The organism is Saccharothrix luteola, from assembly GCF_020859565.1.
Taxonomy (GTDB): domain Bacteria; phylum Actinomycetota; class Actinomycetes; order Mycobacteriales; family Pseudonocardiaceae; genus Actinosynnema; species Actinosynnema luteola.
Genome location: NZ_JAJHUO010000015.1, coordinates 56633 through 113736 on the forward strand (window position 1 = coordinate 56633; position 57104 = coordinate 113736).

Sequence of the window (57104 nt, forward strand, 5' to 3'; positions counted from 1 at the left end):
CTCGCGTCTGGCGTGGCGCATGATCGTCATTGACATGCCTCTGAGGGTAGTGACGCCGGCCACGCGAACGTGAGAGCGCTCTCTCAGGTTCGGCGAGGTCAGGCGTTGGCGGTGTGGAGTTGGCTATTTCTACTTCACGATCCGCTCCCGCGCCATGGCCCGACGACCACGAATTCGTCCCGGTACGACCGGGAAACGCACGCGCGGTTCCCCTGCGCGTTGTGCTAGTCACTGAAGGTGGATCGACAGACACTCAGCGCCCTGGCGCACGCCGAGCACCCGATCGCGGCGCCCCTCGGCGACCCGACCGTGAGCGACCTCCTGAACCGGGCGATCCGTCGGCCGGACGCCCACCTGCTCGACCTCGGCTGCGGCGAGGGGGCGTGGCTGCTGCGCGCGGCGCAGGAGCACGACGGCGTCACCGCGGTCGGCGTGGACATCTCCGGCGCGGGTTTCGAGGAGACCCTCGCCGACGCCGCCCGGCTCGGCGTGGCCGACCGGCTGGAGCTCCTCCGGCAGGACGTGACCACGTACCGGTCGGCCCGCAAGGCGGACGTGGTGCTCAGCATCGGCGCGGCCTACGCCTTCGGCGAGCTGCTGCCCGCGCTCGCCGCCGCCCGGGGCCACCTCGCCGAGGACGGCGTGGTCGTGCTCGGCGACTGCTTCTGGGAACGCGAGCCGAGCCCGGAGCTGCGGGCGGAGCTGGAGGACGGCCCGCAGAAGTACGCCGACCTGGCGACCACGGTCGCCCGCGTGGTCGCCGACGGCTGGACGCCGGTGCACGGCCACGTGAGCACGCTCGCGGAGTGGGACGAGTACGAGTGGAGCTGGACCGGCTCGCTGGCCGCGTGGGCGCTGGACCACCCCGACCACCCGGACCGCGAGCAGGTGCTGGCCACCTCCGCCGCGCACCGGGACAGCTGGCTCAACGGTTACCGCGGCGTGCTCGGCTTCGTCACCCTGGTGCTCCGGCCGACGCCCTAGGCGGTGCAGGGCACGAGCCGCCGTGTGGCGGGTCGGACCTACGCGACCCGCTCACGCGGCAGCTTGTCGGGCGTGGCCACGATGTCCACCCGCCGGACCTTCCCGTCGTGGACGGTGACCGAGCAGACGAACCTGGTGGCCGTGCCGGTCACCGCGGCGAACCCCGCGCCCCCGTTCACCGCGACCGGCGCGATGCGTTGGCCGACGGGCATCTTGCGGCGCACGGTCACCAGGAACCACGCCACCCGGTCCGCGCCGCGCACCGGTCGACGGGCCACGCCGCGCAGGCCGCCGCCGTCGCTGGTCAGCACGACGTCGGGATCGAGCACGGCCAGCAGGCCGCGCAGGTCCCCCTGGCCGACGGCGCGCAGGAACGCGTCGACGGCGCGGCGGTGCTCGACCGCGCCGACGTCGACCCTCGGCGCGCCGGCCGCGACGTGCGCCCTGGCCCGCACGGCCAGTTGCCGCACGGCGGCCGGGCTGCGGCCGACGACGGTGGCGATCTCGGGGAACGGCATGCCGAACACCTCGTGCAGCACCCACGTGGTGCGTTCGGCGGGGGTGAGGGTTTCGAGCACGACCATGAGCGCGAAGCTGACCGTGTCGTCCAGCGTCACCCGGTCCGCCGGATCGTCGGCGACGGGCTCCACCAGCGGTTCGGGCAGCCAGGGTCCGACGTACTCCTCGCGCCGCACCCGCGCGGAGCGCAGCACGTCCACCGCGCGTCGCGCCACCGCCACCACCGCCCACGCCTCGACGTCGCGGACGGTCTCGTGCCGGTCCGCGGCGGCCAGCCGCAGCCAGCAGTCCGACACCACGTCCTGCGCCTCGGCGACCGTGCCGACCAGGGAGTACGCGACGCCGACCAGCCGTGGCCGCAGACGGGTGTACTCGGCGGCGAGCCGGGCGACCCGGTCGGCTTCGGGGCCGGTGCTGCGGCCCGTCACGGGCGCACCGCGTCCAGGTACTCGGCGAACGTTCCCCGGCCCTCGGTGTACTCGCCCGGCGGGCACAGCGCGCCGGTGGACAGCCCGGCCGGACCCTCCGCCGCCTCCTCGACGCGCACCGCGTCACCCCGCCGCGCCACCACCTGCCGGACCATGTCGACCACCCGGATCCGCTCCGGCCCCGCGATCGGCGCGGTCAGCCCCTGCGGTTCACCCACCGCGAGCTCCACCAGCCGCGCGGCCACGTCGGACGTCGACACCGGCTGCGACAGCATCGGCGGCACGTGCGCCACCGGTCGCGTCGCGCCCGCCAGCACCTGCCCGGCGAACTCGAAGAACTGCGTGGCCCGCAGCACCGTCCACGGCACCGGCCCGGCCGTCACCAGCGCCTCCTGCCGCCGCTTGCCCAGGTAGTAGTCGAGGTCGACCACGTCCGAGCCCACGATCGACAGCACCACCAGGTGCCGCACGCCCGCCCGCGCCGCCGACTCCAGCAGGTGGCCGGTGCCCTCGGTGAAGAACCGCTCGACCTCCTCCAGGCGCCGCCAATTCGCCGGGTTCGACACGTCGATCACCGCCTCGGCTCCCGCCAGCGCCGCGTCGAGCCCGGCCCCGGTGAGCAGGTCGACCCCGCCGGCACGGCTCAGCACCACCGGCTCGTGCCCGGCCCGCCCCACCTCTTCGACCACCGGACGCCCCACCGCGCCCGTACCGCCGACCACCGCGATCCTCATCGTCAGCCCGTCCTCGTGACCCGCCGGACAACCCTGTCGCACACAGGACGACCGGGCCGGCGCGGACTGTGACATCACCCGGTGTCAGTCACTCCCCCGGGCGAGCCGCGACGGCCACCAGATGCGCCTGCCCACGTCCACGCCCAGGGCCGGCACCAGCAACGACCGCACCACGAACGTGTCCAGCAGCACGCCGAACGCCACGATGAACGCGATCTGCGCGAGGAACAGGATGGGCAGCACCGCCAACGCCGAGAACGTCGCCGCGAGCACGACCCCCGCCGACGTGATCACCCCGCCGGTGATGGTCAGCCCGCGCAGCACGCCCGCCCGCGTGCCCAGCTCGACCGACTCCTCGCGCACCCGCGTCATCAGGAAGATGTTGTAGTCGATCCCCAACGCCACCAGGAACACGAACCCGAACAGCGGCACCACCGGGTCGGCGCCCGGGAAGTCGAAGATCCCGTTGAACACCAGCGCCGCCACGCCCATGGTCGCCGCGAACGACAGCACCACCGTGGCGATCAGCAGCAACGGCGCGAGCAGCGACCGCAGCAGCAGCGCCAGCACCAGGAAGATCACCAGCAGCACGATCGGGATGATCACCAGCCGGTCGCGCTCGGACGTGAGCTGCGTGTCCAGCTGCGTGGCGGTGGGCCCGCCGACCTTGGCGTCGGCGTCCGGCACCGCGCGCACGGCGTCACGCAGCCGCTGCACGGTCGCCAGCGCCGCCTCGGAGTCCGCCGGGTCCTCCAGCACGACGTCGAGCCGCACCAGCCCCGCCGCCTCGCCCGCGGGCCGCACCGAGGACACGCCGTCCACGTCCGCCGCACCCGCCACCGCCTGCGCCTGCCCCGCACGGGCCAGCACGACGGTCGGCGCGCCGCTGCCGCCCGGGAAGTGCCGCGAGAGCACCTCCTGCCCGGCCACCGAGTCGACCTCGGTGAGGAACACGTCCGACTGCGCCGTGCCCGACGCCTTGAGCTGCGGCACGAACGCCACGCCCACCAGCAGCACCACCGCCGTCACGACCCACGTCGCACGCGGCCGGGCGGAGATCACGCGGGCCACCCGCGCCCACAGCCCGCTCGCCTCCGGGTGCGGCGAGCCGAGCTTCGGGCGCAGCGGCCAGAACGCGGACCGCCCCAGGAGCACCAGCACGGCGGGCAGGAACGTCACGGAGGCGAGCAGCGCCGCGCCGATCCCGATCGCCGCCACCGGACCGAGGCCCTTGTTCGAGTTGAGGTCGCTGAACAGCAGGCACAGCACACCGAGCACGACCGTGCCCGCCGACGCGGCGATCGGCTCGATGGTGGCCCGCCACGCCACCCGCATCGCCGCGTAGCGGTCCTCGGTGTCGCGCAGCTCCTCGCGGAACCGGGACACCAGCAGCAACGCGTAGTCCGTCGCCGCGCCGAACACCAGGATGAACAGGATGCCCTGGCTCTGGCCGTTGAGGTCGATCACGTCGCGGTCCGCGAGCAGGTACACGGCGAGGCTGGCCACCCCGAGGGCGAACACCCCGGACAGCAACACCACCAGCGGCAGCAACGGGCTGCGGTAGACCAGCACGAGGATCAGCGCCACCACCGCGCCCGCGACCAGGAGCAGCAGGCCGTCGATGCCGCTGAACGCCTCCTTCAGGTCGGCGACCTGCGCGGCGGGCCCGGTCACCAGCACGGTGAGCCCGTCGGGCGGGTCCGTCAGCTCAGCCCGGATGGCCTCCACCGCGCCGGCCGGGTCGCCCGGGTCGACGGCGACGACCACCTGCGCGGCCTGGTCGTCGCGCGGCGACCCGATCACCGGCGACGCCTCGCCGGGGAACGCCCGGCCGCCCAGGTAGTCGCGGTCGGCCGGGGTGAGGCCGGAGGGGCGTTCGGCCACCACGACGGCGGGCAGGCCGCGCGCGTCGCCGAACGCCTTGAGCCGCTCGGCGACCTCCGTCGCCTCGGCCGACGCGGGCAGGAACGCGGTGCTGTCGTTGACGGCGACCTCGCTCAGCTTGCCCGCGAACGGGCCGGCGAACCCGCCGAGCGCCAACCACGCGACCGCCACGAGGGCGGGCAGCAACCAGCGCGTGCGGGACCGGGTCGGGTGCACGGGACAATGACCTCCGAGACGATGTACTTCGATGGCCGGATAGTTCGACCGTCGAAACAATAACGGGAGGGCGTATGGCCGACCACTCGACCCTCGTCAGGTTGCTCCGGCAGCTCACGGTCGAAACCGACCGGTTCGCGGAGATCTTCGGCGAGAAGCAGCGGATGCACCGCACCGACCTCAACGCGCTCGCGGTGATCATGGACGCGCGGTGGGGCGGCGAGCCGATGTCGCCCACCAGGCTGGCCGACGCTCTGCACCTGAGCGCGTCCGCGACCACGTCCGTGCTCGACCGGTTGGAGGCGTCCGGGCACGTCGAACGCGCGCGCAACCCGCACGACCGGCGCAAGGTCGAGTTGCGCGTCCCGGCCAAGGCGCTGGACCTGGGCCGCGAGTTCTTCGAGCCGCTCGACCGCGCGTTCACCCGTGCGTGGCAGCAGTTCGACGACGCCGACAAGGAGGTCATCGCCCGGTTCCTGACCGCGAGCATCGACGCGACCGCGGCGGTGCGGGCGGGGCTGACGCCGTCACCCGACCCGAAGTCATCCTCGCCGGGTCCGCAGTGACCAGCGGGTAACCGGACCGCGCCGGCCGCGAGGCGACACACTCCCACGAGTGGAGATCCTCTTCTCTAGCCTCGGCTCACACGGGCACGTCTTCCCGCTGGTGCCACTCGCCATCGCCGCCCGCGAGCAGGGCCACGACGTCGTGTTCGCGACCCCTGACACGTTCGCGAAAGCCCTCACTTCGCGCGGCATCCAGCACGTCACGGGCGGGATGGACATGCTCGACGGGTTCGAGCTCGGCAACGCGAGCCCGGCGGCGCGCAAGGCGAAGGACTTCGACCCCCGGCGCGTCTCGAAGGTGTTCGGCTCGATCCTGGCGCGCAGGCACGCCGCGGACCTGGTGCCGATCATCGTCGACCACAAGCCCGACCTGGTCGTGCACGAGGTGGCCAACGTCGGCGTGGCGCTCGCGGCGAGGGTCACCGGCGTGCCGGCGGTGTGCCACTCGTTCGGCAGGTACTGGCTGCCCAGCGGTCCGATGGAGGACATCCGCCTGCACCTGGCCGAGGTCGCCGCGGAGTACGGCGCGGACCTCCCCGACGGCGACATCATGCGGTTCGGCAACCCCTACCTCGACATCTGCCCCCCTTCGTTGCAGGACCGCGATTTCCTCGCCACCGCGACGGACCGCCTCCCGCTGCGGCCGGTGCCGTTCGCCGAGCCCGGTGAGCTGCCGCCGTGGGTGCTCGAACACCGCGAACCGCTGGTGTACCTCACGTTGGGCACGGCGTTCACCACGGTGCACGTGCTGCGCACCGCGATCGAGGGCCTCGCCTCGCTGAACGCGAGGGTGCTCGTGTCCACCGGCACGATCGTGGAGGTGGGCGAGCTGGGCGACCTGCCGGACAACGTCGTCGTGCGGGAGTGGCTGCCGCAGGCCGACCTGCTGCCGCACGTGGACCTCGTGGTGCACCACGGCGGCGCCGGCACCACGATGGGCACGCTGGGCGCCGGCGTGCCGCAACTGGTCCTGCCGCAGGGGGCCGACCAGTTCGGCAACGCCGTGATGGTGACCGAGGCCGGGCTGGGCGACCAGGTGCTCGGCGCGGAGGTGGTGGCCGAGGTGATCGCCGACAAGGCGCGCCGCCTGCTCACCGACGACGCCGTGCTCGACGCGGCGCGGGCGATGGCCGACGAGGTGGCCGCCATGCCGTCGCCGGCCGACGTGGTGGGCGTGCTGCCCGACTACGCCTGACGCCGTCCGTGACAGCGGCGTGAGGTGATCTTCGCCTCACGGCGCGAAGAGCCCCAATCGGACGAAATTCACCCACCGTGGAAAACTTCTCGCTACGCTCGAACCAGTGCGAATCCTCTTCTCCAGCCTAGGTTTACACGGACACACCTACCCGCTGCTGCCGCTGGCGATCGCCGCCCGCGAGGTGGGCCACGACGTCTCCTACTTCACCGGCGCCGCGTTCGCGAACGCCCTGACCTCGAACGGCATCGAGCACGTCGTGGGCGGCATGGACCTGCGCGAGGCCTTCGAGATCGCGAACGGGGGCGGCCTCGTGGGCAGGCCGCAGGACGCCGACCCCGACCGGATCGCGGCCGCGTTCACCTCGGTGCTGCCGCGCAACTTCGCCGCCGAGCTCGCGCCGGTCATCGCCGACCTCAAGCCCGACCTGGTGGTGCACGAGCTCGGCAACCCCGGCGCGGGATTCGCGGCGAAGGTGGCCGGCGTGCCCGGGCTGTGCCACTCGTTCGGCCGGATGTGGCAGGCGGACGAGTTCGCGAGCACCGCGCGCGGGCACCTCCTCGAGGTCGCCGCGGACCTGGGTGTCGAGATCCCCGAGGACGACATCATGGGGCTCGGCAACCCGTACATCGACATCTGCCCGCCGTCGGTGCAGGACCCGACCTTCCTGGCCACCGCGCGCAACCGGATCCCGCTGCGGCCGGTGCCGTTCGCCGAGCCCGGCGAGCTGCCGGCGTGGGTGGTCGAACACCGCGAACCGCTGGTGTACCTGACGCTGGGCACGGCGTTCGGCGAGACGGGTGTGCTGCGCACCGCCATCGACGGCCTGGCCGCCGTGGACGTCAAGGTCCTCGTCGCCGCCGGACCCACGGTCGACGCGGGCGCGCTCGGCGAGCTGCCCGACAACGTCGTCGTGCTCCCGTGGGTGCCGCAGGCGGACCTGCTGCCGCACGTGGACCTCGTGGTGCACCACGGCGGCAGCGGCACGACGATGGGCACGTTCGGCGCGGGCGTGCCGCAGCTGATCCTGCCGCAGGGCGCCGACCAGTTCGGCAACGCCGCCGTGGTCACCGAGGCCGGGCTGGGCCGCCAACTGGTCGGCGCGGACGTGGCCGCCGCGGCGGGCCCCACCCAGGGGCGGCGCCCGCTCGCCCCCGCGGCGGTCCAGGGCGCGGCGCGGGCGATCGCCGCCGAGGTGGCCGCGATGCCGTCGCCGCACGACGTGGCCCGCACGCTGCCCGACTACGCCTGACACCGCGCACCCGCCTGGCCGCGCGACCCGGGGGCCGCGGTCAGGCGGGCACGGTGAAGAACTGGTGCGGTTGGAACACGCAGATGGTGGCGTCGCTCTGCACGTTGCCGTCGGTGATCTCGACGAAGTAGCCGTAGGACCTGCCCGGATCGAGTGGCACCGGCAGCGTGACCCGGCCGCGGTTGAGGCCGGTGGTCCGCTCGCCAGACCGGACCGCGTCGAGGTAGATGTTGTCCCACCACACCAGGCGTTGCGTGTCGAACTCGCGCAGCGAGCCGCCCTCGGCGAGCCGGAACACGTAGAACGCGTCCGGGCCGCCCAGCTCGTCCAGGGTGAGCCAGTCGACCCGCTCGACCGCGCCGGTGGGCTCGGCGGTGCGCGACGGCGTGAACGCGTCGAGGACCTTCGCCCGGTTCTCCCGGTAGACCGGCACGATCCGGTCCGTCGGCTCCTGGCGCTGCACCCGCGACCGGCTCGTCACCGAACCGTCCTTCGCGGTGACCTCGATCGTGTACTCACCCTCCGGCATGTACCCGGTCGGCAGGTTCACCATGTACCAGTGGAAGCCGAGGGCGGAATCGTGGATGTGCCCGTTGAGGTTGCGCTGGGTGAACGGCTCGTTGGCGAACTCGACCCGGTAGCCGCCCGGCCCGCGGGCCACGATCGACTCGATCAACTCCGGCGTCGGCGTGGCGGTCGGGTAGAACGACACGAGGAACTTGTGCTGCTCGCGCGGCAGGCCGGAACCGTCGAAGTCCCAGTAGACGTTGCAGGCCATGATGTCGTAGATCCGCACCGAGTCCATGCCGCCAGTCTCGGCGCGTCGGCCGGCCCGGTGCATCGGTGTGACCACCCACCCGCAACCCTGCTTAACACGTAAGCGCGGGCCACTCATCGCAACTATCGCGCCGCTCGTCGTGGTGTCCTTGACCGGTTAACAGACCCGCTGCCACGGTCGGCGACGCCATCAAAGACGACCGGCGTTGGGAGACCTTCATGGCAAGACACGTGGGGACACTGGCCGTGATAGCCGCGCTCGTGGCGACGGCCGTGGTGCCGCCGACCGCGACCGCGCACGGCAGGCCCTGGGTGGCCGGCTGGGCGGCGAGTCCCGTGGTGGGCAGCGAGATCCCGTGGAGCGACTGCCCGGCGGGCGAGGGGCTGCGGGACCAGACCGTGCGCAACGTGGTGTTCCTCAGCGCCGGCGGCGAGTCGGTGCGGGTCCGGTTGAGCAACGCGTTCGGCGCGACGCCGTTGCGGGTCGGCCGCACGACGGTCGCCGTGCAGCAGTCGGGCGACGCGGTGGTGCCCGGCACGTTGCGCGCGGTGACGTTCAAGGGCAGGCGGGACGTCACGGTGCCGGTCGGCCAGGAGATCTTCAGCGACCCGGTCCGCCTGGACGTGCGCGCGCTGTCCACGCTGCTGGTGAGCGCCTACGTGCCGGAGGCCACCGGCCCGCTGACCAACCACCCGTTCACCGCGCAGGGCAACTACCTGGCACCCGGCGACCGGACCGGCGTGGCGTCGGGCGGGTTCCAGGACACGCCGTGCTGGATGGTCGTCAACGGCGTCGACGTCGCGCCCGCGCGGCGGGTCGCGGGCACGGTGGTGGCGTTCGGCGACTCGATCACCGACACCGCCAACACCACCGGCAACGCCAACCGCCGCTGGCCCGACTTCCTGGCCAGGCGGCTGAACGCGGTGCCGGGCCGCACGCTGTCCGTGGTGAACGCGGGTCTGGGCGGCAACCGCCTCATCGCCGACCGCGACGAGCCGTTCTGGGGCGTCGCGGGCGTGACGAGGGTGCAGCGCGACGTGCTGTCGCAGACCGGCGTCAAGGCGATGATCCTGCTGGAGGCGGTCAACGACATCGGCTACAGCGCGTCGGCCGAGGACCTGATCGCCGGGCACCGGAACGTGATCGCGCAGGCGCGGGCCAAGGGCGTGAAGGTCTACGGCGGCACGATCCTGCCGTTCAAGGGGTCCTTCATCTGGACCGAGGAGCGCGAGGCGACCTGGCGGACGCTCAACGACTGGATCCGCACTTCCGGCGAGTTCGACGGCGTGGTGGACTTCGCCGCCGCGACCGGCGTGCCCGGCGACCCGGCCACGCTGAACCCGGCCTACGACAGCGGCGACCACCTGCACCCGAACGACGCGGGCACGGAAGCCATGGCGAACGCCGTCGACCTGGCCATGCTGCTGCGGCGCTGAGCCGCTGCTGTCCGGGGTGGATCCGCTGTCGGCGAACGCCCCGGACAGCACGGCCCGCGCGAGAGCACGATTGGGGCGTAATCGTGTAATCGACGGAGGCGCCGATGGATCCGCTGGACGCCTACTCGCAGGCCGTGATCGCGGTCGCGAAGTCGGTCACGCCGCACGTGGCCAGCGTGCGCATGCCGCGCGGCACCGGGTCGGCGGTGGTGTTCACCGACGACGGCTACCTGCTGACCAACGCGCACGTCGTCGGCAGCGGTCGGGACGGGACGGCGGTGTTCGCCGACGGTGCCGAGTCGCCGTTCACGGTCGTCGGCACCGACCCCCTCGCGGATCTCGCCGTGCTCAAGGCGTCGGAGGACGCGCCCGGCGCGGCGAAGTTCGGCGACGCCGACCACCTCCAGGTCGGCCAACTCGTCATCGCCGTCGGCAACCCGTTGGGCCTGGCCGGTTCGGTGACCGCCGGGGTGGTCAGCGCGCTGGGCCGCGCGGTGCCGGTGAGCAACGGCCGGGCGGGACGCGTGATCGAGGACGTGATCCAGACCGACGCGGCGCTCAACCCGGGCAACTCCGGCGGCGCGCTGGCCAACTCCGCAGGCGAGGTGGTCGGCATCAACACCGCGTTGGCGGGCATCGGCCTCGGCCTGGCCATCCCGGTGAACAGCACCACCCGGCGCATCCTCTCCACGCTGATGGTCGAGGGCCGGGTGCGGCGGGCCTACCTCGGCGTGATCGGCGCGCCCGCACCGCTGCCGGACGCCGTCGCCGAGCGCACCGGGCAACGCGCGGGCGTCCGGCTGGTGCAGGTCGTGCCGGGCGGTCCGGCCGAACGGGCGGGACTGCGCGACGGCGACCTGGTGCTCAGCGTGGCGCGCACGCCGGTCAGCGACGCGCAGGGCATCCAGCGGCAGCTGTTCGCCGAAGCCATCGGCCTACCGCTGCCGGTGACGGTCCTGCGCAACGGCGCGATGGTCGACGTCATCGCCACGCCCAGCGAGCTCACCACGTAACGCGATCGCGAACCGGCGGCAGACGCGCACCCGTGCGAACTCCCGCCGCGACCGCGCCTCCTCGCCCAAGTCCGCGTGCAGGACCGCCTTCACCGCGCGCAGGCCGGGGCGCGCCACCACGGCACGCGCCGGCTCGTCGGCCGACGTGTGGTGGTCGGCGAAGACGTGCGGGTGGTGGTCGCTCTCGCCGAAGCCCATGCCGCGGTACCAGCGCAGCGTCGGCGCGTCGTCACGGGTCCAGGCGTCCAGCGTGGTCGCGCCGAGCGCCAGCGCCCGGGCGCGGGCACGCGACAACAACGCGCCGCCGATGCCCCGGTGCTGGTGGTCCGGGTGCACGGCGACCGCCTCGATGGTGGCCAGCTCGCCGTCGACCGCCAGGTCGAGGATGCCGACGACCACGTCGCCGTCCACCGCCACGAGTTCCGCCCCGGAGACCTCCGGCTTCGCCACGAGCACCTTCTCGTGCAGCGCGGCGCCCAGGAACGACAACACCCGACACCGCAGCCAGGACGGTTCGTCATCGACGACGTAGTCGCGCACCTGATACCCCATCGCGACAGCCTGCCCGATCGGCATCGGGCGGGCGCACCGATTTCTCCACCGGCGGATGGCAACCATCCGTTCGCGCCGACTGGTAGTACGTGCGTCGGACGAGGCGAGGGGCCGTGGTGGGAGTACCCGAGGGGTTCGAGGAGTTCGTGGCAGGAGCGTCACCACGCCTGTTGCGCACGGCGTTCCTGTTGACCAGGGACAGAGGGCACGCCGAAGACCTGCTGCAGACGTCGCTGGCGCGGGCGTGGCGGGCCTGGCGGCGGGTGCAGGGCGACCCGGAGCCGTACGTGCGCCGGATCATCGTCAACACCTATGCCACCTGGTGGCGCCGCAAGTGGCGGGACGAACGCCCGACCGACGTGCTGCCCGAGCCCGTCGGCGCGTCCCCGGAAGCCGCCGTCGACGAGCGAGAGTGGCTGTGGCAGGCATTGGGACGCCTCCCCCGCCGGCAACGCGCCGTGGTCGTGCTGCGGTTCTACGAGGACCTGACCGAAGCACAGGCGGCACACGCCCTCGGCGTCTCCGTCGGCACGGTGAAGAGCCAGACCAGCAAGGCGCTGGCCCGGTTGCGGCTGGACGACACCATCACCCGGGAAGGGGTGCGGCGATGAACCTGACCGACCTCACCGAGGTGCTGCGCCGGCACGCCGAGCTGCCGCCCGACGCCGCGCACGGCCCGCGCATGTCCGGCATCCGGGCCAAGGTCAAGGCCTCCCGGCGGCGACGGGCAACGGCGGTGGCGGCGTCGATCGTGGCCGTGCTGGGCGTGGCCTTCGCGTTGACGGCGCCGGTCCAGCGCGAGTCGCAACCCGCCGAGCCGGAACCGGTGGTGTTCTCCGAGTACCACGAAGGCACGCGGATCGTCGCGCAGACGTCAGGCCGGGCCCCCGCGTCGACCATCGCGCTCCGGTTCGTGCCCACCACGCCCGAACCGGAGCTGTTCATCACCTGCGACCCCCACGACGACAGCAAGCAGATGTACTCCACCCTCATCGTCAACGGCGTGCCGGTCGGCGACGGCCTGACCTGCGGACTCCCGATGAAGCTCAACCTCGACTGGACGAAGCACCGCATCGGGGTCGGCGCGCCCATGACGGTCACCATGTCGGTGGGAGAACAGCTCTGGGACGAGGAGGAGCAGGGGGCGCACGCCGGCCCGATGCCGCCCGACGCGACGTTCGCCGCAGCCGTCGGTGTGCCGGTGGCGCCGGAGGACTACCCGTTCCCGCCTCGCCCGGAGACCTTGGCTCCCATCGACCCCGCGCTGGACGCGACCAACCCCGGCCAGGACAGGGTCTTCGAGCTGCGAGCCGTCCCCGGCCGGTCGAACGGCACGTGGCAGACCGCCGTGAGCCTCCCGAGCCGACCGGTCTACGTCGTGGTGGCCGTCAACACCCCGGGCCGCATCCGGGTGCTGATCAACGACGTCGAGGTGGTCGAACACGCCACGTGGACCTACCGGATCTCCCACCTGTCGGACTCCGATCAGGGGTACTGGGAGGTCGGGGTGGAACCGGGAGCCACCGTGAACATCACGGTCATCGCCGAGCGCACCAGCGGCGACTGGGCTGTGCTCCTCAAGGAGACCTGAGCGGTGGGCCGTGCGAGGATCGCGCCATGGTCATCGAGGTGCACGACGTTCCCGCGGAGAAGCACTTCGCGGCCGTGGTCGACGGCAAGCCGGCGGGCAAGGCGGTCTACATCCGCACGCCCGACCTGATCGTGTTCACCCACACGGAGGTCGACCCCGCGTTCGAGGGCAAGGGCGTCGGCAGCGCCCTCGCCCGTGCCGCGCTCGACCAGGCGCGGGCGTGGGAGCTGCCCGTGCTGCCGCTGTGCCCGTTCATCAAGGGCTACATCGAGCGGCACCGCGAGTACGTCGACGGCGTCTACCGCTCGCCGAGGACCACCGCCGTGGACTGAACCGTCAGCGGAACGACGCGGTGAAGCACGCGAGCCGGGCGCCCGCGCTGCCCGCCCGGCCGTGCTCGGTCGCGGTGGTCGGCTGCTCGTGCAGCACGATCGAGGACGGCGCGCGGTCGTCGAACGCGAACGGCACGGTGGTCTCGGCCATGCCGTGGCCCTGGCCGTCGGTGGCCAGCTCCAGCCAGATCTCGTTGTGCGGGTTGGCGTAGGCCGGGTCGACCGACGGCCGCTCGGGTGTCGCGGCGGGGTCGACCTCGTGCTGGTAGTGCGGACCGGCGTCGGTGCCGTTCTTGCCGCACGGGTCGGTGTGCGCGTGGACGGCGTAGCCGCGGTCGGGCTGGAGCAGGTCGGCGCTGAGCCGCACGGTCGTCGCGCCGTCGCCCGGGACCACTTCCAGCTCCAGCTGCGCGCCCGGCGGCGCGGCCTCGGGGTCGTAGGTGAACGCCACGTCCGCGGCCCCGACCGGGGCGAGCACACCGATCTCCCGGCTACCCACCTCCCCCTCCGACGACCTGGCGTCGTCCGGCCCCGGGTCGCCGCCGCACCCCACCGCCACGCTGAGCGCGGCCACGACGAAGGCGATGCGCATGCCGGTTCCCTCCACGCGTCCGCTGCGATCACGGCTCGACTACCCTCGCCGCTCCGGGTGAAACGGCGCGCGTGGCGGACCACTCGGCCGGGTGGTCCGGAGCTAAGCCGCCGGACGCGGGGAAACCTCGTGGTGCCACCGCGCCGCCCGACGGGAGGGCGGCGCGACCGCGACCCGAGGGGGTTCGATGTGCACCCGCACCCTGATCGCCGCCCTCGCGTGCACGGCGGCGTTCCAGGCGCCGATCGCGCACGCGGCCGACGACCCCGGCGCGTTGATCGCCTGCGGCACGACCGCGGAGGACCGCGTCACCACGCGCGAGGAGGCGCTGACGCGGTCGCAGTCCTGGCTCGACGCGCGGGTGCCCTACAGCCAGCAGGCCTGCCACGAGAACGAGCACGGCAGCTACCGCACCGACTGCTCCGGCTACGTCTCGCTGGCGTGGGGCCTGACGCACTCGCGCACCACGGTCACCCTCGGCGAGGTGGCCACCGGGATCCCGCACGCCGACCTGCGCCCGGGTGACGCGCTCATCACCTCCTACCACGCCGCGCTGTTCGTGCGCTGGGCCGACGACGCGAAGTCGGAGCCGGTCGTGCGCGAGCAGACCGGCCCCGACGGCGCGCCACCCGTGGAGCGGACGTGGACGGCGCAGACGGCAAGCGCCTACACCGCGGTCCGCTACTACCGGGTCGCGGAGGACTGACGCCTCAGCTCTGGCAGGGCGCCCCGTTCAAGGTGAACGCGGTCGGCTTGCCGTTGGAGCCCGTCCAGCTGCCGAGGAACCCGAACGACACCGAGCCGCCCGGCGCGATCATGCTGTTCCACCCCGCGTGGCGCACGCTCACCGCCGCGCCGGTCTGGGTGTGGGCGCCGCCCCACAGCTGCGTGATCCGCTGACCGTCGGGGAACGACCACGCCAGCGTCCACGCGCTGATCGCGGTGGTGCCGCGGTTGGTGATCCGGACCTCGCCCTGGAAACCGCCCTGCCACTGGCCGCCGATCGTGTAGGCGACCGCGCACGTCGCCGGCGGCACCGTCGTCGTCGTGGTGGTCGTGGTGGTCGTCGTTGTCGTCGTGGTGGTCGTCGTGGTCGTGCTGGTGGGTCCGCCGATCTTGCTCGGGTCCACGACGCCCCAGTACGCGTCCTTGGCCTGCAACCGCGTGTCGAACAGCAACGGGTGGTCCTTGCGGGTCACCGGGAAGCTGTCCAGCCACGTGTTGTCGTCCGCCAGCCCCCACACCGTCACCGAGCTGATGTGCCGCGAGTACTTCTTGTACAGCTCGAAGAAGTCCCGGTAGCGGTACGCCTGCGTGAGCAGCACCTCGGCGGGCGGCGTCGGGTAGGACTGGCTGTTGTCGGTGTAGATCGAGACGTCCATCTCGGTGATCTGCTGGTCGATCCCGAGCGGCACGAACTTGGCCAGCATCGCCTCGGTCTCCGCCAACGACGGCCACTGCACGTTGACGTGCATCTGGTGGCCCACCGCGTCGATCGGCACGCCCTCGGCGCGCAGCTTCACGATCAGGTCGTGCAGCTTGTCGCGCTTCGACGGGACGTTGGTGTTGTAGTCGTTGATCACCAGCCGGGCGTTCGGCGCGACCTCGCGGGCCACCCGGAACGCCGTGCGCAGGTAGTCCAACCCGGTGATCTCGAACCACTTGCTGCGGCGCAGGCCGTCGGCCTGGTTCTCGTCGATGACCTCGTTCACCACGTCCCACACCCCGATGTCGTCGCCGAAGTGGCCGACGACGCCGCGGATGTGGGCCTCCAACCGGGACAGCAGCAGCGCCTTGTTCTCCGGCGTCGCGGTCATGTCGTTGCCCGCCGCGTCCTTGAACACCCAGGCCGGCGTCTGCTGGTGCCACACCAGCGTGTGGCCGCGCACGGCCGCGCCGTTGGCCTTCGCCCAGGCGACGAGGGTCTCCGCGTCGGTGAAGCGGAACGCGCCCTCGGTGGGCTCGGTCGCGTCCCACTTCAACGTGTTGCCCGGCGTGATGGAGTCGAAGTGCTTCGCGAGCAGCTGCCCGTGGTTGTTGAGCAGTTCCGCGGTCCCGACCGCCGCGCCCACCGCGAAGTGGTCGGCCAGCACGTCCTTGACCGACGGGATGTCGGTCTGGATCGGCGGCAGCGGCGTGTGGGAGAGGGAGAAGTCGTCGATGTGCAGGGACGCCGTGGCGCTGCTCAGCTCGACGTACGTGCTGAGGAAGTCGACGTCGGCGGCCAACGTGTAGCTGCCGCGCAGGTTGGCCCAGCCGTCGGCGGTGACCGCGGTGTCGCCGACGACCTGGTCGTAGCTCGGGGTGCCGGCGGTGCGGCGTTCGACGGACAGCCGGGCCTGCGTCGCCGCCTCGCCCGCGGCCAGGCGCACCCACACCGACAGGTCGTAGCGGACGCCCTTCTGCGCCTTCTCCAGCAGGTTCAGCGTGGGACCCTGCCAGGACTGGTCACGTCCGGTGATCGCGAGGCTGTGCGTGCCGCCGTGGGCCACCGCGGTGCTCGGCGCGACCACCTCGCCCGCCCGGGGCGTCCAGCCTTGCGCCGTGCCGTCGTCGAACGTGCTGGAGACGACGACCACGGGTTCGTCGGCGGCTGCTCGGGGGCTCGCGTGCGCCGCCAACGTGACCAGGCCGGCCAGGACCGAGGTCGCGAGCACACCGGCGAGAACTCTCCTCATCGAGAATCCCTCTTCCGTCGGACGTGTTCTGGGAGCGCTCCCAGAACATCTCGCCCGGACTATAGGCAGGCTCGCCGACCCCCGCCCAGCCGCCGTTCAGCCCAAACGCCGTGGTCGGTCGGACCGTGGCCGGTGGTCGGCCCGACTGGTTTCGAGCGGTCGCGCGCGGCAAACCAGGGGTCGACCGCGCACCGGCCGCCAGGGGTGGAGGAAGTCGTGTTCTTCGACGAGGACGTGCCGATCCCGTTGGACGGGGTCCGCCTGGACGCCCGGCTCTCGATGCCGACCCGCCGCAGCGGCGTGGTGGTGTTCGCGCACGACGGCGGCCCCCAAGGCGACCTGCACGTGGCGCGGACGCTCCAGCGGGAGCACCTGGCCACCGTGCTGGTCGACCTGCTCCCGGGCGGGGACGGGGGCGTGGACGTGCCGGTGCTCGCCGGCCGCCTCGCCGCGGTCGTGGACTGGCTCACCGACCAACCGGCGACCAGCGGCCACCCGATCGGGTTGTTCGGCGTGGGCGGCGGGGCGGCGGTCGCGCTCGTCACGGCGGCGGAACGACCGGTCGCCGTGCGCGCCGTCGTCTGCCGCGGCGGGCGGGTGGACCTGGCCGGGGACGCGCTGACCCGGGTCCTCGCGCCGACGCTGCTGATCGTCGGCGAGCGGGACGAGGACGGTGTGGCGCGCAACCGGGAGGCCGCGCGGCGGTTGCGCTCCAGCGGGCGGCTGGAGGTCGTGCCGGGCGCGGATCACCTGTTCGAGGAGCCCGGTGCGCTGGACCAGGTGACCAGGCTGACCGCGCGGTGGTTCCACCGGCACGTCGGCAACGCACCGGTGATGCCACCGGCGTCCTGAGCCGCAGCCTGGCCGAGGACGGTCCGGCTGATGCCGGTCAGGCTCGCCCGCGGGCGGAGACGTCACGTCCTCGCACGTCGAGGGCGGCACGCAGCAGCTCGCCGGTCCCGGGCGCGGTGTCCTCCAGCGCTGCGAGCACGGCCTGCGCCAAGTGCCGGGCGCGCTCCGTGCCCGTGTCCAACCGCTGCGCCAGCTCGATCATCACCGCGTCCGGCGGCCGGTGCTCCGGGCGGCCGGGCACCAGCGCCGCTTCCTCCACCGCCGCGGGCAGCGCGGCGGCCAGCCGGTCCCGGTCCGGGGCGGTCAGGCCGTGCGCCAGCGTGGCGATCACCGCGGTCAGCGCCGCCTCCGCCGTGGCCTTGTCCAGGTCTCCGCGCCGGCCGATCGCCTCGACCAGCTCGCTGTGCTCGACCACGATGTGGATCACCCTTCCGATCGCCGCGCCCCGCCGGGGTCCACGCGCGTGTCGTCCTCGAACCGGACGGAGCCCACCACCTCGGTCACGTTGGCGTAGTCCACCGGCGGGATCGCGCGCAGCGCCCTCGCGGTGATCTCGTCGCCCCGCTCCCGCGCCGCCAGGACCAGCTCGTCCTTGCTCGCCGGGAAGTCGACCTCCTTCAGGCACTCCCGCAGCCGTTCGCGAGTGGTGTACGCGGACATCGCCACCTCCGTGCGTGCTCGCCCTCGGGCTGTCCGGGTGCCCGTGCCCGGGCGGTACCCCCGCTCGACCCCCGGAAACGTCGGGCCGGACGTGGCCACTCCCCCGGCGGGCTCGGCTCAGCCCATCGTGGCGAGCAGGTCACGGCACGCCCGCTCGCACGCCCGGCACACCTCGGCGCAGACGCGGCAGTGCTCGTGCACGTTCGCGTGCGCACCGCACTCGTCGCCGCACGACTTGCAGGCCATCGCGCACGCCTCCAGCAACGACCGGCTGATGTTCGCGTCGTAGCCGGTGTGCCGGGACAGCACGCGCGCGGTCGTGCCGCAGATGTCCGCGCAGTCCAGGTTGGTGCGCACGCACTTCGTCAGCTCCGCCACCGAGCTCTCGCTCAGGCAGGCGTCGGCGCAGGCCGTGCACGCCTCCGCGCACTCGATCAGCGCGTCGATCGTCATCGCCAGTCTGCGCCGGTCGAGGTTGATCTCCGCCGGGTAGGTCCCCAGCATCGTCATGGTGCTCACTGCGACCACTCCTCGTCCTCGGTGCACCCGTGCTCACCAGGACGTGTACCCGATCGGACCGCGGGCAACCGGCCGCGGCACGGGTCGGCGGTCGACACCGGCGAGGGGTCAGGCGGAGATCGTGGCCGCCACGATGCACGTGTCGTCCAACGGCGTGGCGGGCACCAGGCGCGAGGTCAGCGCCTCTGGCATCCGCGCCGGGTCCAGCTCCGCCGCGAACCCCCGGATCTCCTCCATCAGGCGTTCCAGGTCGTCACCGCGGACGCCGGCGGAGGGCCGCCGCTCGATCAGGCCGTCGGTGAACATCAGCACCGTGTCGCCGGGCGCCAGGAGCGTCCGCGCCGTCGCGTACACCGCTCCCCGCACCGCGCCCAGGATCGGGCCCACGGGCCGGTCGAGCCGCTGCACGTCGTTCGACCGCACCAGCAGCGGCGCGGGGTGGCCCGCTTGCGCCCACGACAGCCGGCGCGTGGTCGGCTCGAACCGGCCGACGATCGCCGACGCCAGCGTCACGCCACCACCGCCGGTCAGCATCCGGTTGAGCACGTCGAGGACACCGGCCGGGTCCGGGTTGGTCAGCGCGGCCCCGGTCAACGCGTACCGCAGCTTCGCCATCGCCGCCGCGGTCGCCAGGCCGTGGCCCGCCACGTCGCCGATCGCCAGCAGCGTGCTGCCGTCGTCGATCGGGAACGCGTGGTACCAGTCGCCGCCGACCTCCGCCCACTGCTCGGCCGCCAGGTAGCGCACGACCACCCGCATCCCCGGCAGCTCCAGCGGTCGGCTCGGCAGCGGCAGCACGGCGGAGCGGAGGTGGTCCGCCACCTGGTGCTCCTGCGCGAACTGCTCGCTGAGGTCGAACACCCGCTTCTCGGCCCGCCGCATCGCGGTCACGTCCTGCAGCACCACGTCCAACCGGACCGGCCTGCCCTCGACGTCCAGCACCGGTTCGCCGATGAACCGCCCGTTCCGGATCTGGTCGCCGGCGCGCAGGCGCAGCTCCGAGTCGGTGCCCTCGCCGCGCTCCAGCATCCGCCGCACGGCGTTCTGCAGGATCGGCAGGTCCTCGCCGACCACGGACGCCCGGATCTCGTCCAGCGACATCGGGCCGAGCGCCGGGTCGCGGTCGAAGATGACGTAGAGCTGGTCGGACCAGTCGATCTCGTTGGTCACCAGGTTCCACTCGCCCCAGCCGATGTTGCCGAGGCGCTGGACGCTGCGCAGCCGCTCCAGCTGCAACGGGTCCTCGTGCTCGTGCCAGGCCAGGATCAGGCCGTCGCCGAACTTGCCGATGGTCAACGTGTACCGGCCGTGCTGCGGCAGGCCGGGCGTGTTCTCCTCGTAGTCGAAGATGCTCACCACCTCCCGGACCCCGGTGCGGAGCACCCGGAAGTACGCCGCCCACAGCTCGGTGCCCGCGACCGTCGGGTAGCTGGTGAGGATGCTGCGCCCGACGAGCTGCCGGTACCGGCGGCCGGAGAAGTCGACCGCGTCCGGGCTGGCGGCCTCGAACCGGAAGTCCACCACCTCGCCGTCCTCGTCGTGCACCGCGCCGAGCAGCGCCACCGAGCCGGGCAGCACGTCGAGCAGGTGCTGGACCCAGAGCGTCCAGCGCCGGCCCCGCGCGGCGCCGTCCGGGCCCAGCAGCGCCAAGAGCGTGGAGCCGGCGGCGCCGATCATCACTTCCAGCTCCCACTGCTCCTCGGACGAGAAGTCGTGCTCGTCGGTCCACAGCACCCCGAACACGCCGGCGATGCGCGTCTGGTCCCGGAACGGCAGCCACGCCCGCGATCGCCACACCGTCTCCGGGTCGCCGATCAGCGTGTGCCGCCGGCGGGCCTCCTCCAGGTCGGGCAGCCACTGCGGCAGGCCGGTGCGCACCGACGCGAGGACGCCCGTGCTGAGCCGCAACGGCACCCGTTCCCACTCCAGCCGCACCTTGGCCGGCACGTTCGCGGCGGCCTCCAGCCGCGGCCCGCCGTCGGGTTCGAGCAGGTAGACCAGCACGCCGTCGCAGCCGACGTGCTCGCGGACGAGCTCGGCCAGCTCCTCGGGGTCGACCGCCGTGCCGATCGCGGCGAGCGCGACCGGCTGCGGCGTGCGTTCGGACGGCGGAGCGGGCGAGGGTTGCGGTATGTCGACCTGCCGCGGGTAGCGCGAGGAGTCGTACACCCCGTCACCGGTCGCCGGCGGCAGACCGGGCGCGGGTGGTGGCGGCGGCACGCCGAGCACGCCGGCCGCGATGACGGCCAGGTCGCTGCCCGTCGCCTGCGCCAGCCGCAGCATGTCCTCGAACGCCTCGTCGGGACGGCACGACAGCCGTTCCGCCAGGACGCCCTTGGCCTGTTCGATCACCGCCTGCCTGCGCGCAGCGGACCTCAGCCGGTCGATCTCGTCACGCTGCCGGGCGACGAGGTCGGCCAGCGCAGAACCGGTCGGATCCCGCTGCACCGCCATCGCGTCCAGCATCACCCGCCCACCCCCGCGAGGCCAGCCGAACCGACGCGGAACCGCCACCCGACACGCGTGCCGCCGACCGCGACCCGGCCACACGAACGGGTGAGGCGGAGGACACTCCGGATCGGGAACCGCCGATCACGCCGCACGCGTTGTACGGGATGGTCGGTGCGGTCCGCGTCCCCCGGGCCTCACCTCACCGCCGTCGCGGAACACCGTTCGGCTGGAGCCGCGTCGAGCCACTCGCCGAGAGGCGACCGCCGCGCCGACCCTCGAACCCGCCTCCGGTCGCCGCTCTCCCCCCAGCGCGGCCGGAGGCTGCCACACCGCCGCGTCGGTCGCGGATCCCGCAGCCGACGGTCGACAGCTCACCGATTTCCGTTCAGGCCCGGCCGATCCCGCAACCCTGTGCCACACGTCACGCTCGCGTGCTGTCACAGGACCGAGGTCCGCGGTGCCTCATGCCCGACAGCACACGGCAACAGAACGGAACGACATCGTGAGCAAGACCTGGTTCGTCACCGGCTCGTCGCGCGGCTTGGGCCGCAACTTCGTCGAGGCCGCCCTGTCGCGCGGCGACAAGGTGGCCGCGACCGCCCGGAACGCCGCCGACCTCGCCGACCTGGTCGCCACCCACGGCGACGCGGTCCTCCCGCTGGACGTGGACGTGACCGACAAGGCCGCCGTCTTCGAGGGCGTGACGCGGGCGAACGAGCACTTCGGCCGCCTCGACGTCATCGTGAACAACGCGGGCTACGCCCAGGTCGGCGCGATCGAGGAGCTGACCGAGCGGGAACTGCGCGACCAGGTGGAGACCAACCTGTTCGGCGCGGTGTGGGTCGTCCAGGCCGCGTTGCCCCACCTGCGGGCGCAGGGCTCGGGGCACATCGTCCAGTTGTCCTCGGCGGCCGGGCTCATCGCGATGCCGTTGGGCGGCGCGTACCACATGTCCAAGTGGGCGGTCGAAGGCTTCACCGAAGCCCTCGCCCAGGAAGTCGCCGAGTTCGGCATCAAGGTGACCGTGATCGAGCCCGGCGGCTTCGCCACCAGGAACGGCAAGAACCCCGACCCCTTGGCCAACGGGCACCTGGCCGAGACCAGCCCGGTCTACGACGGCCTGCGCCGCCGGCTCGCCGGCCTCGTGGCGAACCAGCCCGCCGGCGACCCGGCCGCCGCCGCCCGGGCGTTGCTCAAGATCGTCGACCTCGACCACCCGCCCCTGCGGGTGCTCTTCGGCCAGGGCTTCTACCCACTGATCAAGCAGGCCTACGCCGCCCGGCTCAAGACCTGGGAGGACTGGCAGGACCTGTCGGCGGAGGCGCACGGCAACCTCGCGGCCGACGCGACCACGGCCCGATCCTGACCGATCCCGGCCGGCGCCGGTTCCCGGTCCGCGACGACGAGCCCCGTGTCAGCGGCACCCGCGATCCGGGGAGATCACCGCCCCGGCTCCGCCGACCGCTGCGCGAGCTTCGCCTCCACCGTGGCCACCAGGTCCGGGACCGTGTGCCACTGGCTCACCTCGCGCTCGCTGATCCTGACCCCCAGTTCCTCGCCGACGGCCTCGATCAGCTCGACCACGGTCAGCGAGTCGATGTCCAGGTCGGCCAGGGTCGCCTCGGGTTTCATGTCCTCGGGGCGGATCCTGAACTGATCCGTCAGGATGGAGCCCACGATCGCCTGGGCGGAACTCATGCCGTCTCTCCCTCTGTCCTCAACAGGTAATCACCGGTCTTCGCCACGCTGTGGAGCACCTCGCGCACCCGGTCGACGTAGCAGGCGACGCTCGCGTCGGCCGTCCGCGTGGCCGGGTAGCGCGCGGTCAACCACAACCCCTCGTCGGTGCGGTGCGTCCAGATGTTCACCTTGCTGCCGCTGGTGCTCATCCGGACCAGGGGCCGGGCGTCCCACTCGGGCCAGTGCCGGATCCCCGGCACCACCCGCATGTCGGCGAACGAGATGAACGGGAACACCTCGGGCATCCGGCGCTCCAGCTCGCGCTCGATGCCGAGGAGTTCCGCGACCCTCGCGATCGGCACGCGGCTCAGGCGCAGCGCGGTCCTCGCGGACTCGTGCGCGCCCGGCACCACGTCGAGGAAGCCGTCCGCCGCGCCGAGGTCGATCTCGATCGGACCCACGCCGATGTACCACCCCATCGAACGCAGCCACTCCCGCCTGGTGCGGGTGGTCGCGGGCATCACCGTCCGGTAGACCTGCTCGCCCGTGATCTGGTGGGCGACGATCGCCAGCGCGGACAGCAGTCCGGCGAGGAACCCGCCGCCCACCTCCCGGCACGCTTCCTCCACCGCGTCGGCTTCGAGCACGTCCAGCAGCAGCACGTCCTGCTTCGCGTGCGGCAGCACTTCCCCTTCCGCGACACCGAGGTCGAGCGGGAACCGCAGCAGCCGGTCGCCTCCGGCCTCGATGAACCGGGCCCAGTGCCCGACGGCCGGGTGGTCGGCGTCGACCTCCCGGGCGGCGGTGCGCTCCGCCACGCCGTAGTCCACGTAGCTGCCGACCCCGCCGTGCTCGACCGGGCGGCCGGCGGCCACGGCGGCGTACAGGTCCTGCCACTCGCCGACGGCGGTCATGATGGAGAACCCGTCGGTGTGCGCGTGGTCCATCCCCACGACCACCGTGGTGGACTCCGCGCGCTCCACGGTCTCCACCACGTAGCTGGGCCAGCTGAACGCGCCCGTCGCGTCGTCGATGCGCTGCTGGAGGCAGGCGCGGAGGTCGTCATCGCTCGTGAAGTCGCCGACGACCCGGTCCTCGACGGACACCGCGGCGGGGTCGACGGTGATGCGCTCCGCCGTGGTGCCCACCACGCGGAACCCGCTGCGCAACGTCTCGTGCCGCTCGACCCACGTCCGCACCGTCTCGCGGAACGCCTCGACGTCCAGCGTTCCGGCGAGCTCGAACCTGAACCCCATCCACTGTGGGACCCCGGCGCCGCGCTCGGCGAGCGCGGTGACGAACTTCAGGTGCCATTCCTGGTTGTACGACAGGGGTGTGCCGCGCTCGACCGAACGTGCCGCTTCCCGAAAGGGCGCATCATCCAGCGACCACTCCCTGAGCCGACCAGGACGCACGCGGTACTCAGCGAGCGTCGTCATCAGCATGCCCTTGATCAGCTCCCTCTGGTGGCCGGTGAAGGGCACAGCCTTCACCCTGGGCCTGTGGGCGTCGATCCCTCGCGAGCGTGAAGGGCTTGCACGTTCGAGTGATCACAATCGGTGACGCCGCGGTGGGCCGCCAGTCCACGCCCAAGTACTGCCGCGCGTCAGCTGTACGCCTTCGCCTGGAGCGCGAACAACTCCGCGTAGAGGCCCCCGCAGGCGGTGAGCGCGGCGTGGTCGCCGGTTTCCACCACCCGACCGCCGCCGACGACGATGATCAGGTCGGCCGTGCGCACGGTGGAGAACCGGTGGGAGACGAAGACGGTGATCCCGCCGGTTCGGCCGGCCACCCGTTTCGCGTGCTCGGCGTACCGCTGGAACAGGACGTGCTCGGCCTCGGGGTCCAATGCGGACGTCGGCTCGTCGAGGACGAGGAGCAGCGGGGCCTCCCGCATCATGGCCCGGCCCAGCGCCAGCTTCTGCCACTGGCCCCCGGACAGCTCGGCGCCGTCGGCGTAGCTCTTGCCCAGCCGGGTGCGCAGTCCCTCGGGCAGGTCGTCCAGCACGCCGGTGGCGTCGGCGCGCCCCATGGCCGCGCGGACGGCCGGTTCCGACGACACCCGGGCCAGGTCGCCGAGGCCGACCACCTGCTGGGCCGTGAACTCGTACCGGACGAAGTCCTGGAAACCGGCGGCGATCCGCGTGCGCCACTCGTCGAGCGGCATGTCGTGCAGGTCCGCGCCGTCGACCAGGATCCGCCCCTCGGACGGCCGGTAGAACCCGCAGAGCAACTTGACCAGGGTCGACTTGCCCGCGCCGTTCTCGCCGACGATCGCGACGGTGGCGCCGGCCGGCAGGTGGAGGTCGACGTCGCGCAGCACGGGCACGTCGGCGCCCGGATAGCTGAACGCCACCCCGGCGAGGTCGATCCCGTCGTGCAGCCGCCGCGGCGGCGAGTGGCGGGGTGGAGCCGGATCGGCGCCGGTCACCGACGCGGAGACCTCGGTGAGCCGCCGGTAGGCGCCCGCCATCCGCTGCAAGTCCTGCAGGAGGGTGACGGCGGTGGCGACCTGCTGGTTGACCTGGGCGGCGAGCACGATCACCAGCACGACGTCGCCGACGCCGCGCCGTCCGGCTATCGCGTCGCGCACCACGAGCAGCACGCCCGCGACGTACGCGAGCGCGAAGACGACCTGCCCCGCCGCGCGTGCGCACGTCGCGATCAGGTGCGCGCGCCACAGCCCTCGCGTCGCCCGCGCCCACAGCCGGCCGTGCCGGGCGCGCAGCTCGTCCCGCACCCCGGACACCCTGAGCTCGCCGGCCAGGCGGGCGGACGTGGCCAGGTGGAACAGGTTGAGCGCGGTCCGGGTCGACTCGGCGGTCGCCGTCCGGGCGCGGTCGAGCACCCGCTCGGCCAGGCGACCGGCGAGCAGGGGCGGCACCGCGGCGACGGGCAGCAGCAACAGCAGCGGGTTCTGCACGGCCAGCAGGACCGCGGTGAGCGCCACCGCGAGGACGAGGCCGACACCGTTGAGCAGCGCTTCGAGACCGGTCCGGAACTGCCTGCCCTCCTGCCGCAGCACGGTCCACGTGTCGGCGTGCTCGGCCCGCTCGTGGTGCTCGATGCCGGCCGAGCCGTTCGAGACCTCGATCACGCGCTCGTCGAAGTCCAGCTCCGCCAGCTCGGAGAGCTCGTAGTAGGCCAGGTGGGCGAAGTGCGCGAGGGCCAGCACCATCACCGCCAGCACGGCCACCGCCACGCCCGCGAGCACCGCGAGCACCGCCGCGCCCGCGACGACCTCGCGGGTCATCCACCCGAGGGCGGCGGCCAGCAGCGGGGCGGCGACGGCGCCGGCCGTCATCAGGACCACCGCCAGCGCGGTCTTGCGCGGGTTCAACCGCCAGGCGGTGGCGATCATGGTCCACGCGCCCGTCAGGAGGACCTTCACCCGGCCGCTCCCCCGACCGCGGCGTCCGCCGCGCCGACGAACCGGTCGGCCTGCAACCGGAACAGCTCCGCGTAGCGCCCGTCGAGGGCCAGCAGGTCCGCGTGGGCGCCCTGCTCCGCGACCCGGCCGTGCTCCAGGACGACGATGTGGTCGGCGTGCCGCACGGTCGAGAACCGGTGGGAGATCAGCAGGGTGGTCGCGCCGGCGGCCAGGCCGGCGAACTCCTCGAAGAACCCGGTCTCCGCGCGCACGTCCAGGCTCGCGGTCGGTTCGTCCAGCACCACGACCCGCGCGCCGTGGCGCAGCGCGAACAACGCCCGCGCCAGCGCGACGCGCTGCCACTGGCCGCCGGACAGCTCGGCCCCGTCGGTGAGGTGCCGTGCCAGGGGCGTGTCCAGCCCGCGGGGCAGGCGGTCCACGGCTTCGGTGAGGCCGACCGAGTCGAGCACCTCGCGGATCGCCTCCCGGTCGTCCAGGAAGCCGACGGCGCCCAGCCCGACGTTGTCGGCGACGGACGACTCGTACCGCACGAAGTCCTGGAAGATCACGCTGAGCCGGGCGCGCCACTCGTCGACGGGGAACGCGCGGAGGTCGACGCCGTCCAGCGTGACCCGGCCCGAGGTCGGCTCGTACAGCCGGGCGAGCAGCTTGACCAGGGTGGTCTTGCCGGCGCCGTTCACGCCGACGATGGCCGTGCAGCGGCCGACCGGGATCGTCAGGTCCAGGCCGTCGAAGACCGCGCGCCGCTGCCCGGGGTAGCGGAAGCCGACCCGCTCGAACCGGATGGAACCGACCGGCTCGGGCACCGTCGCCCGCCGCACGGGCGCGGGCTCTTCCTCGTGCGCGTCGACGTGCTCGGCGAACTGGCGCACGGCGTCGTAGGCCCTCATGCCGATCGCGGTCGGCAGGTCCGCCTCCGGGTAGTGCTCGGCCAGCCGCAGCAGGCCGAGGGTCGCGGTCGCGACGAGGACGAATTCGGTGAGCGTCATCTCGTGCGCCGTCGCGCCCACCACCGCGAAGACCGCGCCGGTGACCGCGAGGGCCGCGACCGAGAACCGGACGAACGGCCACAGGTAGATGCGGCGGCGTTCGGCCCAGAGGGGTTCGAGGAAGCGGAAGTGGGTGTCGCGCAGGCGTTGCCGCAACCAGCCGGCCAGGCCGAAGACCCGGATCTCCTTGCCCGCGGCGGCTCCGCCGGCCAGCTCGCGCAGGTAGTCGATCTCCCGCTGGTCGGCGGCGAGCAGGGACCGGGTCCTGGCGTACCGGCGCAGCCCGCCGCGCTGGCCGTGGCGGAACAGCAGCACGATGACGACCAGCGCCGCCGCGGCCGGCCACGCGAACACCGCACCCACCGCGACCGCGCAGCCGACGAGCTCGGTGTACCGCGCGATCAGCGCGAGCAGCCCGGTGGCCGCCCGACCGGGGCTCTGCACGCCGAACTCCACCTCCCGCGCGGCGGTGCGCAGCGCGTCGAGCGCCTGCTGGTCCTCGAGCGGGCCGAGGCCGGGGCTGCGCAGCGACGCGGCCATCAGCTCGTCGAACACCGCGCCGTCGATCCGGCGCGTCACCAGCTCGCCCAGGGCGCGCTCCACCGGGGACAGCAGCTGCCGGGCGACGAACGCGCCCGCCGCGACGCCGAACACCGCGACCAGCGAGTCCCACGCGCCGGAGTCGAGCCCCGCGGCCACGGCCGCCGGCACCCGTCCGAGCACCATGGCCGTCGCCACCGTGAACACGACCGGGAGGCAGCCGAGCAGCAGGTCCACCCCGACCAGCGCGGCGACCAGCGGGCGGCCGGCGCGGGGAAGCAGGCGGACGATCTCCCGTCGTGCGGCGAACTGCTCCCGCGCGACGTCCCACATGCCGGCCACCTACCCGGCGGTCGGGTGGTCGGCGCAGCGGGGCAGGCCGCGTTCCGCGATGACCTCGTTGAAGTCCGCGAAGCGGATCCGGGGTTCCTCGATCAGCATCCGGGTGATCGGCGTCCGGTACTTCTCCGCGATGTAGCGGTAGTTCTCCAGGGCGGACGTGGTGTTGGCGCCCTGGTCCTTCTCGTGCGGGTAGTGGATGGCGCTCGCCGCCCGGTCGACGGCGAACCTGGCGCCGTCGCGGTGCAGCCGGTAGGCGAGGTCCAGGTCCTCACCGCCCCACTGCCGGAGCTCCTCGTCGTACATGCCGACCGCGCGCACCTGCTCCGTCCACGCCGACGCGTGGCAGGTCCAGTACATCAGCCACGGCGCGGGCAGGTGGCCGAAGTCGTCGGAGTACCGGGCGTAGAACGGCTCGCGCACGTCCGGCCACGCCCGCGTGCGCTCCAGGGACGCGATGGAGCCGTCGACGTCCTCGACGTCGACGACCTTGCGGATCAGCTGGGCGTCCTCGTTGTCGAGGTTGAAGCAGTACACGTACCCGTTCAGCGCCAACGGTTCCTCGGACGCCTCGTGGCGGGCCGCGTGCGCGCCCAGGCTCCCGGAGTGCAGCAGCACCCCGGAGTCGACGAAGACGCACACCTCGCCGGTCGCCTGCCGGATCCCGATGTTCCGGGCCGCGGACAGCCGGTACCCCTCGTCGGGCTGGTAGAAGTACCGCAGGTCCAACCGGTCCTCGAACCCGCGCACCACCGCCTCGGTGTCGTCGGTGGAACCGTCGTCGACGACCAGCACCTCGAACCGGTCGCGGGACAGGTCCTGCTTGGCGAGCGAGTCGAGCGTCAGTTCCAGCAACCGCCTCCGGTTGTAGGTCGGGACGATGACCGTGCAGCGTAACGAGCTACCCACGAGAGGCTCTCCTTGTCGAGGTCCCGCCCCGTACGACGAGGGCAGGGGATCCGACGGGCCCATGAGGGAGATCCGCTCTCCTGGGTGAATCCCCGCCGATCACCGCGCAAGTCTGCCGAGCCGCGCGAGCGCCGGTCAACACCGCGCACGAAGTCCCGCCGGCCCCGGCTCGCACCGCCTACCGGTCGTGCTGTCGGCGCACCATCTCGGCGATCCAGGTGGGCGCGAACGGCGAGGTGCAGTTCGGCGGGGTCGGGTAGTCCTTGAGCACCTCCAGGCGCTCGCCGATGTCGATCGCGCGGGCGCGGTGGTCGGGGTGGTCGATCCCGATCCGGGCCAGGCAGTGGTTCATCGCCCACTGCAGCCGGTCGGGCGCGTCGCGCATCCCGGCCTCGATGACGTCGAGCAGCCTGTCGAGGTCGAGGCCCTCGGGCTTCTTGGCCACGCGTTCGGTGGTCAGGGCCCAGCCGGCGCTCGCGACCACCGGGTCCGGGTCGGCGGACCAGGCCAGGCGCAGCTCCTCGGCGGACGGGTGCTTCTTCACCACGTAGTTCACGAGCCAGTCGTGCACCTTGGGGGTGCGCGCCTCGCGCAACATGGCGTCCAGCTCGTCGCGCTCGAACGCCTTCGGGCGGCAGATCAGGATCGCCAGCAGCCGCGCCGCGGTGTCGGCCGTCTCCCACAGCCGGCGCGCGAGGTCCTGCTGGGTCTTCAGCCGCTTCGCGAGCGCGCGCAGCTTGCCGAGGTTCACGCCGTGGTCGTCGCCGTGCTTCTCGTTCACCTCGCGGGCCCGCGGGTCTTCGAGCGCGGACAGCTCGGCCATCACCTCGGCCACCGTCGTCGCGTCCATCTCAGCCTCCGGTCCGCTCGTCCGCGGGTCAGCCTACGAGGTGGCGGGCGTCTTGGCCGGTAGCGGCCGGCGGGCGACCGCACCGGTGGCCGGCGACCTACGGTCGGCGCATGATCGCTCTCACCGCCCGTCGGGTTCTCGCTTCGCTGCCGGTGGTCCTGCTGGGCGCGTGCGGGACCGTGCAAGCCCCCGCCGCGGCTCCGTCGTCGGTCGCGACCACGACGACTTCGTCCACCGCCCGTCCGACCACCACCACTGCGACCGAGGTCCCGGGCCCACCGCCCACCGCCGCCGACGGCACGGACCTCGCCGCGTGCGCGGACGGCATCTGCGAGGTCGTGGTCAAGACCGGTGACGTGCTGCACGTTCCCGTCGGCCCGCTGACGGTCGTGGTCGGCGGCGGTCAGGCCGGGGTGCGGCCCGATCCGTCGAGCGGCATGACCGGCCTGCTGGCGGGCCCTCCGGGCTGGGTGGGCATGTTCAACAACCAGGCGTTCACCGTCGGGGTGGTGCAGGGCGAGCAGGCCGTGCTGAAGCTGGGCCCGCGATGATCGCGCGGCTCGGCATCGCGCTCGGCGTCGTCCTGGGTGGCGTGGTCGGAGCCGTGGCCGGGGCGCGGGTCGAGTCCTGGACGGGCGGTCTCGTGGGCGCGTACGCCGGGGTCCTGTGCGGGATGTGCGTCATCGGCGGCCTGGTCGGCGTCATCGACCGTGACCTCGACCGGGCATCACGCGCGGAGGCGGTCGTGATGCTGGCCTTCGGCCTGGTCGGCGCGGCCGGCGCGGTGACCGGGTACTGGCTCGTCAGCACCCATGACATCCCCCGGTTCACGCCGCTGGCGGGCTTCTTCGTCGGCTTGGTCCTGCCGGGCGCGATCGCGGGCCTCGCCGTCCTCGGCATCCTCGGCGCCGACCGGGCACAGCCCGAGATCCTCGTGCTCCTGACGGCCGCTGCCGCGGGCGACGGCGTCGGCGCCTGGCTCGGCACGGTGTTCGGCGCGCCGGTGCTGGTCGCGATCGGGCTCGTCGTCGGCGGTGCTCTGGGCGCCGGAGTGGCCCACGCGTTCAACGTCGCCGCCCACGAGGCCTTCCCCAGCTCTCGCGACATCGTCGACCGGCACCACGGCGACCACGACCCGTGGTGAGCCATCCCCTTGGTCACGCCTTCAGGGAGACGGCCGAACAGGTGATTCTCCGCGGCCTCGTCCGGGCGAGGCCCAGGCGACCAGGAGGTCGTTCGGGCTGGTCCAGTGCCGTAGAACCGCAGGCGTACAAGGCTTTTCGTCGGTGATCACCCGATCGAGCGATCACCGGACGAGCTGGTCGAGGGGACTAGAGTGCGGCCCGTTGACCTCGGTCGAGGGGGTGCGGATTCGTGGACGGGTTCGGGCTGAGTCGTCGTACCTTCCTCACGGGCGCGGGCGCCGGTCTGGCGGGGTTGGGCCTGCCGGGGATCGCCGCCGCGGGTAGTGGTCCCGGTGCCACGGTCGCCGTCCTCGGCGGTGGGGTCGCGGGCCTCACCGCGGCGCACGAGCTGGCCGAGCGCGGGTTCTCGGTCACGCTCTACGAGCGGCGCGCCCTCGGCGGCAAGTGCCGCAGCATGCCGGTGCCGGGCACGGGGCACGGCGGTCGGCGAGACTTGCCCGGCGAGCACGGTTTCCGCATCTTCTTCGGGTTCTACCAGGACCTCCCGGACACGCTGCGGCGGATCCCGTTCCCGGGCAACGCCAACGGCGTGCACGACAACCTGGTCCCCGCCTCCGAGTTCCTGGCGTCGTTCTCCGGCGGGCGGGAGGACCTGCGCATTCCGCTGACGCTCCCCGACGACCCGTTGGCGTGGTTGACGCCGGACGCCCTGCTGCGGCAGGTGCGCGCCGCGGTCGAGACGGCGTTCCACCTGCCGCCGCACGAGGCGGCGGTCTTCGCCCAGCGCGTGCTGGTCTACCTCACCAGCTGCGAGGAACGCCGCCTCAACCAGTGGGAGCACACGACCTGGCCGGATTTCCTGCGTGCGCGGGGCAAGTCCGAGGACTACCAGCGGATCTTCGTCTACGGGCCGACGCGCGTGCTCAGCTCGACCAGGACGGACAACGCCAGCGCGCACACCGCCGGCCTCGTGACCGAGCAGGTGCTGTTCACCCTCCTGGGCCGCGGCGGTGAAGGTCCGCTGGACCGGGTGCTGAACCTGCCGACGAACGAGGCGTGGATCGACCCGTGGGAGCGGCACCTGCGTGGCCTCGGGGTCGAGTTCCGCTTGGGGTGGTCGGTCGAGGACCTCGTCGTGGACGGCGGCCGGATCTCGGCGGTGCGGACCCGCGACCCGGAGGGGCGGTCGCAGGCGGTCGAGGCCGACTACTACGTCTGCGCGCTGCCCGTCGACCACGCCCGACGCGTGTGGAACGCCGACCTCCTGGCGGCCGACCCCCGGCTGCGCGACGCGACGACGTTGGAGACGCAGTGGATGGCCGGCCTGATGCTGTACTTCGACCGGCCCACTCCCCTCGTGCACGGGCACGTGTCTTACATCCACGGGCCGTGGTCGTTGAGCTCGATCAGCCAGGCCGCGTTCTGGCCGGCGCGCGACTTCCCGGCCGACTACGGCGACGGCGGCGTCGCGGACTGCGTGTCCGTCATCATCTCGGACTGGGACGAGCCCGGCGTGCTCTTCGGCCGACCGGCGAAGCAGCTGACCGAGGAGCAGATCGTCCAGGAGGTGCTGGCCCAGCTCAAGCAGCACCTCGACGACTCCGGTCGGACGGTGCTCGACGAGTCGTCGCTCGTGACCTGGTTCCTGGACCCCGGCCTGACCGGGCTGGGCGGGCCGAACCCCGTCAACGCCGACGAACTCGTCGTGCAGCCGGTCGGTTCCTGGCGCCGACGCCCCACCGCGCGCACCGCCGTGCCCAACCTCTTCCTCGCCGGCGACTACGTGCGGGCGCCGATCAACGGCGCGAGCATGGAAGCGGCGAACAGCACCGCCCGCCTGGCGGTCAACGCGCTGCTGGACGAAGCCGGGTCGAGTGCGCCGCGCGCGGTCGTGCACGAGCTGTACCGGGCGCCCGAGTTCGAACTCCTCAAGGCCCAGGACGAGGTGAACTACCGGCTCGGCCTGCCGAACGCGTTCGACCTCCTCTAGCGGCCGGTGTGCGGGACGGCGGAGGTTCCGGACAAGGCCGTAATCCGATCCTGCGCCCGCCAGGGCTCTCCTGTGCGCTCGTGCTTCGCCGGGCCGGGGATGGAGGAGTCGGCCGAAGGCTGGGGGGTGGGGCCGGCGGGGTTGTGGTCGGCGTAGCCGTAGCCGGTCCGCTGTCGGGTGTCCGGGCTGAGGAAGCGGCCGGTGGTGGGGTCGTACTTGCGGGCGCCGAGGTCGGTCAGGCCGGTGGTGTCGTCGAGGGGTTTGTTCAGGAAGCCGTGGCGGTCGGGCCAGACGACCCCCGCGGCGGGGTCGAGCGGGTTGCCGTAGGGGTCCAGGGTGCGGCGGCTGACGGCGAAGCCGACGGACCCGATGGCGACGGTCGGGGTGCCGTGCAGGTCGGTGACGAGGTAGGTGGGGTTGGTGTTGCCGACGCGGACGGCGACGGTCTTGCCGTCGTGGGTGTAGTACCGGGTGCCGACGACCGTGCCGGTGGTGTGGTCGCGGGCCAGTTCCTGGCCTGGCAGGTAGAGGGTGGTCTTGTCCGGATCACGGCGGATGAGTTGGTTGCCGTCGGCGTCGTGGACGTACTTGGTGATCCCGGCGGGTGAGGTGACCGTGTCGAGCCGGTTCTCGTGGTCCCACTTGAGGATCTGCTCGCCGGTGGGCAGGGTGCGCCTGGTGGTGTTGCCGGACTTGTCGTAGCCGTAGGTCGACGACGTCCGGCCGGCGGGACCGGTGGTGGTGGCGCTGGTGAGCGTGTGGGGTTGAGGGCTGCCGCCGGTCGGGTGGTGGTAGGTCGTGGTGGTGTCGCCGGTGGCGCCGGGCAGGGCGTGCCGGGTCTGCGTGGCGCGCAGGCCGGCGGGGTCGAAGGTCCAGGTTGTCCAATACGGGGTGGGGCCGCCGACGGTGGCGCTGCCCGCCGTGGTGGACGGGGCGTTGGCGCAGTCGTCGGTGGCGGTCCAGGCGTTGTCGAGACGGCGCAGGGCGTCGTAGGTGTAGCACTGGGTCCGGACGGGCGCGCGGCCCGCGGTGCCCTGGGTGTTGACGGACTTGGTGACGTTGCCCGCGGGGTCGTAGGTGTAGCTGAGGTGGTCGACCTGCGGGTCGGCTGCCTGCGCGGACATGTTCGCCTGGGTGAGGCGTCTGGTCTGCGCGTCGTAGTCGTAGGTGAGGCTCGCCGTGTTGTTGGACGGGCCCAGGGTGAACCGCCGGGCCTCGCCGTACGGCGTGTAGGTCGAGTCCATGACGTAGACGTTGTAGCCCGCGGTCATCAGCGGCTTGCCGTGGCGGTTGTAGGTGGTGGAGACGATCTCGCCGTTGGGGAAGCCGGCGGCCGCGACGGCGTGCTGGACGGACGCCCGCAGGCCGGTGGTCGTGTAGCCGAAGCTGGTGGTGTACAGGGCGTTGAGACCGGTCTCCACGGCCGGGACCTGGACGAACGTCTTGCCGGCCAGGCCCTGTCCGTTGTAGTGGCTGACGCCGGAGACGTAGTCGCCCTCGGGCGTGTGGCGGGTCGAGGACCAGGGCAGGCCGACGCCGTACGGCGCGCCGTCGTACCGCCAGGACGCCAGGAGGGTCTTCCCCTCGGCCGAGACGGCGTGCCGGGCGGTCTTGCGCCCGAGCTCGTCGTACTCGTGCGCCAGGGTCTTCCCCTCGGCGTCGGTCGTGGTGACGACCTGCCCGGCGAGGTCGTAGGTGGTGGAGGTGGTGCCGGCGTCGGGGTCGGTCCGGCTCGTCCGGCGGCCGAGCAGGTCGTAGGTGTTGCTCCACTGGTGGCCGGCCGGGTCGGTGAGCTTGTGTTGCTGCCCCAACGGCGTGTGCTCGGTCGTGGTGGCCTGGTAGGCGCCGCCGGACACGACGTTGCCGTCGACGGCCGGTGGTGCGGTGTACTCGCGGACCTCGGTCTCACGGCCGCGCACGTCGCTGATGACCGTGGTCGTGATGCCGCCCTTGGGCGGGAAGACGGTCACGCGGTCGCCCCCGTGGACCGTCTTGGTCGTCCACGTCGGGGTGGCTCCCTTGTAGGCCGTCTCCAGCACCGGCCGGCCCGCGCCGTCGTAGTCGGTGACCGTGCGGCTGTTGACCGACTTAACGTCGACCGAGATCAGCGTCGTGCCCGGCACGCCGTTGGTGACGTAGCCGCCGTCGGTGTGCCGGACCCGGCCGTGCGAGTCGTACCACCGGTCCGTGACGACACGGCCCCCGTCGACCGCGTCGGCCTGGGTTTGGCGGAGGCGGCCGAAGGCGTCGTGCAGTTCGACCTTGACCACGTAGCCGGCGCCGGACCCGTAGTCCACGAGCGTCCTGGTGGTGACCGCGAGCGGGCCTTCGGTGCGCAGCAGGTAGTCGTAAGTGACGCCGGCGGGCTCGGAGCCCTTGCGCCGGCCGGGCTTCCAGACCGCGGTCAGCCTGCCCAACGGGTCGTAGGCGAGGTCCGTGCGCCGTGATCCGACGTCGAGGCTGACGACGGGGTTGCCGCGCGCGGGGTCGAGTTCCACCGTGCTGGTCTGGTTCTTGGCGTTGGTGGTGACCGCCTTGGTGAGGACGCCGCCGTCGGCGGGCGTGTAGGCGGTGCGGGTCGTGCGGCCGAGGGCGTCGGTCGCCTCGACGGGCCGGCCGGCGGCGTCGGACTTCGCCGTCGCGGTGGTCTCGTAGGTCAACCGGCCGTCGGTGTCGGCGGTCGCGGCGTCGACGCGGGTGACGACGCCGGCGGTGACGGCGGAGAGCGTGCTCTGCCCGTCGTAATAGGTGCGGGTCGACCTGAGGACGGAGGTCCGCGGTGTCCCTTGAGGCGGGCACACCTGTTGGGAGACGGTGGATTCGGCGACGCGGTCGCGGACCCAGGTCGTGGTGTTGTCGGCGTAGGTCGTGGTCGTGCAGAGGTCGGGCACCCCGTCGCCGGACTCGGTCTTCGCCACGAGCCTGCCGAACGCGTCGTGGCGGTGGGTTTCGCTCACCGTGCGGGTGCCGCCCGCGGCGAGGGCGGTGACGGTCCGCGTGCGGGAGACCCCGAGGATCTGGGCCGTCAGCGCGGGCAGGTCCACGCGCTGACGGGTCGCCGTGCCGCTGAGGACCTGCGGTTCGGTGATGGAGGTGGACACCCGGCTGCCGCCGTCGCCGTTGAAGACCTCCTGCTCGAAGGCCGTGCCGGCGAACCGCTCGTGGTCGGTGCTGGCCTCGCCGAGTGAGTTGCGCACTTCGACCGATCGGCGGCCGTCGCGCGGCAGCACGTCGCCGTCCATGCCCCGGAAGTACGTCGTGCGGGTCAGCGTCGGCTTGTCGTGGACGCCGTCGACGTCGTGCCGGCTGTCGCCGGTGCGCACCTCGACCTCGCCGTACCCGCGGAACTGGCCGTAGGTGCGGTGTCCGGGCTTCACGACCTCGGCGTCGTGGTGCCACGCGGGCGCGCCGAGGTAGGTGTACGCGGTGACCCGCGTCGGCGAGATCCCGTTGCGGTCCCGGACCTCCACCCGGTCCACGACGTACTTGTGGAAGAAGTCGAGCGTCGGTTCCCCGTCGGTCCGAGACGTCCAGCGCACCGGGTAGCAGCGGCGGTCGTTGTCCGCCAGGTCGGTCGGCACGCTGGACGCGCTGCACTCGCGTGCGCTGTAGCCGACGTCGATCAACGCGCCGGTCTCGGTCGCGATGGTGGTGACCCGCCAGTGCGCGAGCGGCGGCAGGTCGCGGTAGCCGTCTACGCGGTTGTCGAACGGCTTGCCCGAGAACGACACCGCCGGCACGGTGACCGACGTGCCGTCCTGGGCGAACCCGGTGCGGGTGATCGACTGGAGCCACAGCTCCTTGTGCGCGATGTTCTTGAACACCTGGCCGAGCTGGTACCGGTCGACGGCCACCGGCCCGGCTCCCCGGTCGTACCGCGTCGTGATCGTGGTCAACCGCTTCGTGGACCAGAACGACGGCGCGTGGTTGTTGCAGACCGCGCCCGGCTTGCAGTGCTGGTCCTGCGGCACGTCCGGCCAGTGCTTGGCGTTGCCCGCGGTGGACTTGGCCGGGTCGCAGTCGAAGCCGGCGTCCGGCGTGCAGCGCTCGGCGACGTCGAACACCACCTGGTTCGGCGCCACGACCCCGTAGACGCTGCCGTTGACGTTGCGCAGGCCGTAGTCGATGCGCTTGAGCGTCCCACCGCGCGTGTAGGAGACGCCCGCCGTGCCGTTGTTGGCGCCGTAGTGGTTGGTCTCCGGCGCGTAGTAGTAGGACGTGAGGTTGCCGTGCGTGTCTTCGACGAAGTCGAGGTTCCACCGCCACGCCTGCGCGCACGACGATCGGGCGAAGCCGGCGGCGTCGTAGCACGGGTCGCCTTGGCGGGGACCGTAGACGGGAACGGCCCAGGCGGAGTTCGTCTGCTCCTGGTCGGTGTGGCCGGGCCCGCGGTTGCGGCCGAAGTAGTAGCCGATGCCGGCGGTCGACGTGACTTTCCAGTACTCGCCGTCGTGCACGCCGTTGACCGCGCCGGTGAGCAGCTCGATCCGGGCGGCGTCGTCGGCCGCGGCACGCCACGTGCCGGTGGCGTCGTCGCGGACCAGCTCGGTGGTCTTTCCGTCCAGCACCATCGTGACGACCTGACCCGCCCAGCACAGGTCACCGGTCCGCTGCGCCCCGGGCAGCGTCCCGTCCTCGGCGCACGTGCGGTACGTGCGCTCGATCGCGCCCGGCGAGTAGTCCCAGCCCTGGCCGATCCACGACGACTGGTTGTTCGTCGCGACCGTGCGACCGTCCACACTGGACGAGCTGTAGGACAGCGCGACCTTCGGCGCGACCGCGGAGCCCGACGACGGCGGCGGCACCACGACGGGATAGCTCCAGTCGAAGCCGCCCGCGCTGCCCGAGACCGACCACCTGCTCGACGGCGGGAGCGTGCCGGCCTCGAAGGTGCCCCTCGGCCCCCTGCCCGTGGCGGTCACCGCGAACACCGTCGGGCCGACCGCGCTGGTACGTGCGGTGACGGCGCGCGTCTGGGGGTCGTTGCTCGACGTAAGGGGGTCCTGTACCTGGCACTCGGCCGCGTCGGGAGTGGTCAGCGCGCACTCGGGCAGCCGCACGATCCGCGACCGGGAGCCGAAGTCCGCGCCGGCCGCGTTGGCGAACCCGGAGTAGTCCACACCGACCGACACCTCCGCCTCGCCGGAGTCCTCGGGCGTGACGGTGAACAGCACACCTGTCACGCCGACGCGTCGCGCGCTCTCCTGGTGGTGCACCTCGACCGCGAACGACCGCTCCTGTTCGGCGGACACCGTCACGGGCAGGTCGCCCGCCGCCCGTGCCGACGCGCCCGCGGTGACGGTGGCCCTGCCGGGCCGCGGCCAGGCGGCGTCGGACAGACCGGTGTCGACCGGTTCGGCGTTCACGGGGTGCGCGGCGAGCGGGAAGTCCGTGTGCGGGATCGACTGGTCCTGCGCCACCGGCGGCGTCCGGTCCGACGACACCCGGTCGGAGGTGAGGCCGACGACGAGCGACGCCATCACCGCGGCCGTCGCCAACAGGGCAGGCGACCGTCTCGGACCACCGTGTCGCGCGCGCGCCGAAGTGGCACCGAACATGTCCCAAGCCCCCCCGGAGAACAAGGCCGTGATCGGCCCGGGCCGGTGAACCATAGCCACGGATCACCCACTCCGGAAGCGTCCGACGAAGATCACGCCACCGCTCGCCGGCGTTACACGAACGGGTGTGTCCTTACTCTCAGCTCGCCGTCTTCGTGCAGGTAGATGGTGCCGGTAGCGTCCGGCGCGCCGCCTTCGGCCGCGCTTCGATCGGTGAGCGCCGCCGACGGCGTGCCCCGCCCCAGGCCGGTACGACCCAGGAGAGCACCACGTGGTCCTGTCCCTGCTCAAGCAGCCCGGGAAGCTCCTCGCCGTCATCTCGCTCATGCGGGAGGCCAAGCGACGCGGCGTCGAGGTCGAGGACCTGCCCGACGAGTGGGTCGCGGCGCGGCTCACGGGGCGCGTCGACGTCACCCGCTGGGGTCTGGTGCCCGACACCGAGGTGGTCGTGCGGGGACCGGCCGACCCGGACCTGGACGCCGCGACCGCCGGCGCGACCGAGGGCCGGTGGGAGCCCGCCGCACGGCTGCTGTCGTCCACTTGGGGCCACTGGGAACGTCGCGAGGAGGTCGTGCGGGCGCTGGCCGACTGCGCCGTCCGCAACGGCGCTTTCCTCCAGGAGTGGCACGAGGTCGATCCAGGCAACGGCGATCTCGCCGTGCTGCACGCGCAGTCGTTGGTGCACCTGGCTTGGGAGGCGCGGGGCACGGCCCGCGCCGCGCAGACCAGCCGGGCCCAGTTCGAGGGGTTCCACCGAGTGCTGTCCAGGGCGCGGGTCGCGGCCCACCACGCGGCCGACGCGCTGCCGGAGGACCCGACGCCGTGGACGACTTTGGTGACGATGGCCCGCGGCCTGTCCTACGACCACGACCGGTTCGGCCGGGTGTGGGAGGAGCTCGTCGCCCGCGCGCCGCACCACCGGCCGGGACACGTGCAGGCCCTGCAGTACTGGTGTCGCAAGTGGAGCGGGTCGCACGAGTTGATGTGCGACTTCGCCACCCGTGCGATGGACGCGTCACCGACCCTGGCCGCGTTGCCGCTCATCGCCGCCCTCGAAGGCGTCGAGGACGACCCGAAGGTGTGGCGCTCGCCGATGGTGCGCGACGCGCTGTCCGTCCTGATGCCGCGCCTGGCCGGCGAAGGAGCAGCCACGAAGGCGCAGCGCTCGGACCGGGGCCTCGCCATCGCCGCTCTCATGGTCGCCAAGCGCCACGACGAGGCGGTCGACCAGTTCCGCGTCCTCGGCCCGCACGCCGACGGGGAGCCGTGGCAGAACTACTTCCCCAACTCCCGCCTCGGCTTCCTGCAAGCCCGCATCGAGGCGTGCAAGGGCGCGCGCAAGCCTTCCTAGCCCCGGCTGGAGGACCGGCAGGTCCGCGTTCGCCGCCACGTCGGTGCCCGGCGCGGCTCGGGCCGGCGCGGTCAGGTCGGTGCCGAACTGCGCCTCGCGCAGGATGCGGCCGGCGTCGGCCTCACCGGGCCCTGGCCGCGGTGCGGGCGGCGCAGGACCGCCCGCACCGCGGTCAAGGCCGGCGCGGCTGGGTCAGTGCGACACCTGCCAGTGGCTGTTCGCCGTCTGAAGGGTGAACGAGAGCCCGTAGCAGCCGAAGTCGGTGCTGGACACGCTGCCCGGCGGCGTCACCGACGAGTTGCCCGTGGTCAGCGCCGTCCACGTGCCGTTGACCTTGATCTGGAGGTTGGCCGCGTGGAACTGGGTGCCGTAGGTCTCCGTGCAGTAGTAGCCCTCGCCGGTGGCCGCGTTGTACTCGGTGTAGACCTCGAACATGCTCCAGCCGCCGTGCGGGTCGACGAGCTTGATCGGGTCGGCGCTGGTGAACAACGCGTCCCAGGTCGAGGTGGTGTAGTTGTACAGGTAGGCCGTCCAGGAGTTGGTCACGGCGTTGGTCTGCACGTCCAGCACGGTGTACGCGGGCAGGCCCTGGAACGTCGTGGTGTAGGTGCTCAGGAAGGTCGAGTCGATCCAGGCCACGGCGGCGAAACCGGGCGAGGCCGCGCACCAGTCCCACGCGCCGACGCCGTTGCCGCCCTGCCAGTAGAACGTGGTGACCTCGATGCAGGTCTTCCCGCTCGGCACGAGCGTCGGCGCGTACACCACGTCGGGGTTGCCCGGCGGGATGCTGATGCCGGGGTTGATGGTGTGGGTCGCCTGCGCGCCGTCGGAGACCACGGTCGGGAACGCGCCCCAGACCGAGTGCAGGGAGCCGCTCCACGGCGGGATCGTCACGGTGTCGGCATCGGCCCGCCGCTGGTCGTGCCTCGCCTGGAACGCCTGGCCCCGCTCGAGGACCTGCTCGCCCAGCTTCGCGCCGGCGGCGGCTCTGGCCGCGTCACCGCGCAGCGCGGGCACGGTTCTGCCGCTGATCGGTGAGTCGGGCGTCGGCTGGGCGACCGCGGCGGGCTCGTCCGCTACCGAGGCCGACACGGGCACGGCGGGCACCAGGAGCGCACCGGCGGCCAGCACCGCGACGGCGATCCGGCGCAGCGGCGAACGGCGCGACCCTCGTGGTGAGAGCGATGAAGACGGCACTGCCGTTTCCTTTCGACAAAGGGGAATGGCGCACCGCGGACATGGGAGGGCGCGAAACGACACGTGCGATGTCCCCCCCAGGACGTTGCGGCATCCGAAGCCTGCTCCGCGTTCGCCGGCACGGCCATAGCGCGACCGCCGTGCGTGCGGACGTCCGAACGTCCCCGCTCGGGGCGGACCTACGGGTTCCCGGTGGGTGACGGGGTTCGCCGGCCCACCCTGTGGAACGACAAGGGCCACCCATCGTCCGTCCGGGTGATCATCGTCGACAGGCGGGCGGCCAGGAGGATGCTGGAGGCATGCGCACCCTGGTGGGGATCTGCTTGGCGGTGGTGTTGGGCATCGGATCGGCACCCGCGGCCTCGGCCACACCGGGTACCGGGGTCAGCGGCGTCACGCTGTTCCAACGCGTGGTCGGGGACACGGAGTACGTAGTCCGGGAGGTCACCATCGCGCCCGGTGGCGCGACGGGCTGGCACTACCACCCCGGCTCGGTGTTCGGGCTCGTCAAGGCGGGCACCCTCACCCACTACCGCGCCGACTGCTCGGTGGACGGCGTGTACCGCGGCGGTGAGGCGATCGCCGAGGAGAGCGGGCCCGGTTACGTCCACATCGGACGGAACCTGGAGTCGGAACCGCTGGTGCTGGAGGTGTTGTACGTGAACCCGGCGGGCAGTCCGCTCGCGGTGGACGCCCCGAATCCCGGCTGCCCGTTCGAGTGACCGCCGGCCGTCACGCCTTGACCGGCCGGCGACGCCGCACGAGCACCACCGCGCCGACGGCCAGCGCCAAGCCGAGGAGCGTCAGCGGCAACGCGGGCAGCGGCCACGACGAGCGGACGTACTCGACCACCACGACGACCGCGCGGTGGGGCTCGTCGGTCGCCGAACGGGTGAAGCGGATGTCGTCGGTGATCTGCGCCGGCCGGAACTCCGCGTCGTAGCGGGTCAGGAAGCGCGGGCCGGTCAGCATCGCGGACAACGTCGGGTACTGCGGGTCCGGCCGCACCTCGCCCGCGAACGTGAGGTCGGGCGCGCTGCCCTCGGGCGCCGGGTTGGTGACGTCGACCCGGTGGTCGGCCAGCACGTACAGGCGCAGCGGCTGCCTGCCCTCGGCCGTGGCGGACAGCCGCATCGGGTAGACCGGCGTGTCGGTCTCGAACGCCAGCCGCATCGGCGGCAGGCCGTCGGCGAGGCTGCCGGAGGTCGGCGCGAGGCGCACGGCGACGATGAGCCAGCCCTCCGCGAGGTACGGCCCGAGCGCGCCCCCGAGGGCGTCGGGCAGCGTGAAGTCGTTGTCGCCCAGCCACTCCGTCACGGCGGTGGCGTCGGTCCCGGCGAGCTGGGCGACCTCGTAGGGGCCGATCTCGACGTGGTCGACGACGGTGGCGCGGCGGTCGGACCCCGGTGGCGCGCCCGCGCCGTTACCGTCCACCACCACGCGCCGCACCTCGACGTCCGGGCGGCTGATCCGGTCGAGCTCGGTGAACAGCTCGCCCTCGGCCAGCTCGAACCGGGCGCGCGCGGGCACCGGCATGAGGAACGCCGCCTGGGTCGCCTCGGACCGCGCCTGCACCGAGAGGGTGATCGACTCGGTGCGGCCGGTCAGCTCCACCAGCGCGGTCTCCTGCTGCGCGCGCAGCTTGTCGTTCGCGACGAACGCCCCGCAGGCGCACGCACCGGACATCGCGGGGTCGACCGCCACCAGCGTGGCGGCGAGCGCGAGCACCACTGAGATCCGGGTCGCCATTCGGCCGGTTGCCATGCCCGGTCGGACGCGGCGGATGACCACCGGGTTCCGCCATCCGGCCGCCCGGTCTTGATCTGCGGGAAGGGCCTCCTTCCCGGCCGGTTCCCGGCGGCGGTCGCCGGGGTTTGCTATCGTGCAGTCGGAGAGCCGTGTGAAGGAGACTCGACGTGATTGGTGAAGACGACATCTCCGGGTGAGCCCCGGATGTGATCGGCCACCGGCAGCAGCGCCGTGGCCGTCCCAGTCGTCCACCTTTCCTCTTGGGCAGTCGCGTTGCCCGCATCACCTCCGAGGTCTCACACCCATGTCCGAAACCTGCGTCGTCGTGTCCGGCCTGTCCTTCTCCTGGCCCGACGACACCCCCATCTTCGACGGTTTGTCCTGCACCGTCCCGACCGGCCGCACCGGTCTCGTCGCGCCCAACGGCGCGGGCAAGACGACCCTGCTCAAGCTGATCGCGGGCGAGCTGCGGCCGTCGGCGGGCAGCGTCGTGGTCGACGGCGTGCTCGGCTACCTGCCCCAGGACCTGCCACTGACCGGCGAGCCGACCGTCGCCGAAGTCCTGGGTGTCGCACCGGTCCTGCGCGCCCTGGCGGCCGTCGAGTCCGGCGACGTCGCCGAAGAGCACTTCACCACCATCGGGAACGACTGGGACGTGGAAGAACGCACCCGCGCCCAGCTGGACCGGCTCGGTCTCGGCGACCTCGCCCTCGACCGCCGCCTGGACACGCTCAGCGGCGGCCAGGTCGTGTCCCTCGGCCTGGCCGCCCAGCTGCTCAAGCGGCCGGACGTGCTGCTGCTGGACGAGCCGACCAACAACCTGGACCTCGACGCGCGCCACAAGCTCTACGACGTGCTGGACGACTGGCACGGCTGCCTCCTCGTGGTCAGCCACGACCGCGCCCTGCTCGACCGGGTGGACCGGATCGCCGAGATCGACGGCGGCGAGGTCCGCTACCACGGCGGGAACTTCACCGAGTACGAGCGGGCAGTCGAGGCCGCGCGGGACGTCGCCGAGAAGAACATCCGCAACGTCGAGCAGGAGCTCAAGCGCGAGAAGCGGGAGATGCAGCAGGCGCGCGAACGCGCCGCGCGCCGGGCGAGCAACGCCGCGCGCAACCTCGGCAACGCGGGGCTGCCCAGGATCTTCGCCGGCACCATGAAGCGCAACGCCCAGGAGTCGGCGGGCAAGGCGAGCGGGACCCACGCGGCGCGGGTCGACGCGGCCAAGGCCAGGTTGGACGAGGCCGAGCGCGCGTTGCGGGACGGGCAGAAGATCTCCCTGGAGCTGCCGCAGACCGCGGTGCCCGCCGGGCGGACGCTCTTCCTGGGCGAACGCCTGCGCGCGAGCCACGGCGAACGGGAGCTGTTCACGGGCGAGGGCGTGGACCTGGCCATCCGGGGGCCCGAGCGGATCGCGCTCACCGGCGGCAACGGCGTCGGCAAGTCCACCCTGCTGCGGATGATCCACGGCGACCTGGAGCCCGACGGCGGCGAGGTGAAGCGGGCCGACGGTCGCATCGCCTACCTGTCGCAGCGACTCGACCTGCTGGACGGCACGCTCACGGTGGCCGAGAACCTGGCCGCGTCCGCACCGGCGATGCCGCCGGCGCAGCGGATGAACCTGCTCGCGCGCTTCCTGTTCCGGGGCTCCCGGGCGCACCTCCCGGTCGGCGTCCTCTCCGGCGGCGAACGGCTGCGCGCCACGCTGGCCTGCGTCCTGTTCGCCGAACCCGCGCCGCAACTGCTGCTGCTGGACGAACCGACGAACAACCTCGACCTGGTCAGCACCGGGCAGCTGGAACGCGCGCTCGACGCCTACCAGGGCGCGTTCGTCGTCGTCAGCCACGACGAGCGGTTCCTCGCCGAGATCGGGATCGGCCGCCGGCTCCGGATCGCCGACGGCCGGCTGCTGGACGAGCCGACGGCGGGCTGAACCGTGGTCGAAGCAGCACTGCTCGCGCACGACGTCGTGCGCCTCCTCGGTGGCCGGCGCGTCCTCGACGGTGTCTCGCTCACCGCGGCGCCGGGCCGTCGGATCGGCCTTATCGGCGAGAACGGCGCCGGCAAGTCCACGCTGCTGCGGTTGCTCGCGGGCGTGGACCACCCCGACCGGGGCCGCGTCGAGCGACCGGCCGACCTCGGCTACCTGCACCAGGAGATGTCGTTCGACCCGGAGGCCACCGTCGCCGACGTGCTCGACGACGCGCTGGCCGGCGCGCGTGAGGACCTCGCCGAGCTCGACCGGCTGGCCGGCCTGCTCGCCGGGTCCCCGGACGACGCGGACCTCCTCGCCGCCTACGCCGAGCGCCTCGACCACGCGCAGCGGCACGAGGCGTGGGACGCCGACCGGCGGGCGAAGATCGTGCTCGCCGGGCTCGGCCTGGACGACGTCGCGCACGACCGCGCCCTGGCCTCGCTCTCCGGTGGCCAACGCGCGCGGCTGGCGCTGGCGGCGCTGGTGGTCCGCAGGCCGTCCGCCCTGCTGCTGGACGAGCCGACCAACCACCTCGACGACGACGCGGCGGGCTTCCTGGAGGAGCAGTTGCGCGGCCTGCCGGGCGCCGTCGTGGTGGCGAGCCACGACCGGGCGTTCCTCGACGCGGTGTGCACGGACGTGATCGACCTCGATCCCGCGCCGGACGGCCCGGTGCGCTACGGGGGCAACTACACCGCCTACCTGACCGAGAAACGTGCCCAACGGGCACGTTGGCAGGAGCGCTACACCGCGGAGCAGGAAGCGCTCGCCGCCCTGCGCGACGCGCTCGGCGTGACGACGCGCCAGGTCGCGCCGAACCGGGCCCCGCGCGACAACGAGAAGATGGGCTACGGGCACCGGGCCGGCCGGGTGCAGAACCAGATCGCGCGCCGCGTGCGCAACACCACGCGCCGGCTCGAGGAGCTGGAACGACGGCAGGTCCCCGCGCCGCCGAGGCCGCTGCGCTTCCACCCGGACGTCCTCGCGGACGCACTCGCCGACGAGTCGCCCGACGAGGTGCTGGTGTCCCTGCGCGACGTGCGCGTGCCCGGACGGCTCGCGGTCGCCCGACTCGACGTACCCGCCGGCGCGCGGCTGCTGGTCACCGGCCCGAACGGCGCGGGCAAGTCCACCCTGCTGCTCGTGCTGGCGGGCCTGCTCGAACCGGCCGGCGTGCGGCGGCGTCCCGGGCTCCGGGTCGACCTGCTCGGCCAGGACACCCGGTTCGACCGGCCCGGGCGCACCGCGCGGGAGACGTACGAAGCGGTGCTCGGCACGGCGCGGGCCGAGTCCGTTCCGCTGGTCTCCCTGGGGCTGCTGCACGAGTGGGACGTGGACAAGCCCGTCGGCGAGCTGTCCGTGGGCCAGCGGCGGCGGCTCGGGCTGGCGCTGGTCGTGGCCGACCCGCCCGAACTGCTGCTGCTCGACGAACCCACGAACCACCTCTCGCCTACGCTCTGTGACGACCTGGAGGACGCGCTGGGGCCGGGGCCGGGCGCGATCGTGCTCGCCGGCCACGACCGGAGGCTGCGGTCGCGGTGGTCGGGCGCCGAGATCCGCGTCGACCCCGTGCCGACCGGAACGCCGCAGGTCGGGCCGGTGGTCGTGGACGAGGGCGGGTGACGCGGGAGTGGGGCGGCCCGGCCGCGCGTGCGGGGGTGGCGGCCGGGCCGGCGGTGTTCAGCGGCGCCAGTCGTTCGGGCGGCCGGTGCGCCAGTCGTTGGGGCGGCCGTTGCCGGTGGTGATCGTGACGGTGCTCATGTGCTCTCCCGGGGTGCTCGACTCTGTGTGAGGGCTTGGTTACGGTGTCATCACCTGGTAGTGAGGCGGTGACACCCATATGGTCGCTGGCAGTCGACGACAGCGCGCATCCCCTCTGCGGTGGTTGCGCGAGTGGTCGCTGTGGCGGCTGCCGCGTGCCGTGTTGGCGTACGTGCTGGGCGTCGAGGCCGTGGCGGTGGTCGCGGTGGCGTCCGTGGTGACGTTGACGCCGGTGACGGGCCGCCACTGGGTGTGGTTCGCGGTGCTGGCCGGCGCGGCCGTGGTGCACTTCGAGGCGGCGCGCGGGCTGGAACGGGTGCGCGAGGTGGCGGCCGAGGGCAGCCCGTACGCGCACCCGCAGTCGATCTGGCTGTTCGCGGGCGTGCTGGTGCTGCCGCCGCCGCTGCTGGCCGGGCTGGTCGCGGTGAGCTACGGCTACGGGTGGGTGCGGATCTACCGGCGCAGCCCGCTGCACCGCAAGGTCTTCTCCGCCGCCACGGTGCTGCTCGCCTGCTTCTCGGCGGGCGCGATCCTGCTGGCGGTGCACCCCGATCCGGCGCCGGCGCACGCCGCGCAGCTGACCGGCCCGGTCGACCTGGGCGCCCTGGTGGCGGCCGGTGTCGCGTACTGGCTCGTCAACCTCGCGCTGGTGGTGGGCGCGATCCTGCTGTCCACTCCGGTCCGGCCGGGCCGCGACGTGCTGGGGCCGTTGAGCCAGCAGCTGGTCATCGCCGCGTCGATCGGGCTGGGCACGGGCTTGGCCGTGGTGCTGGTGACGGCGCCGTGGGTGGTGCCGGTGCTGGTGGTGACCATGCTCGGGATGCACCTGGGGCTCCTGCTGCCGGTCTACCGCACCGCCGCCCGGGTCGACGGCAAGACGGGCACGCTGACCTCGGTGGCCTGGACCGAGCGGGCCTCCTCCGAGCTGTCCCGCTCCGCGGCGACCGGCGTGCCGATGGCCGTGCTCTTGCTCGACCTGGACCACTTCAGCGACATCAACAACACCCGCGGGCACCTGGCGGGCGACCACGCGCTGCGCGCCGTGGCCACCGAGCTGCGCCGCCAGGTCCGCGACGGCGACCTGGTCGGCCGGTGGGGCGGCGAGGAGTTCGTGGTGCTGCTGCCCGGGACCGACCCGGCCGACGCCCGGCAGGTCGCCGAGCGGATCCGCGCCGCGGTCCGCGAGCCGTTGACCGACGTGCCCGGCGCGGCCGTGGGTGTCGACGGCGCGCTGCGGATCACCGCGTCGCTGGGCGTGGCGGTGTTCCCCGTGCACGGCCGCACCGTGGACGAGTTGCTGCTGGCCGCCGACACCGCCCTGTACCGCGCGAAGAACAACGGTCGGGACCGGGTGGAGACCGCGCCGGCCGGGACCGCCGGCTGACCCCGGATGGTCGACCAGGACGCCGGGCGGGCCCGGTACCGCGAGGTGTTCGCCTCCACCGAGTTCCGGGCGCTGTTCGCCGCGCACACCGTCTCCACCATCGGCGACCAGTTCGCCCGGGTCGCGCTCACGGTGCTGGTGTTCCGCGACACCGGCTCGCCCGCGTGGGCGGCGATCACCTACGCGTTGACGTTCCTGCCCGACCTGATCGGCGGTCCCCTGTTGGCCGGCTTGGCCGACCGGTACCCGCGGCGCGCCGTGATGGTGTGCTCCGACCTGGTGCGCGCCGTGCTGGTCGCGCTGATGGCCGTGCCGGTCCTGCCGTGGCCGGTGGTGTGCGGGCTGCTCGTGCTGCTGCAGTTGGCCGGCGCGCCCGCGGTGCCGGCCCGGACGGCGCTGCTGCCGCACGTCCTGCCCGGTCCCGCGTTCCGCGCGGGCGCCGCCGCGCTGTCCACCGTGAGCCAGGCCGCCCAGGTCGCCGGGTTCGCCGCCGGCGGGGTCCTGGTCATCGCCGTGGGCACGGGCGGTGTGCTGCTGCTGGACGCCGTGTCGTTCGCGGTGTCGGCCGCCGCCGTGGCCTGGTGGGTGAAGAGCCGGCCCGCGCCCGGTGGCGGCGGCGCGGAGCGGCCCGGGTGGTGGCGCGCGATGACGGCCGGCGCGACCCTGGTGTGGCGCGACCGCAGGCTCCTCGCGTTGATCTGCTTCGCGTCGCTGTCCGCGTTCTACATCAGCGGTGAGGCGCTGGCCGTGCCGCTGGCCGACCAGTTCGGCGGCGGGCCGGTCGCGGCCGGGCTGCTGTTCGCCGCCTACCCGGCCGGGTGCGCGCTGGCGAGCCTGGTCGTCGCCACCCGCCCGGAAGCCGCCCAGCTGCGCGCCCTGCCCGTGCTGGCGGTGGCCACCAGCGCGCCGCTGGTCGTCTGCTTCCTGCACCCCGGCCTGCCGGTCCTGGTACTGCTGTTCGTGGCGTCCGGCGCCGCGTCGAGCTACCACGCCATCGCCTCGCCGACGTTCGCCCTGTGGACGCCGGACGAGGCCCGGGGTCAGGTCTACGGCTTGGCGGTGACCGCGCTCAAGATCGCCCAAGGGCTCGGGGTCGCCGCCGCCGGGCTCGCCGCCGAGCACGTGCCGCCGCACCAGGTCGTCGCGGCCGGCGGCGTGCTGGGCGTGCTGGCGGCCTTGGGCGTCGGCGTGCTGTGGCGGCGCAGCGGGGCCACCCGTGTGGGGCGGACCGTCACCCCGTGAGGATCTCGTCGATGCGACGCCCGGCGGCGTTCATGCCGTCTCAGCGCCCAGGGCTGCCCAGGTGCCGGGCGAAGAACCGGATCGAGCTGTCGATCTCGAAGGACGGGACTCTGAAGTGGCTGCCGGGGTTGGCGTGCAAGGTCTTCTCGGTGGAACCGAGCGCGTCGAACAGCTTCATGACGGAGTCCCGCGGATTCCCTTCATCGTCCCACTGCAGCACGAACTCGACCGGGATCGTGATCCGCGCCGCCGTGTCGACGAGCCAGTCGCTCCCGACGAGGCCGAGGACCGCGGCCGTGATCCGGGGTTCGGCCGCGACGAGGCGGATGCCCATCTCGCCGGCCTGGGACAGGCCGTAGTACCCGACGGGCGAGCCTTTGCCTACGGAGTCCAGTTCCTGGAGCGCGTCCAGGGTGGTCTGCCAGTCGGGTACGAGTTCTGCCGCCACGGTGTCGTTGAGCTCGGGCCACGCCGGGCCGAAGGGCTCGCCCGCTGCCTCCCGTGCCTGGATGACCGCGACGAGCCGCCGGATCTCCGGGTGCGCCGGCCTGTCCCCGGTACCCGGCGCGTCGATCGCGGCCACCGCGAAGCCGCACGAGGTGACGTAGGGGAAAGCTCGGGAGACGACCTCCCACCCCTTCTTGTGCCCGCCGCCGCCGTGCCCGATCAAGACCAGCGGACGGGGACCGGAGCCCTCGGCGGGCGTCCAGAGCACCCCGGGGATCTCCCCGATGGTGAAGAGCCGCTCGCGGATGCCGTCGGCGGCGGTGTCCGAGGTGATGCGCATGGCGGCATTGAACCGGCGTTCCCGCTGACGTGGCGAGCCGATTACCCGGGCGGCCAGGCCCGCGGCGGTGGGAGCTGCCGGCGTCAGCCCGCTCGCCGTTCGGCGGCGATGATCACGTCCAGGTTGCCGCGGGTCGCTTCGAGTTCACCGATGGCCTCGCCGATCCGGTCCCGCTGCTTGACCAGCTCGTCGACCAGCTCGGGGCAGTCGGGCACCAACCGGCCGTCGTCGTCGTCAACCACGCACGGCAGCACTTGCACGATCTGCGCGATGCTCAACCCGGCCGCGAGCAGGACCCTGATCCGGCGCACCGCCGCCACGTCCGCGTCGCGGTACGCGCGATAGCCGCTCGGCCGCCGCTCCGGGCGCAGCAGGCCGTGTTCCTCGTAGTACCGCAACGAGCGCTCGCTGACGCCGGTCCGTCGCGACAACTCCCCGATCCGCACCCCGGCTCCCGACTTGACTCTGACGCCGATGTCAAGGTTTAGCTTAGCCGCCATGACACCCGTGACCGTCCTCGGACTCGGACCGATGGGCCGGGCGCTGGCGACCGCGTTCGCCGCCGCCGGCCATCCCACCACCGTGTGGAACCGCACGCCGGGCAAGGGGAACGACCTCGACGCCACCACGGCGGCCACCGCCGCCGAAGCGATCACCGCCAGCCCTCTCGTCGTCGTGTGCGTGCTGAACTACCAGGCCGTGCGAGCGGTGCTCGAACCCGACGCGCTGAAGGGCCGCACCCTGGTCAACCTCACCGGCGGCTCGCCGGCGCAGGCCCGCGAGATGGCCGCGTGGGCGGCGGAGCACGGCGTCGACTACCTCGACGGCGTGCTGCTGAACGGCGTCGTCGGCGGACCTGAGGCAGCACTGCTCTACAGCGGGCCGGAGGACGTCTACCGGGCGCACCGGGCCACGTTGTCCGCGCTCGGCGAGCACGGGACGCACGTCGGCGCGGACCCCGGACGGGCGGCCGGGTTCAACGTGTCGCTGCTGGACCTGTTCTGGACGTCGATGTTCGGTGTGGTGCACGCGTTCCGGCTGGCCGCCGCCGAGCACATCACCCCGGCCGAGCTCGCCGGGCACGCGAAGGTGATGGCAGGCCTGCTCCCCGGGCTCGTCGACGTGGTCGCCGAGCACGTCGCCGCGGACCACTTCCCCGGCGACGCCTCCACCCTCGTCTCGGCGGCGGCGATCCTGGACGACGTGATCGACACCGTCCGGGCGAACGGCCTGGACGACGGCGTCCTCAGCGCCGGGCGTGCCGCCGTGCGACGGGCGATCGACGCCGGGCACGGCTCGGCCGGCTTCTCCCGCCTCGCCGTGCCCTGATCCACTGCGGGGTCGATCGGGTGTAGCCCTCGGCACGCCGCGTCGACCGGGAAGCAGCCCCCTCGGAACCCACGTCCGACGGGCGGGGCAGGATCAGTGCCATGAGCCTCGATCCACGGCGAGCAGCGGTGCTGGCGCTGCACTGGCAGGTCAACGTCATCAAGCCGGAGGGGTTCTTCGGGCCGATGCTGGCCGAGCCCGTGGCCCGCAGCGGCGTCGTCGAACGGGCGGCGCGCTTCCACGGAGCGGCCGGTGTCCCGGTGTTCTTCACCAGGTTCACCATTCCCGAGGGCGAGGGCGGGCTGGTGCGCAACACCGGCTTCATGCGGGCCGTCGGTGACGCGCAGGAGGCGTTCCGGCCGGACGCGCCCGGTGTGCGGTTGATCGCGGAGGTGGCGGGCGGCACGCCGACCGTGGTCGACAACCAGAAGCTCTCCGGCCTCGCCGGCAACGACCTGGCCGCCCGGTTGTCCGAGCGGGGCGTCGACACGCTGTTCCTGACCGGTGTGGCCACCAACCTGACCGTCGAGCAGACCGCGCGCCACGGCACCGACCTCGGCTTCACCGTGCACGTGGTCAGCGACTGCGTGACCGCGGCCGACGACGCCGCCCACGCCGCGTCCCTGGCGAACCTGGAACTCACCACGGCGGGCTGCCTGACCGCGAGCGAGGCCTTGGAACTCCTGCACGCGCGGTCTTGAGACGACGTCAGGACGCGGGCAGCGAGACGAACCCCTCGCGCACCAGCCAGTCGCGGGCGACGGCGGCCGGGTCCCGGCCGTCGACGTCCACCTCCGCGTTGAGCCCGCGCACCGTGTCGTTGTCCAGCTTCGCCACGACGGGCGCCAGCACCTCGCCCACCTGCGGGTGCGCGGCGTGGAAGTCCTGACGCAGCACGACCGCGGCGTTGTACCGGGGGACGAACTTCCGGTCGTCCTCCAGCACGACCAGGTTCAACGCGACGATGCGGCCGTCGGTGGTGAACACCTCGCCGAAGTTGCACAGCCCCGTGGACGTCGCGGTGTAGATCGTGCCGGTGCCGAAGGTCTTGACCTCCGCCGAGGCGGCGTCGAAGCCGTAAGCCTTGGCTACGCCCGGGAACCCGTCGTTGCGGCTGACGAACTCGGTCTCCAGGCAGAACACGGCCTTCTCCGGCGAGCGGCCGATCAGCGCGGCCATGTCCGACGTGGTCCGCAGGCCGTTGGCGCGCGCGAACTCCTCGGTGACGGCGAAGGCGTAGGTGTTGTCGATCGCCGAGTAGTCCAGCCAGACCAGGCCGTTGCGGGCCAGGTCGGCGTCGCGGACCGCCTCGTACTGCGCCTGTTCGTCCGGGATCGGGTCGGTGTGGCCCAGGTAGCTGATCCACCCGGTGCCGGTGTAGTCCCAGGACAGGTCGACGTCACCGGTGATCAACGCCTGGCGTGAGCTGTTGGAGCCCTGGATGTTGGTCATGTCCCGCACCTCGGCGCCCGCCGCGACGAGGGCGACCTCGGCGATGTAGCCGAGGAGCTGGTTCTCGGTGAAGTCCTTGGAACCGACCGCGACCTCCACCCCGGCCAGTTCGGGCACCGGCCGGATCGAGCCCGGTCCCACGTCGAACGGCAGCGCGAACGACGACTCCAGCCCGCAGCCGGACGTCAGCAGCGCCACCGCCACGACCGCCAGTCGCGTGATCCGCCTCATCGCAGCCCTTTCGGTCCCAGGTAGGTCTCGGCGAGCGCGCCCAGCCAGTCCACGAGCAGCGCGAGACCGACCGCCAGCACCGCGCCGGTGATCAGCACGGGCACCCTGGCCAGCTTGTAGCCGGTGTCGATGAGCAGCCCGAGGCCGCCGCCGTTGACGAACACCGCCAGGGTGGCCACGCCGACCGCGTGCACCAGCGCCGTGCGCAGCCCGGCCAGGATCAGCGGCACGGCCAGCGGCAGTTCGATCCGCCGCAGCACGGTCGCGGCGGACATGCCGGTGCCGCGACCGGCGTCGACCAGCGCCGGGTCGACGCCCTGGAGCCCCACCACGGTGTTCCGCAGCACGGGCAGCAGCGTGTAGAAGGCGATCGGCAGCACCGCCGCCCACAGCCCTTCCAGGCCGGAGACCAGGAAGAAGAGCACCAGGATGCCGATCGCCGGTGAGGCCTGCCCGATCGTGGCGATGCCGAGGAACAGCGGCGCGGACCGGCGTGCCCACCGGCGGGTGAGCACGATGCCGAGCGGCACCGCCACGACCAGGACGAGCCCGGTCACCACCAGGCTGATCACCAGGTGGTCCCAGGTCGCGGACGCCAGCGCGGCGGCGTTGAGGCTCTGCCGCTCGATCGAGTCCAGGTCGCGGGTGAACGCCCAGAGCAGCACGCCGCCGACCAGCGCCACCACGACGACCGGCTGGAGGAGCAGTCGGAGCCGTTCGGCCCGCTGCGGCGAAGTGGTGGCGGCGGTCCGGACCTCGGTCGCGGCCGTCACGCGTCCGCCTCCGCGTGCTCGTCGCGCAGCTTCTGCACCGTGCCGATCACCGCGTCCATCTCGACCAGCCCGACGTACTCGCCGCGCGAGCCGGTGACGACCGCCGCGCCGCCCTCGGTGAGGATGGCCTCCAGGGCGTCTTGGAGCGTCGACTGGAGCGTCACCGAGTCGCCGACGGGCCGCGGTTCCCCCGGGCCCCGCACCCAGCTCACCGGCCGGTTGCGGGCGTCCAGCAGCAACGCGTGGCGGTGCTCGGACGCGGCGAGCCTGCGGACGACGTCGGCGGGGCGGTCGGTCACCGACGCCGTCACCGCCTGGCTCAGCTCGACCTCGCGCACCCGGCGCAGCCTGAGCTGCTTGAGCGACGCGCCGGCGCCGACGAAACCGGCGACCGTGTCGTCGGCGGGGTTGGCCAGGATCGCCTCGGGCGTGTCGTACTGGAGCAGGCGCGACCGGGGGCCGAGCACGGCGATCCGGTCGCCGATCTTGACCGCCTCGTCGAAGTCGTGCGTGACGAACACGATCGTCTTGCGCAGCTCGGACTGCAGCCGCATCAGCTCGTCCTGGAGGTTGCCGCGCGTGATCGGGTCGACCGCGCCGAACGGCTCGTCCATCAGCAGCACGGGCGGGTCGGCGGCGAGCGCGCGGGCGACGCCGACGCGCTGCTGCTGGCCGCCGGAGAGCTGCCGCGGGTAGCGGTCGTGGAACTCGGCCGGGTCGAGCCCGACCAGGTCCAGCATCTCGTCCACCCGGTCGGACACCCTCCGGCGGCCCCAGCCGAGCAGGCCGGGGACCGTGCCGACGTTCTGGCCGACGGTCAGGTGCGGGAACAGCCCCGCCTGCTGGATCGCGTACCCGATGCCGCGGCGCAGCTCGTCGGGGTTCAACGACAGGGTGTCCTCGCCGTCGATGGTGATCCGGCCCGACGTGGGCTCGATCAACCGGTTGATCATCCGCATCGTGGTGGTCTTGCCGCACCCGGACGGGCCGAGGAGCACCACGGTCTCCCCCGCCGGGATGGTCATGCTGACCGACTCCACCGCGGGCGCCTCGACGCCGGGGTAGCGCTTGGTCACGTCGACGAGCCGGATCTCACTGGCCACGGATCCCCCTGGACACGGTGTAGCGGCCGATCAGCGCGAAGATCCCGTCCAGGACCAGCGCGAGGACGACGATGCCGAGCGTGCCCGCCACCGCCTGGTTGGTCGCGTTCGCGCTGCCCGCCCTGGTCAGGCCGGCGAAGATCTCCACGCCGAGGCCGGGCCCGCGGACGTAGGCGGCGATCGCGGCGATGCCCATCAGCATCTGGGTGGCGATCCGCGTCCCGGTCAGGATCGCGGGCCAGGCCAGCCTCAGCTCGACCCTGGTCAGCACGCCCACCCTGCTCATCCCGACGCCGCGTGCCGCGTCGCGCACGGCCGGGTCGACACCGCCGAGTCCCACGATCGTGTTGCGCACGACCGGCAGCAGCCCGTACAGCACGAGCGCGACCACGGTCGGCGGCACGCCGAGCCCGAGCACCGGGATCAGCAGGCCGAGCAGGGCGAACGACGGAATGGTGAGGATCGCGCTGGTCAACGCCGTTGCGGCGGTCGAACCGAGCGGGCTGCGGTACACCGCGACACCGATGCCGACACCGATCACGGCGGCCAGCAGCGCGCACTGCACCACGGCGCTGACGTGCAGCAGGGCCTCGACCAGCAGTCGGTTCCACCGGTCGAGGACGAACTCCCAGAAGTTCACGTCGTGGCCTCCGGTTCACCGGCCAGGACGGTCTCGGTCCACACAGGACGGATAAGGCATCCCCCTCGTCCGACGAGCGCTGTCCTCAGTGCACAGCGGCCCGTCATCGCGGCACGATCGGTCCGCACCGCGCGGCGACGTCAGGGTGGAGCCGGGTGCGCCGAGCGGTCCCGGCACCGTACCGCCATCCTGCCCCATTGGCGTTGCCGGCCGACCTGCCGATCACCTGACGATCCCGGGTGGCGGTGTCCGACCACGCGGTTCCCCGGGGAGGGCGGCCGGGGAACCGCGTGGTCGGCGTCAGCCGATGTTCGCCTGCGGACCGGCGTACGTGCGCAGGAGGGACGGCACGTTCGCGGCCGGGTCGAGGGTGTAGGAGTAGTAGGAGGACGGGGTGAAGGCCGAACCGCCGGACTCCTGCTGCCCGGTCGAGTTGACGACGACGCTGCCGGACTGGCGGAGCTGCGCGGCGTCGTCCTTGTAGTACGGGTCCTTGACGTTGTCGAAGTAGGAGTTCTCCAGGACCATCTTCGTCGCGCCGCGGGCGTAGTTGCCGTACGAGGCGATGTTCTGCAGGTAGTTGTTGTAGAGGTGGGCCAGGGCGACGTTGTCCGTGCTGGGGTTGCGCTGGTTGGTGTCCTTGATCCAGTTGTGGTGGATGGTCATGCGGGCCGTGACGTTGCTCGTCCAGCCGATGCCGAAGGACTTGTTGTTCTGCGCCAGCACGTTCCACGACACGGTCAGGTAGGACGTGTCCAGCCTGCTGTCGATCAGCCCGTCGTTCATCCTGGTGATGGTGTTGTGGTCGATCCAGACGTGGTGCGCGCCGTCCATCTGGATGCCGTCGTAGTCGAACTCCTTGTCGTCGGGGTCGTCGGAGGCCATCCGGGTGTCGCGGATGGTCAGGTTGCGGATGATCACGTTGTGCACGCCCGTGCCGAGGAAGAACCCGCCGTTGACGAGGTGGCCGCGGGTGCCGACGCCGACGATGGTCTTGTTCGACGCCACCTTCAGCTCCGCGCCGTACGGGGTGGCGGTGAGCGCGCCGTCGACGCGGATGACGTACGGCGTGGACGCCGTGGCGTAGCGGACCAGGTCGGCGTAGGTCGTCACGGTGACCGTCGGGCCCGCCGCGCCGCCGGTCGTGCCGCCGCCGGTGCCGGCGAAGCCGTCCGCCGTGTTCGACCAGGCGCGTCCGCTGATCGGCGTGAACAGCCACTGCTTGTTCGTGTTGGCGGTGCACGACTCCTGGATGATCGGCGCGCCCGACGCCGTGGACGCGTCCTTGTTGGCCAGGCACAAGCCGCTGGCCACGTTGACGACCTGGTACGTGCCCGAGCCGGACGCCACCAACCGCCACTGCTGGTTGGACGAGCCCGCGCAGCTCCACTGCTGGAGCTGAACACCCTGGTCGGCGGTGCCGGAAGGGATGTCGAGGCACTTGCCGCTGTTCACGTTGACCAGCGCATACGTACCGGATGCGGCGGAGTTCAGCGTGAACTGC

Annotated in this window: 51 protein-coding genes (2 of these 51 running past the window's edge); 23 read left to right on the forward strand and 28 right to left on the reverse strand. The window is 72.7% G+C overall.

Annotated features, from left to right (window positions below):
- Positions 1-36, reverse strand: the beginning of a protein-coding gene (locus LNK82_RS21360; protein WP_230568801.1) for a pectate lyase-like domain-containing protein. It extends 1839 nt beyond the left edge of the window; the window shows 36 of its 1875 coding nt (coding positions 1-36); the start codon lies at positions 34-36; its stop codon lies beyond the left edge, outside the window.
- 201 nt (positions 37-237) lie between these two features.
- Here LNK82_RS21360 and LNK82_RS21365 point away from each other — a divergent pair, with 201 nt between their 5' ends.
- Complete coding sequence (locus LNK82_RS21365) at positions 238-984, forward strand: SAM-dependent methyltransferase (RefSeq protein WP_230568802.1); 747 nt, start codon at positions 238-240, stop codon at positions 982-984.
- Positions 985-1022: 38 nt separating this feature from the next.
- Here LNK82_RS21365 and sigJ read toward each other — a convergent pair whose 3' ends face one another.
- From sigJ to LNK82_RS21380, 3 genes are all read right to left on the reverse strand, one after another.
- Positions 1023-1931, reverse strand: a complete 909-nt coding sequence (gene sigJ / locus LNK82_RS21370) for an RNA polymerase sigma factor SigJ (RefSeq protein WP_230568803.1) — start codon at positions 1929-1931, stop codon at positions 1023-1025.
- Positions 1928-2665 carry an SDR family oxidoreductase gene (locus LNK82_RS21375; protein WP_230568804.1) on the reverse strand — a complete coding sequence of 246 codons (738 nt, stop codon included), beginning with the start codon at positions 2663-2665 and terminating at the stop codon, positions 1928-1930. Before LNK82_RS21375 ends, sigJ begins: the two co-directional genes overlap by 4 nt.
- Positions 2666-2749: 84 nt before the next feature.
- On the reverse strand, positions 2750-4765 hold the full coding sequence (locus tag LNK82_RS21380; protein WP_230568805.1) for an MMPL family transporter: 2016 nt from the start codon (positions 4763-4765) through the stop codon (positions 2750-2752).
- A 74-nt stretch (positions 4766-4839) separates the two neighbouring features.
- Between LNK82_RS21380 and LNK82_RS21385 the strand changes: the two genes are divergently transcribed.
- The 3 genes from LNK82_RS21385 (at position 4840) to LNK82_RS21395 (ending at position 7778) form a co-directional block, all read left to right on the forward strand.
- A complete protein-coding gene (locus tag LNK82_RS21385; RefSeq protein ID WP_230568806.1) occupies positions 4840-5331 on the forward strand; it encodes a MarR family winged helix-turn-helix transcriptional regulator in 492 nt (163 codons plus the stop codon).
- A gap of 49 nt (positions 5332-5380) precedes the next feature.
- Positions 5381-6526 (forward strand): glycosyltransferase, encoded by a 1146-nt coding sequence (locus LNK82_RS21390; RefSeq protein ID WP_230568807.1) that lies wholly within the window; start codon positions 5381-5383, stop codon positions 6524-6526.
- A 106-nt stretch (positions 6527-6632) separates the two neighbouring features.
- The gene (locus LNK82_RS21395) at positions 6633-7778 is read left to right on the forward strand and encodes a glycosyltransferase (protein ID WP_230568808.1); all 1146 of its coding nucleotides are present in this window, start codon (positions 6633-6635) and stop codon (positions 7776-7778) included.
- Between the two features lie 40 nt (positions 7779-7818).
- Here LNK82_RS21395 and LNK82_RS21400 read toward each other — a convergent pair whose 3' ends face one another.
- The gene (locus LNK82_RS21400) at positions 7819-8583 is read right to left on the reverse strand and encodes a hypothetical protein (protein WP_230568809.1); all 765 of its coding nucleotides are present in this window, start codon (positions 8581-8583) and stop codon (positions 7819-7821) included.
- Positions 8584-8774: 191 nt separating this feature from the next.
- Between LNK82_RS21400 and LNK82_RS21405 the strand changes: the two genes are divergently transcribed.
- Both LNK82_RS21405 and LNK82_RS21410 read left to right on the forward strand, forming a co-directional pair.
- On the forward strand, positions 8775-9992 hold the full coding sequence (locus LNK82_RS21405; protein ID WP_230568810.1) for an SGNH/GDSL hydrolase family protein: 1218 nt from the start codon (positions 8775-8777) through the stop codon (positions 9990-9992).
- A 104-nt stretch (positions 9993-10096) separates the two neighbouring features.
- On the forward strand, positions 10097-11005 hold the full coding sequence (locus LNK82_RS21410) for a S1C family serine protease (protein WP_230568811.1): 909 nt from the start codon (positions 10097-10099) through the stop codon (positions 11003-11005).
- On the opposite strand, the gene LNK82_RS21415 is transcribed toward LNK82_RS21410, so the two are convergent.
- Positions 10928-11557: a GNAT family N-acetyltransferase gene (locus LNK82_RS21415; protein ID WP_230568812.1), complete on the reverse strand. Its 630-nt coding sequence runs from the start codon at positions 11555-11557 to the stop codon at positions 10928-10930. The two genes, LNK82_RS21410 and LNK82_RS21415, sit on opposite strands and share 78 nt — an antisense overlap.
- Positions 11558-11673: 116 nt before the next feature.
- On the opposite strand from LNK82_RS21415, the gene LNK82_RS21420 reads away from it, so the two are divergent.
- The 3 genes from LNK82_RS21420 to LNK82_RS21430 are packed head-to-tail and all read left to right on the forward strand — an operon-like array spanning position 11674 to position 13480.
- Positions 11674-12168 carry a SigE family RNA polymerase sigma factor gene (locus tag LNK82_RS21420; RefSeq protein ID WP_230568813.1) on the forward strand — a complete coding sequence of 165 codons (495 nt, stop codon included), beginning with the start codon at positions 11674-11676 and terminating at the stop codon, positions 12166-12168.
- A complete protein-coding gene (locus LNK82_RS21425) occupies positions 12165-13148 on the forward strand; it encodes a hypothetical protein (protein ID WP_230568814.1) in 984 nt (327 codons plus the stop codon). Before LNK82_RS21420 ends, LNK82_RS21425 begins: the two co-directional genes overlap by 4 nt.
- Positions 13149-13174: 26 nt before the next feature.
- On the forward strand, positions 13175-13480 hold the full coding sequence (locus LNK82_RS21430; protein WP_230568815.1) for a GNAT family N-acetyltransferase: 306 nt from the start codon (positions 13175-13177) through the stop codon (positions 13478-13480).
- A gap of 4 nt (positions 13481-13484) precedes the next feature.
- On the opposite strand, the gene LNK82_RS21435 is transcribed toward LNK82_RS21430, so the two are convergent.
- The gene (locus LNK82_RS21435; protein ID WP_230568816.1) at positions 13485-14072 is read right to left on the reverse strand and encodes a superoxide dismutase; all 588 of its coding nucleotides are present in this window, start codon (positions 14070-14072) and stop codon (positions 13485-13487) included.
- 187 nt (positions 14073-14259) lie between these two features.
- On the opposite strand from LNK82_RS21435, the gene LNK82_RS21440 reads away from it, so the two are divergent.
- Positions 14260-14778: a hypothetical protein gene (locus LNK82_RS21440; protein ID WP_230568817.1), complete on the forward strand. Its 519-nt coding sequence runs from the start codon at positions 14260-14262 to the stop codon at positions 14776-14778.
- Between the two features lie 4 nt (positions 14779-14782).
- Here LNK82_RS21440 and LNK82_RS21445 read toward each other — a convergent pair whose 3' ends face one another.
- The gene (locus LNK82_RS21445; protein WP_230568818.1) at positions 14783-16750 is read right to left on the reverse strand and encodes an endo-1,4-beta-xylanase; all 1968 of its coding nucleotides are present in this window, start codon (positions 16748-16750) and stop codon (positions 14783-14785) included.
- Between the two features lie 216 nt (positions 16751-16966).
- On the opposite strand from LNK82_RS21445, the gene LNK82_RS21450 reads away from it, so the two are divergent.
- Positions 16967-17602 (forward strand): dienelactone hydrolase family protein, encoded by a 636-nt coding sequence (locus LNK82_RS21450; protein WP_230568819.1) that lies wholly within the window; start codon positions 16967-16969, stop codon positions 17600-17602.
- Between the two features lie 37 nt (positions 17603-17639).
- On the opposite strand, the gene LNK82_RS21455 is transcribed toward LNK82_RS21450, so the two are convergent.
- The 4 genes from LNK82_RS21455 to LNK82_RS21470 all read right to left on the reverse strand — a co-directional run bounded on the left by LNK82_RS21455 (position 17640) and on the right by LNK82_RS21470 (position 21247).
- A complete protein-coding gene (locus LNK82_RS21455; RefSeq protein WP_230568820.1) occupies positions 17640-18029 on the reverse strand; it encodes a DUF2267 domain-containing protein in 390 nt (129 codons plus the stop codon).
- Complete coding sequence (locus LNK82_RS21460) at positions 18026-18262, reverse strand: DUF2795 domain-containing protein (RefSeq protein WP_230568821.1); 237 nt, start codon at positions 18260-18262, stop codon at positions 18026-18028. Before LNK82_RS21460 ends, LNK82_RS21455 begins: the two co-directional genes overlap by 4 nt.
- Before the next feature lie 117 nt (positions 18263-18379).
- Positions 18380-18772: a four-helix bundle copper-binding protein gene (locus tag LNK82_RS21465; protein ID WP_230568949.1), complete on the reverse strand. Its 393-nt coding sequence runs from the start codon at positions 18770-18772 to the stop codon at positions 18380-18382.
- A 117-nt stretch (positions 18773-18889) separates the two neighbouring features.
- Positions 18890-21247 (reverse strand): SpoIIE family protein phosphatase, encoded by a 2358-nt coding sequence (locus LNK82_RS21470; RefSeq protein WP_230568822.1) that lies wholly within the window; start codon positions 21245-21247, stop codon positions 18890-18892.
- Between the two features lie 487 nt (positions 21248-21734).
- On the opposite strand from LNK82_RS21470, the gene LNK82_RS21475 reads away from it, so the two are divergent.
- A complete protein-coding gene (locus LNK82_RS21475) occupies positions 21735-22598 on the forward strand; it encodes an SDR family NAD(P)-dependent oxidoreductase (protein ID WP_230568823.1) in 864 nt (287 codons plus the stop codon).
- Between the two features lie 74 nt (positions 22599-22672).
- On the opposite strand, the gene LNK82_RS21480 is transcribed toward LNK82_RS21475, so the two are convergent.
- The 6 genes from LNK82_RS21480 to LNK82_RS21505 all read right to left on the reverse strand — a co-directional run bounded on the left by LNK82_RS21480 (position 22673) and on the right by LNK82_RS21505 (position 29930).
- Positions 22673-22930: an acyl carrier protein gene (locus LNK82_RS21480; protein WP_230568824.1), complete on the reverse strand. Its 258-nt coding sequence runs from the start codon at positions 22928-22930 to the stop codon at positions 22673-22675.
- The gene (locus tag LNK82_RS21485; protein WP_230568825.1) at positions 22927-24405 is read right to left on the reverse strand and encodes a condensation domain-containing protein; all 1479 of its coding nucleotides are present in this window, start codon (positions 24403-24405) and stop codon (positions 22927-22929) included. The genes LNK82_RS21480 and LNK82_RS21485 overlap by 4 nt, the downstream gene beginning before the upstream one ends.
- Before the next feature lie 113 nt (positions 24406-24518).
- The gene (locus LNK82_RS21490; RefSeq protein WP_230568826.1) at positions 24519-26303 is read right to left on the reverse strand and encodes an ABC transporter ATP-binding protein; all 1785 of its coding nucleotides are present in this window, start codon (positions 26301-26303) and stop codon (positions 24519-24521) included.
- A complete protein-coding gene (locus LNK82_RS21495) occupies positions 26300-28165 on the reverse strand; it encodes an ABC transporter ATP-binding protein (protein ID WP_230568827.1) in 1866 nt (621 codons plus the stop codon). The genes LNK82_RS21490 and LNK82_RS21495 overlap by 4 nt, the downstream gene beginning before the upstream one ends.
- A gap of 9 nt (positions 28166-28174) precedes the next feature.
- Positions 28175-29080, reverse strand: a complete 906-nt coding sequence (locus tag LNK82_RS21500; RefSeq protein WP_230568828.1) for a glycosyltransferase — start codon at positions 29078-29080, stop codon at positions 28175-28177.
- 178 nt (positions 29081-29258) lie between these two features.
- Entirely contained in the window at positions 29259-29930 is a 672-nt protein-coding gene (locus LNK82_RS21505; protein WP_230568829.1) for a DNA alkylation repair protein, read from the reverse strand.
- Positions 29931-30040: 110 nt separating this feature from the next.
- On the opposite strand from LNK82_RS21505, the gene LNK82_RS21510 reads away from it, so the two are divergent.
- The 3 genes from LNK82_RS21510 (at position 30041) to LNK82_RS21520 (ending at position 33065) form a co-directional block, all read left to right on the forward strand.
- Complete coding sequence (locus LNK82_RS21510; protein ID WP_230568830.1) at positions 30041-30481, forward strand: hypothetical protein; 441 nt, start codon at positions 30041-30043, stop codon at positions 30479-30481.
- The gene (locus LNK82_RS21515; protein ID WP_230568831.1) at positions 30478-31074 is read left to right on the forward strand and encodes a hypothetical protein; all 597 of its coding nucleotides are present in this window, start codon (positions 30478-30480) and stop codon (positions 31072-31074) included. The genes LNK82_RS21510 and LNK82_RS21515 overlap by 4 nt, the downstream gene beginning before the upstream one ends.
- A 230-nt stretch (positions 31075-31304) precedes the next feature.
- Complete coding sequence (locus tag LNK82_RS21520) at positions 31305-33065, forward strand: hydroxysqualene dehydroxylase (RefSeq protein ID WP_230568832.1); 1761 nt, start codon at positions 31305-31307, stop codon at positions 33063-33065.
- Here the strand turns inward: LNK82_RS21520 and LNK82_RS21525 are convergent.
- Positions 33062-38563, reverse strand: coding sequence for an RHS repeat domain-containing protein (locus LNK82_RS21525; RefSeq protein ID WP_230568833.1), 5502 nt, complete (start codon positions 38561-38563; stop codon positions 33062-33064). The genes LNK82_RS21520 and LNK82_RS21525 overlap by 4 nt on opposite strands.
- Positions 38564-38894: 331 nt before the next feature.
- Here LNK82_RS21525 and LNK82_RS21530 point away from each other — a divergent pair, with 331 nt between their 5' ends.
- Positions 38895-39974 (forward strand): DUF4034 domain-containing protein, encoded by a 1080-nt coding sequence (locus tag LNK82_RS21530; RefSeq protein WP_230568834.1) that lies wholly within the window; start codon positions 38895-38897, stop codon positions 39972-39974.
- A 192-nt stretch (positions 39975-40166) separates the two neighbouring features.
- Here the strand turns inward: LNK82_RS21530 and LNK82_RS21535 are convergent, their stop codons facing one another.
- A complete protein-coding gene (locus tag LNK82_RS21535; protein WP_230568835.1) occupies positions 40167-41171 on the reverse strand; it encodes a hypothetical protein in 1005 nt (334 codons plus the stop codon).
- 299 nt (positions 41172-41470) lie between these two features.
- Between LNK82_RS21535 and LNK82_RS21540 the strand changes: the two genes are divergently transcribed.
- Entirely contained in the window at positions 41471-41893 is a 423-nt protein-coding gene (locus tag LNK82_RS21540) for a cupin domain-containing protein (RefSeq protein ID WP_230568836.1), read from the forward strand.
- A 10-nt stretch (positions 41894-41903) separates the two neighbouring features.
- Here the strand turns inward: LNK82_RS21540 and LNK82_RS21545 are convergent, their stop codons facing one another.
- Positions 41904-42935 carry a DUF2330 domain-containing protein gene (locus LNK82_RS21545; protein WP_230568837.1) on the reverse strand — a complete coding sequence of 344 codons (1032 nt, stop codon included), beginning with the start codon at positions 42933-42935 and terminating at the stop codon, positions 41904-41906.
- Between the two features lie 289 nt (positions 42936-43224).
- Between LNK82_RS21545 and LNK82_RS21550 the strand changes: the two genes are divergently transcribed.
- The 4 genes from LNK82_RS21550 (at position 43225) to LNK82_RS21565 (ending at position 49285) form a co-directional block, all read left to right on the forward strand.
- Complete coding sequence (locus LNK82_RS21550; RefSeq protein ID WP_230568838.1) at positions 43225-44856, forward strand: ABC-F family ATP-binding cassette domain-containing protein; 1632 nt, start codon at positions 43225-43227, stop codon at positions 44854-44856.
- A 3-nt stretch (positions 44857-44859) separates the two neighbouring features.
- Positions 44860-46521 (forward strand): ABC-F family ATP-binding cassette domain-containing protein, encoded by a 1662-nt coding sequence (locus LNK82_RS21555; protein ID WP_230568839.1) that lies wholly within the window; start codon positions 44860-44862, stop codon positions 46519-46521.
- 262 nt (positions 46522-46783) lie between these two features.
- Positions 46784-48043, forward strand: a complete 1260-nt coding sequence (locus LNK82_RS21560; RefSeq protein ID WP_230568840.1) for a GGDEF domain-containing protein — start codon at positions 46784-46786, stop codon at positions 48041-48043.
- A gap of 6 nt (positions 48044-48049) precedes the next feature.
- A complete protein-coding gene (locus LNK82_RS21565) occupies positions 48050-49285 on the forward strand; it encodes an MFS transporter (RefSeq protein ID WP_230568841.1) in 1236 nt (411 codons plus the stop codon).
- A 40-nt stretch (positions 49286-49325) separates the two neighbouring features.
- Here LNK82_RS21565 and LNK82_RS21570 read toward each other — a convergent pair whose 3' ends face one another.
- Together LNK82_RS21570 and LNK82_RS21575 are read right to left on the reverse strand one after the other, a co-directional pair.
- A complete protein-coding gene (locus LNK82_RS21570; RefSeq protein ID WP_230568842.1) occupies positions 49326-50072 on the reverse strand; it encodes a dienelactone hydrolase family protein in 747 nt (248 codons plus the stop codon).
- An 83-nt stretch (positions 50073-50155) separates the two neighbouring features.
- On the reverse strand, positions 50156-50518 hold the full coding sequence (locus LNK82_RS21575; protein WP_230568843.1) for a MerR family transcriptional regulator: 363 nt from the start codon (positions 50516-50518) through the stop codon (positions 50156-50158).
- Between the two features lie 52 nt (positions 50519-50570).
- Here LNK82_RS21575 and LNK82_RS21580 point away from each other — a divergent pair, with 52 nt between their 5' ends.
- Positions 50571-51401: an NAD(P)-dependent oxidoreductase gene (locus LNK82_RS21580; RefSeq protein ID WP_230568844.1), complete on the forward strand. Its 831-nt coding sequence runs from the start codon at positions 50571-50573 to the stop codon at positions 51399-51401.
- A gap of 101 nt (positions 51402-51502) precedes the next feature.
- Positions 51503-52102: a cysteine hydrolase family protein gene (locus LNK82_RS21585; protein WP_230568845.1), complete on the forward strand. Its 600-nt coding sequence runs from the start codon at positions 51503-51505 to the stop codon at positions 52100-52102.
- 7 nt (positions 52103-52109) lie between these two features.
- Here LNK82_RS21585 and LNK82_RS21590 read toward each other — a convergent pair whose 3' ends face one another.
- The 5 genes from LNK82_RS21590 to LNK82_RS21610 form a co-directional block, all read right to left on the reverse strand.
- Positions 52110-53084 (reverse strand): glycine betaine ABC transporter substrate-binding protein, encoded by a 975-nt coding sequence (locus LNK82_RS21590; protein ID WP_230568846.1) that lies wholly within the window; start codon positions 53082-53084, stop codon positions 52110-52112.
- Positions 53081-53857: an ABC transporter permease gene (locus LNK82_RS21595; protein WP_230568847.1), complete on the reverse strand. Its 777-nt coding sequence runs from the start codon at positions 53855-53857 to the stop codon at positions 53081-53083. Before LNK82_RS21595 ends, LNK82_RS21590 begins: the two co-directional genes overlap by 4 nt.
- A complete protein-coding gene (locus LNK82_RS21600; protein WP_308257246.1) occupies positions 53854-54960 on the reverse strand; it encodes an ABC transporter ATP-binding protein in 1107 nt (368 codons plus the stop codon). Before LNK82_RS21600 ends, LNK82_RS21595 begins: the two co-directional genes overlap by 4 nt.
- Entirely contained in the window at positions 54950-55600 is a 651-nt protein-coding gene (locus LNK82_RS21605) for an ABC transporter permease (RefSeq protein WP_230568848.1), read from the reverse strand. The genes LNK82_RS21600 and LNK82_RS21605 overlap by 11 nt, the downstream gene beginning before the upstream one ends.
- Positions 55601-55900: 300 nt before the next feature.
- Positions 55901-57104, reverse strand: partial view of an RICIN domain-containing protein gene (locus tag LNK82_RS21610; protein WP_230568849.1) — the 3' portion only. It continues 215 nt past the right edge of the window; only the last 1204 of its 1419 coding nucleotides appear in the window; its start codon lies beyond the right edge, outside the window; its stop codon occupies positions 55901-55903.

Coding starts and splice junctions, on each gene's coding strand:
- LNK82_RS21375 (WP_230568804.1), bottom strand. CDS start 2,665: ATGAGGATCGCGGTGGTCGGCGGTACGGGCGCGGTGGGGCGTCCGGTG.
- LNK82_RS21385 (WP_230568806.1), top strand. CDS start 4,840: ATGGCCGACCACTCGACCCTCGTCAGGTTGCTCCGGCAGCTCACGGTC.
- LNK82_RS21400 (WP_230568809.1), bottom strand. CDS start 8,583: ATGGACTCGGTGCGGATCTACGACATCATGGCCTGCAACGTCTACTGG.
- LNK82_RS21405 (WP_230568810.1), top strand. CDS start 8,775: ATGGCAAGACACGTGGGGACACTGGCCGTGATAGCCGCGCTCGTGGCG.
- LNK82_RS21410 (WP_230568811.1), top strand. CDS start 10,097: ATGGATCCGCTGGACGCCTACTCGCAGGCCGTGATCGCGGTCGCGAAG.
- LNK82_RS21415 (WP_230568812.1), bottom strand. CDS start 11,557: ATGGGGTATCAGGTGCGCGACTACGTCGTCGATGACGAACCGTCCTGG.
- LNK82_RS21425 (WP_230568814.1), top strand. CDS start 12,165: ATGAACCTGACCGACCTCACCGAGGTGCTGCGCCGGCACGCCGAGCTG.
- LNK82_RS21430 (WP_230568815.1), top strand. CDS start 13,175: ATGGTCATCGAGGTGCACGACGTTCCCGCGGAGAAGCACTTCGCGGCC.
- LNK82_RS21435 (WP_230568816.1), bottom strand. CDS start 14,072: ATGCGCATCGCCTTCGTCGTGGCCGCGCTCAGCGTGGCGGTGGGGTGC.
- LNK82_RS21440 (WP_230568817.1), top strand. CDS start 14,260: ATGTGCACCCGCACCCTGATCGCCGCCCTCGCGTGCACGGCGGCGTTC.
- LNK82_RS21445 (WP_230568818.1), bottom strand. CDS start 16,750: ATGAGGAGAGTTCTCGCCGGTGTGCTCGCGACCTCGGTCCTGGCCGGC.
- LNK82_RS21460 (WP_230568821.1), bottom strand. CDS start 18,262: ATGTCCGCGTACACCACTCGCGAACGGCTGCGGGAGTGCCTGAAGGAG.
- LNK82_RS21465 (WP_230568949.1), bottom strand. CDS start 18,772: ATGACGATGCTGGGGACCTACCCGGCGGAGATCAACCTCGACCGGCGC.
- LNK82_RS21470 (WP_230568822.1), bottom strand. CDS start 21,247: ATGCTGGACGCGATGGCGGTGCAGCGGGATCCGACCGGTTCTGCGCTG.
- LNK82_RS21480 (WP_230568824.1), bottom strand. CDS start 22,930: ATGAGTTCCGCCCAGGCGATCGTGGGCTCCATCCTGACGGATCAGTTC.
- LNK82_RS21495 (WP_230568827.1), bottom strand. CDS start 28,165: ATGTGGGACGTCGCGCGGGAGCAGTTCGCCGCACGACGGGAGATCGTC.
- LNK82_RS21505 (WP_230568829.1), bottom strand. CDS start 29,930: ATGGACGCGACGACGGTGGCCGAGGTGATGGCCGAGCTGTCCGCGCTC.
- LNK82_RS21510 (WP_230568830.1), top strand. CDS start 30,041: ATGATCGCTCTCACCGCCCGTCGGGTTCTCGCTTCGCTGCCGGTGGTC.
- LNK82_RS21515 (WP_230568831.1), top strand. CDS start 30,478: ATGATCGCGCGGCTCGGCATCGCGCTCGGCGTCGTCCTGGGTGGCGTG.
- LNK82_RS21540 (WP_230568836.1), top strand. CDS start 41,471: ATGCGCACCCTGGTGGGGATCTGCTTGGCGGTGGTGTTGGGCATCGGA.
- LNK82_RS21545 (WP_230568837.1), bottom strand. CDS start 42,935: ATGGCAACCGGCCGAATGGCGACCCGGATCTCAGTGGTGCTCGCGCTC.
- LNK82_RS21550 (WP_230568838.1), top strand. CDS start 43,225: ATGTCCGAAACCTGCGTCGTCGTGTCCGGCCTGTCCTTCTCCTGGCCC.
- LNK82_RS21565 (WP_230568841.1), top strand. CDS start 48,050: ATGGTCGACCAGGACGCCGGGCGGGCCCGGTACCGCGAGGTGTTCGCC.
- LNK82_RS21570 (WP_230568842.1), bottom strand. CDS start 50,072: ATGCGCATCACCTCGGACACCGCCGCCGACGGCATCCGCGAGCGGCTC.
- LNK82_RS21580 (WP_230568844.1), top strand. CDS start 50,571: ATGACACCCGTGACCGTCCTCGGACTCGGACCGATGGGCCGGGCGCTG.
- LNK82_RS21585 (WP_230568845.1), top strand. CDS start 51,503: ATGAGCCTCGATCCACGGCGAGCAGCGGTGCTGGCGCTGCACTGGCAG.
- LNK82_RS21590 (WP_230568846.1), bottom strand. CDS start 53,084: ATGAGGCGGATCACGCGACTGGCGGTCGTGGCGGTGGCGCTGCTGACG.